Here is a 57,671-nt window from a genome sequence, read left to right on the forward strand (position 1 = left end):
CCCCCGCCCCCGGGTGACCACGGTGCCCAGGTAGGCCATATTGCGGGCATCCCCCGGGATGACTTTGCCAGCGATGGCCTGCACCTGTTTTTTCGCCGGAATGGACTCGCCGGTTAAAGCCGATTCCTCCACTTCCAGGTTTACTGCCTGCACCAGGCGCACATCGGCAGGCACCCGATCCCCGGCCTCCAGCAAAACCAAATCCCCCGGCACCAGTTCAGCAGCGGGGATTTTGCGCTCCAACCCGCCCCGGATCACGCGGGCTTCGGGGGCGGCCAGTTCCCTTAAGGCCTCCATGGAGCGTTCGGCCCGATACTCCTGGATACAGCCCAGGACGGCGTTTAATGTAACAATAATCATGATGGTCACGGCGTCGGCGTATTCACCCAGAAAACCCGATATCACCGTAGCCGCCAGTAAAATGAGCACCATGAAATCCCTGAACTGCTCCAAAAACAGCTGCCACAACGGCACCCGGGGAGCCCTGGTCAGCTGGTTGGGGCCGAAGCGCGCCATCCTCTCCCTGACCGCACCGTCATCCAGGCCCCGCTCCAGGCTGGTTTGCAGTACCGCCGCCACTTCCTGTCCGGATAGGGAATACCACTGTTCCGGCATCGGACATCACCCCTGTTTGTCCCTTTGTCCCATTTAAGCTTATGCGCAGCTGGTGGCAAAAATAACCGGGGAACAGGCCGGCGGTTTTTTCAACTTTTCCAGTCACCGGACGCAGCCGGTCTTTATGGTAAACAAGGTTTTTTAGCGGTTCCGCCCGGTAACGGGACCCAAAGCGGCAAAAGCATAAACGGTTATGCCCTTGATACCGGATCCCTATAGATGTTAAACTGTCATATGACATGCCGGATTAACCGGGCCGGCGCTGTAAGGCCTTCCGGTAATTTCCGCATGATAGCTGACGAAAGGAAGCCTTTCCCATGCCCTTTGACGGATTGGTACTGGCGGCCATAGGCCACGAATTGAAGATAAAAATAATGGATGGCCGGATTGACCGGATATACCAGCCTTCCCCCCTGGAGATGAACCTGATCATTCACCGCCCCGGGGAACGCCTGCGCCTTTTGCTCTCGGCCCACCCCGAACACGCCCGCATCCACCTGACCGGGCAAACCCGGGAAAACCCCGCTTCTCCCCCGCTTTTCTGCATGGTCCTGCGCAAGCACCTGGAAGGGGGGCGCATCCGGGAGATCCGCCAGCCGGGACTGGACCGGGTGCTGATCCTGAAGGTTCAGGGACGGGATGAACTGGGCCGTTTATGCATCAAAGAATTGATTTGTGAAATCATGGGCCGGCACAGTAACATTATCCTGGTGGACGCCGGCAGCAAGCAGATCATCGATGCCATCAAGCGATACACCCATGCCGTAAGCCGGCACCGGGAGGTATTGCCAGGCCGGGAATATATTCCCCCGCCGGAACAGCACAAGCTGAACCCTTTCACCCTGGATGAGGAGGAATTTCGCCGGGCGTTACTGCAGGAGTCTCTGGATGCACCCGTGCAGGCCGTTCTGCACCGCCGCCTGGACGGCGTAAGCCCAATTATGGCCAGAGAAATAGTCTACCGGGCGGGGCTGGAGGACGGGCTGGTGGTGGATCACTGCGGAGAATATGAACTGCGGGTTTTGTGGCAGGCGCTGCAGCAAATAGCCCGCCCGGCCGCCCGGGGGGAATTTCACCCCACCCTCATCCTGGACCGGCACGGCCGGCCCAGGGAATTTGCCGCCTTTGAGCTGACCCACCTTCAGTCCCCCGGTCGCAAACACGGGTCCATGAACCAGGTGGCGGATTTGTTTTATGCCGCCAGGGAGGAACAGTCCAGGATGGAACAGGTGCGCCAGTCCCTTTTAAGTGCAGTACGGCGGGAAATGACCCGGGTGGGTAGAAAACTGGCCCTGCAGGAGGAAAGCCTGGCCGAGGCCCAGAGGGCGGAGGAGTTGAAGTTATACGGTGAACTGCTCACGGCCAACCTCTGGCGCCTGGAAAAGGGAGCCCGGGAAGTTAGCCTGGAAAACTTTTATGACCCGGCCAACCGGCCGGTAACCATCCCCCTGGATCCCTGTTTGAGTCCGGTAGAAAATGCCCAGGCCTATTTTAAAAAATATACCCGGGCCAGAAATACCGCTGTTGAGGCCCGCACCCGGGCTGAGCAGAGCAAAGAGGAGCTGGAATATTTAACAGGCGTGGAAACGGCCCTGCACCAGGCCGCCACCATGACCGAAGTGGCGGAAATAAGGCAGGAACTGGAAGAACAGGGCTACCTGCCGGCACTCCCGGCAGAAAGACCGGGAAAAAGGGAGCCGGAAAAACCCCGGCCCCTGACCTTCACCTCCAGCGACGGCTTTACCATACTGGTGGGGCGGAACAACAGGCAAAACGACTACCTGACCACCCGCCTGGCCCGGGATGAGGACATCTGGCTGCATACCAGGCAGATTCCCGGCTCCCACGTGATCATCCGCGCCGGCGGCCGGGAGGTGCCGGACACCACCCTGCAGGAAGCCGCCTCCCTGGCCGCCTACTTCAGCCGGGCCCGGGAGTCGCAAAACGTGCCGGTGGATTACACCCTTCGTAAGAATGTCAGCAAGCCCCGGGGCGCCCGGCCGGGTTACGTGATCTATACCGGGCAGCGCACCATTAACGCCAGCCCCGGGGAGGAACTGGTGGAGAAGCTGCGGTCCGCTCATGGTCATCCAGAAAAATGAGCCCCCATAGTTTGCGGGCAAGCCCGGGCAGTATCCGGGGGCCGAATAATCCCGGCGGAAAACTTCGATTCCGGTAAAAAAAGTACTCCAGATAATCTTCGGCAACCGGCACTAGTCTTCAGCCCGCCGCCTTTAAACCCATGGAACCAAGCATGTCCAGGTCCTTCTCTATTTCATTGCCCCGGGTGGTAAGATAGTTGCCGATCATCAGGCCGTTCACGGCCACGGCCAGAGCTTCCCCCTGCCGGTAGCCCAGGGCCGGCTCCCGCCCGCCGCACAGCCGGAAGGTGGCCCGGGGCATGATCAGCCGGAAAAGGGCCACGGTTTTTAAGATCTCCTCCACGGGCGGGGGCTTCTGTCCGGCCAGGGGGGTACCGGGTATGGGGTTGAGGATGTTCACCGGCACCGAGGTCACCCCCAGTTCCCGCAGTTCCAGGACCATTTCCAGCCGGTCCTCCATCCTTTCCCCCAGGCCGATGATGCCCCCGGCACAGACAGAAAGCCCGGCCGCCCGGGAGGCCCGGATGGTGGCCACCCGTTCTTCAAAGGTGTGGGTGGTACAGATTTGGGGAAAATAGCGGCGGCTGGTTTCCAGGTTATGGTGATACATGGTTACCCCCTCTTCTTTTAACCGCCGGGCCTTTTCCTGATCAATGATCCCCAGGGAAGCACATAGCTGCAACCGCGTTTCGGCCCGCAGCACCCGGTAAATGGCCAGCACCTGCTCAAAATCATGCTCCCCGATGCCCCGGCCGCTGGTGACCAGGGCAAAACGCCGGGCACCGGCGGCCTCCATACGCCGGGCTTTCTCCAGGGCCTTTTCCGGGCCGATCAATGGATATATCTTTACCCCGGTTTTATGGTGTGAGGACTGGGCGCAAAAGCGGCAATTCTCACTGCACAGCCCGGAACGGGCGTTGACGATGGAGCACAACTCCACTTCCCTGCCCGTGAAACGCTCCCGTACCTGCCGGGACAGGTCCAGCAGTTCCATCAGATATCCCGGCGGGAGGCCGGCCAGCTGTAAAGCCTCTTCCCGGGACAACCCCTCCCCGGACATAACCTTATTTTTAATTTCCCGCCACACTATGTAACCCCCCCATTAACAAATTGGACATGGGAATTAATGTCCTGTAACCGCAGCTATTGATTCGAAAGTGATTTCCAGGACATTATTCAATTCCCCTTCCGACATGGTCAGGATGGGCATGAGCACAATCACGTCGCCCAGGGGGCGGATGATCAGGCCCCGGCGGCGGGCCTCCAGGATCACCCGGTGGCCCACCTGCTCCTGCACCGGGTAAGATTTTTTCGTCTCTCTGTCGGCCACCAGTTCAATCCCCACCATCATCCCCCGCTGGCGGATATCCCCCACATGGGGCAGCTGCCAGAAACTTTCCAGTCCCCGGCGCAATAGTTCGATTTTGGGCTGCAGGGTACCCGGCAAACCCTCCTGTTCAAAGAGTTCCATGCTGGCCAGGGCGGCGGCACAGGCCACGGGGTTGCCCGTGTAGGTATGGCCGTGGTAAAAGGTACGGCATTCCTCCGGTTTGCCCAGAAAGGCACTGTAAATCTCGTCGGTGGTCAGGGTGGCCGCCAGGGGGAGATAACCGCCGGTAATACCCTTGGCCAGGCACATCAGGTCCGGAGAGACTCCTTCATGTTCACAGGCAAAAAGGCGGCCCGTGCGGCCGAATCCCACGGCCACTTCATCGGCAATAAGCAGGATATTGTACCTGGTACATAATTCCCGCACCCGTCTCAAGTACCCCGCAGGAGCGGTGATCATCCCGGCCGCCCCCTGCACCAGGGGCTCAATGATCAGGGCGGCCACTTCCCCGTGGTGTTTCCCCATCAGTTCTTCCAGCCGGTCCACACAGGCCATGCCGCAGCCATCTTTTTCCAGTTCCAGGGGGCAGCGATAGCAGTACGGTGCGGGGGCATGGAGGCACTGAAAAAGCAGGGGCCTGAAGATGCCATGGAAGAGGGACATGCCGCCCACACTTACGGAACCAATGGTGTCGCCATGATAGGCCTCCGCCAGGGAGATGAACTTTGTCTTGCTGTGGTGGCGCCCCCCTTCCTTCTGCTGCCAGTATTGAAAGGCCATCTTCAGGGCAATCTCCACGGCAGTGGCGCCGGCGTCGGAGTAAAAAACTTTGTTCAGTCCAGAGGGAGTAATCTCTACCAATTTTTTGGCCAGGAGGATGGACGGCACGTTAGCCAGGCCCAGCAGGGTGGAGTGGGCTATTAAATCCAGCTGTTCTTTGATGGCCCGGTTCAGGGCCGGGTGGCAGTGGCCGTGGACGGTCACCCACAGGGAGGAAACGCCGTCCAAATAGCGGTTACCTTCCACATCAATTAAATAACTGCCTTCCCCCCGGGCAATGATCAGGGGCTTTTCCTGAACATATTGCTGCATCTGGGTAAAGGGATGCCAGACATACTGCCTGTCCCATTGTTCCAGCAGTACAGGGTCAAAGGTTTGCAAAACAGGCACCTCCGCAGGAAATTGAATAATAACGTTTTAAAGCAGCTCCCGCCAGGCCACAGCCTGTTCCACCGCATCTAAAAGTCCGCCGGTCCGGCCTTCTTCCACACTCACCGCCGGCAGGTACGGCACTATGCCCAGCACCCTCACACCGGTCATCGCCTCAATAACGAGCGGATTGTTCATTTCCGTGGGACCGGCCTCTTCCTGCTTCTGACCGTTGATAATGATCCCGGCCACCGCCAGGCCGGCATTCCGGGCATAGGCCACGGTCAGCACGGTATGGTTGATACTGCCCAGGCCCGGGCGGGCCACCACCAAAAGGGGCAGGGAAAGTTCCCCGGCCAGGTGAGCCACGGTAAATTCCGGGCCGGAAAGGGGTACACATAATCCACCGGCCCCCTCCACCAGGGTTAAATGGTGCTTCTGCAGTGCCTGCCGGCAGAAATCCACCACCCGCCCGGGTGCAATGCTTTCCCCGGAAAGCTGTGCAGCCAGGTGCGGGGATACCGCCGGCTCAAAGCGGTACAGATTCAATTCATCCATGGGTAAAGACAACCCGGCCGCCCGGCGGTAAAAGGCCGCATCTTCGGGGATTAATTGTCCATCCTGCATAACGGCTCCGCTCTGCACAGGCTTTACCGCCAGGGCGTCAATACCCCGGCGCCGCCAGACCCCCACCAGGGCGGCGGTGATCACCGTTTTGCCTACACCGGTATCGGTACCGGTAACCAGATATCCTTTGCCCATCAGACCACCTCCCGGTGCACTGGATTGAGCAGTTGCAGGGTTTTGTAGACCTTGCTCCCGGTAAGAGAAGCCACCACAGAAAGGAAGAGGTCCCCCGGGGAGCAGATGATGGCCCCAAACCATACCGCCTGGGCCAGGGTAAAGGTTTTATGCACCACGTAGTTTAAAATTATGTACAGGTGTAACACCCCCAGGGTATAAACCACCACCAACCCGGCCAGGCTGGCCAGAAAATAACCCGGCACGCCCCTTTCCCGCAATTTTTCCGCCACCGCTCCAATTACGTAAGCCCCCAGGGCAAATCCCACCAGATAGCCAAAGGTGGGCTGCAGTACATAGGCCGGCCCGCCACCCTGGGTAAAAATGGGCAGCCCGGCCAGGCCCAGGACCAGGTAGACCACCTGGCTCATAAAGGCCAGCCGCCTGCCCAGCAAAAGCCCGGCAAAGAGGACAAAGAGAAACTGCAGGGTGAAGGGCACATAGGGAATGGGGATTTTAATGAACGCCCCCACCGCCGTCAGTGCCGCAAACATGGATACCAGCACCATATCCCTCACGCTGAGCTGCAAAACCAATCCCCCCCTTATTGTTAACCATACCAACTGCACTGGTTAACCAATACTATATAAAAACCCCGTGGTAATGTCAACCATAAAATCTATTACGGTAAACTGTTATCCGGGTGCTACTTCAATCTTAATACGGGCCGGGTACCCTTTCCACCGGATACTTTGGAGTGTCTTCTCATACTTAATTTTCTCTAGCCGGGTATCCTTACCAATAAACCGGATACCCGGCCATTCCCACCAATTATTCAAAATAAACCCGCGGCACCCGCTTGCTGATTAAACAGACCACTTCATAATTGATGGTGCCCATGTGGGCGGCCACTTCTTCCACGGGCAGGAACCGGCCTTTCTGCGTTCCAAAAAGAACAGCCTCATCCCCCGCCCGCACCCCGGGAATACCGGTGACGTCCACCATACACTGGTCCATGCACACCCGGCCCACCACCGGCGCCCGCCGCCCGTGAATCAGCACCGATGCTTTGTTGGACAGCAGCCGGGACCAGCCGTCGGCGTAGCCAATGGGCAGGGTGGCAATGACCGACGGGGCTGCGGTGGTAAATTTACGGCCATAGCTGATGGAAGTGCCCGCCGGCACCTCCTTGACCTGGGCCACCCGGGCTTTCAGTTCCATGGCCGGTTTTAAATCAACCACCCGCCGCACTTCCGGGGAGGGCCAGAGGCCGTATAAAATAATCCCGGGCCGCACCATATCCAGGTGCATTTCCGGCAGTTCCAGGGTGGTGGCGCTGTTGGCCACATGTTTTATGGGGATGGTCACCCCCCTGGCCTCGATACCGGCCATGGCTTCCATAAAACGGGCAAACTGCCACCGGGTGTAGCTTTTATCCCTTTCATCGGCACTGGCCATGTGGGTAAAGGCTCCTTCCACGTGCAACCCCGGCAGTACCGCCACGGCGGCGGCAAAATCCGGCGCTTCGGCGGGGGGTACCCCGATGCGGCCCATGCCCGTGTCAATCTTCAAATGCACCCGGGCTTTTTTCCCGGCGGCCACGGCAGCGGCCGAGATGGCCCGGGCATCGTCCAGGGAAAAGACGGTCTGGGTGATGCCGTGTTCCACCAGCAGTGGTGCCTGCTCCGGCGGCGTGTAGCCCAGGATGAGAATGGGGGCGGTTATGCCTGCCCGCCTCAAGGCCAGGGCTTCGTCCAAAATGGCCACCGCCAGGTAGCCGGCCCCGTTCTCCAGGGCCACCCGGGCCACCGGCAGGGCTCCGTGGCCGTAGGCGTCGGCCTTGACTACGGCACAAAACTTTGTCTGCGGTTTTAACAACCCGCGGATAACACGCACATTATGGGCCACGGCCGTTAAATTCACCCGGGCCCACACGGGGCGGCCGCTTACATTGCTTGCTGCAGACATGGGGAAGACCTCTTTCCATGTTTGTTTATTTATTTGTTTGTTTATTTCAACCCTCACCCGGCATGGGAAGGCCGGGTGCTATAGTTGCCAAAGATGAAAAAGGTTAAGCAAGGGGAATTCCCGCCGGCCGGTAACCGGCGGTTTTTACTTAAAACGGGTTTACTGTGCAAAGAGGGGCCTTATCCAGGACCCCTCGTTTCATTTTGTGTAACTATTCAGTGAAACCGGTGTGGGCACGGCGTTGTCCCCGCTCACTCCGGTGCTCCGCGCCGACAGTACCACAGCTCGCTTCGGGCCGGCTCTGGCTCCCTGCGGATTGCCATCGATACTATTACTTATGCTATCTTACTGTTTTTCTCCGATGTGATTCTGTCACGTTTCTAAAGACGTTTACGTTGGCGTCCTCGGGAGCCGAGCCGGCAACCTCAGCTCGCTGGGTACTGTTACCGGCGCTTCGCAATGTCGTTCGCTCTGGGCAACGCCGTGCCTTCATATCAACCACCGGTTCCAGTGAACACTTACCATTTTGTTTTATTTTAACCGCACCTCAACCATTGCACAACCCCGTCAGGAAGCAACGCGCATCAAATCCACCGGCACATCCATTACCTCATGCAATGGAGTGTACTCCAGGTTCAGGGCTTCGGCCACCGCTTTATAGGTTACTTTGCCGTCGTACACGTTTACACCCCTGGCCAGGGCGATATCTTCCTTCACCGCCCGGGCCAGACCCTTGTCGGCCAGGGCCAGGGCATAGGGCAGGGTGGCGTTGGTCAGGGCAAAGGTGGAGGTGCGAGCCACCGCACCGGGAATGTTGGCCACGGCATAATGAATCACACCGTATTTTACATAGGTGGGATGGGAATGGGTAGTCACCCGGTCCGCCGTTTCCACACAGCCGCCCTGGTCAATGGCCACGTCCACAATTACCGCACCGGGCTGCATGTTTTTCACCATATCTTCGGTGACCAGCTTGGGTGTCCGGGCACCGGGAATCAGCACGGCGCCGATGACCAGGTCTGCATCTTTCACCGCTTCCTTTATACCGTAGCTGCTGGACATGAGGGTTTTCACCCGGGCACCGAAAATGTCGTCCAGGTAGGCCAGTCGTTCGGCATTCTTGTCAATGATGGTTACCTCCGCTCCCATACCTACGGCCACCTTGGCCGCATTGGTACCCACGGTGCCACCGCCCACAATCACCACTTTGGCCGGTGGTACGCCGGGCACGCCGCCCAGGAGCACACCACGGCCACCATAAGGCTTTTCAAGGAACTGGGCGCCGATCTGGATGGACATGCGCCCGGCCACTTCGCTCATGGGCACCAGCAGGGGCAACGTCCCCCGGTTGGTCTGGATGGTTTCATAAGCCACACCGGCAATCTTTTTGACCAGCAAAGCCCTGGTCAGCTCCGGTTCGGGAGCCAGGTGCAGATAGGTAAAGAGCAGCTGGCCTTCTTTAAACAGGTCGTATTCCTCCGGCAGGGGTTCCTTTACCTTCATAATCATGTCTGCCCGGGCGTATACTTCAGCCTTGGCCGGCAGCATCTCGGCACCGGCCGCTATAAACTCCTCATCGGTAATGCCGCTGCCCAAACCGGCCTCCTTCTCAATAACCACCCGGTGCCCGGCCTTCACCAGGGCTTCCACGCCCGCCGGGGTAATGCCCACCCGGTTCTCATTGTCCTTAATTTCTCTGGGTACGCCAATAATCATCCTGCTCTGCCTCCTTATAATTTAGTTGTCCGTCGTCAGGCGCCGGATCCGGGTTTAACGCCCGGTTCTTAGCAGGTATTCGCTGCGGTAAATACCTTATCCTTGTCAATTTATTGCCGTAAACTATCAGGATATTTACTTTAGCTTCCCTTTCACAGGACTTTTTTAGCTGGAACGGGCTGCGTTGTCCCCGTTTCCTTATGGCGACGGTGCAGGCCGAAAAGATAGTAGGAAGCCACAATCAATACAAACCAAACCATACCGACATATAAAGCTATCCTGGTGGTTTCGTCAAAGGCCATTAACACCACCACAAAAGCCATTATGGCCAGGGCTATCCAGTTGGCATAGGGGAACAGGACAGAGGGGTAGGGTAATTTCGCCACTTCTTCGGGTGACAGGGTCCGGCGGTATTTCATTTGCACCACCAGCACTATTCCCCACACAAACATGACGCCCAGGGCTCCCATGCTGGTCACATAGATAAATACCTTTGCCGGAACCAGATAATTCAAAACCACGCCAATCAACATTACGCAGCTGGAAACAATTATGCCTATATGGGGAACGGCATGACTGGAAAGCCGGCTCAGAACCGCAGGAGCATTTTTTTGCAGGGCCAGATCGTAAAGCATGCGCCCGTTGCTGTAAATACCGCTGTTGCAGGAAGAGGAGGCGGCCGTCAATACCACAAAGTTAATAATGGAAGCCGCCGCCGGAATGCCCAGTTGGGCAAAGGTTAAAACGAAAGGACTGCCTTTGGTGCCAATCTCATCCCAGGAGTAAAGGGACATGATCACCAGCAGGGAACCCACATAGAAAATCAATATCCGCCAGAGAACCTTGTCAATGGCTGCCGGGATGGTTTTTTCCGGGTGCTGGGCCTCACCGGCGGTAACCCCGATGAGCTCCACGCCCACGTAAGCAAACATCACCATCACCATGGCCATCATCACACCATTGATACCCCTGGGGAAGAAACCGCCGTGGGACCACAGGTTGCTGAAACCAATGGGGACCCCATGATGGCCTAAACCAAAGACAATCATGCCCAGGCCCAGGATAATCAAGGTCACAATGGTAACCACCTTGATCAGGGCAAACCAGAACTCAAACTCCCCAAAGGCCCTTACCGCAATCAAGTTCACCGTAGTCATTATCACCAGGATGGCCAGGGCTCCCACCCACTGGGGCACCTGGGGAAACCAGAACTGGATGTACACACCCACAGCGGTGATTTCGGCCATACAGGTGGTTATCCAGGTAAACCAGTAGGTCCAGCCGGTGACATAGCCGGCCAGGGGCCCCAGGAACTTGTTGGCATAAGCGCTGAAGGAACCGGCCACGGGGTAGGATACCGCCAGTTCGCCCAGGGCGCGCATCATGAAAAATATGGCCACACCACCAATGATATATGAAACCACCAGGGCCGGACCGGCCGTCTTGATGGCCGTGGCCGAACCCAGGAACAGGCCCACACCAATGGCGCCACCCAGGGCAATCAGCTGAATATGCCTCTCCTGCAATCCCCGGTGCAGGTTTTCGGCATTTTTCTCAGACATGGCACAACCTCCTTATAAAAGTTGCTGGTCACGGATGCAGGTGTCCAACAGCTCCTCAGATCTGACGGACAGCTCCTTTATAACACCTCCCGCAACTTAATTTGCCCGGATCATCCGTCTGAAAAAACCGATAATATAACTTCTTACATGTTTAATGTTAAAGGAATTTTCTCTTCGAATACAGAAAACGATCATACCTGTTTTTGTGCTATCTTGCACATTTTCAGGGAATGGCCCCCTGAGTAAAAAGAGGATTATCACTATTTTGTCTGGTATTATTGTATTTTTGTCACGGATAACTGCCGGGAAAAATCTTCAAAATCCGGCAGGGAAAAAATCTGCTATAATAAACCGGGAGGGACGAGCATGAAGCTAAGTTCCGAGAACCTGGCCCAGTTAATTGAAAGGGACCGGTTTTTAAAAATCATCGACAGTTTTTCCAGAGCCACCGGCATTACCATAGATATCAACGATGTTTACGGCTATCCGGTGGTGGAACATGATTTCTTTTACGGCTTCTGTGCCACTGTCCGCTCCACGGCCGAGGGGCTGAAGCGCTGCTTCCGGTCCAACGCCGAAGTGGGCTTTGAAACCGCCGCCACCGGGGAGGTCTGCTTCAGCACCTGCCATGCCGGCGTGGTCCTGATGGCCGTTCCCCTGGTGGTGGACGGGCAGTTCTGGGGTTCCATCACCTGCGGCCAGATGCACCTGAGCCCGCCGGGAAAAGAGGCGGTGGAAAAAATGCTGGCGGCCACGGCGGACCTGGACTTGAACAGGGAGGAACTGATCCGGGGATTCATGGAAATAGATGTGGTTCCCCCGGAAAAATGCCGGGCCGCTTCCCAGCTGATCCAGTATGTTACCAATTATATTGCCGAACTGATTTACCGGGCCAAACTGCAGGAGAAAGAAACCAGTGAAAAACTGCGGTCCATGGATGAGGCCAGGGTGCGGGCCGAACTGGAAAAAGCTTTGCGCCTGGCCGAATTGAAAAATTTGCGGGCTCAGATCAAGCCCCACTTTCTTTTCAACACCCTGAATACCATTACCAGCCTGGTTGGTTTAAATGAAAACCAGAAGGCTTTAAAAACCCTTTATGCCCTGTCCCACCTGTTGCGCTGCTGTGTCTACCAGCCCGACGAGCTTGTACCTTTACGGGAAGAGCTAAAATATGTTCATAGTTATTTGACCATCCAGCAAATACGCTTTGGCAGCCGCCTGCATTTTTCCCTGGATGTGGATGACACGCTGCAGGAATTACCGGTGCCTTTTTTAAGCCTGCAGCCCCTGGTGGAAAACGCCTGCAAACACGGACTGGAACCCAAGGAAGGACCGGGCCACCTGAGGATTACCGGCCGCATCACAGACCAAAGGGCGGAGATCTGTGTCATTGACGACGGCGTGGGCATTCCCGGGGAAGTACTGGCGGTCTTTAACGAACATGGTGAAGGAGGCTCCGGACGATTGCAGGGCGTTGGTTTGCGCAATGTGCATGAAAGAATAAAACTATACTTTGGTCCCCGGTATGGGATTTCCATAGACAGCCGGCCCGGCCAAACGCGGGTCTGCTTGCGATTGCCGGCCACAAACGACGCCAGAATACCGCTTCTCAATAATTCCTTTACAGGTAGCACCGACCGGATCGGCAGTGAACAGCGGGGTGAAAAAGATGTACAGCATCCTGATTGCCGAGGATGAAGAACTGGAGCGGCGCTTTTTACGTCACCTGGTGGAAAGTACCGGAGGCCCCTATACCATAGCCGGCGAGGCCGCCACCGGCAGGGAAGCGGTGGAACTGGCCGGAACCCTTCAGCCGGATATCATTTTCATGGATATAAAAATGCCCGGTATGGACGGCCTGTCCGCCACCAGGTTAATCAAAGAAAAAAACCCCGCCGTGGAGGTGATCATCATCACCGCCTACGGGGAGTTTTCCTATTCACAGCAGGCCATTAAATACAAGGTGGCCGACTATTTGCTAAAGCCGGTGCAGCAGGAGGAATTGACCGCCTGCCTGAACAGGGTAACCGCCCAGATGTCCGGGGAGAGACCGGCCCTGGAAAAAATTCTGGACACCGCCCCTTCCATTTATCCCCAGGCCACAGCGCTGGTGGACGCCATAAAATACCAGAATCAAGAAGAAGCCATCCGCTCCGGCAACCAACTGGTGGACTCCTTCCTGCAGGAGGCGGGCTGGCCATCCGCCCGGCAAATAGCCGCTTTCGCCTTTGAATTTTTAGTCCTGGCCGGTCAGGGTCTGCTGGCCAACGGGGAAAGCAAGGTAACCCTTTCCGCCCGGCAAAACGAGCTGGCCCGCCTGATCAACAACCTGCAGTCCGTTGCCGATTTACGCGTGTGGGTGGAAAGGGTAATCACCACCCACATCCGGTGGCTGCAGGAACAGCACCCCGGCATGGATCAGGCCGTTATCCGCCGGGTGAAAGAATTGATTCAGAAAAATTATGCCGGAGAGATTACCCTCACCCGGGTGGCCGAACAGGTGCACCTGAGTCCGGCCTACTTAAGCCGCCTGTTTAAAAACCGCACGGGCAAGAGTTTTATTGATTATTTGACCGAGGTAAGGCTGCAGGAAGCCAAAACATTGCTTTTAAGCGGCGAAATGACCATCGATCAGGTGGCCGAAGCGGTGGGTTTTCAAAACAACAGTTATTTCACCGCCGTATTTAAAAAACACCAGGGGCTTACCCCCTCGGAGTTCCGCCGGCGTCAGAAAGGTCACGGCTTCCAGGCTTGACAGCGGGTATACCCTGACGGCACAGGGGGCATTCCTCGGGCGAATAGCTGACGGCCGGAACGGTGAGTAAGGCCCGGAAGGGTACACCCAGATCCACCGTCCCGTTGCTGCGATCCACCAGGGCGGACGCTCCCACCACCTGCGCTCCGGCCCGCCGCACCAGGTCAATCACTTCCCGTACCGATCCGCCGGTGGTCACCACATCCTCCACCACCAGCACTTTTTCCTGCGGGGAAAGGTTAAAACCCCGGCGCAGGGTCATCACCCCGTTTTCCCTTTCGGCAAAAATATTTCTGGCCCCCAGTGCCCGGGCCACCTCGTAGGACACCAGGATGCCCCCCAGGGCCGGGCCGATGACCGTATCCACGGTCTTTACCTCATCCTGCCATTGCCGGGCCATTTCGTGACATAAGAGTTCGGCATGACGGGGGTACTGCAGTACCCGGGCACACTGGAAGTAACGGTCGCTGTGCCGGCCGGATGTGAGCAGAAAATGGCCGGTAAGCATGGCTCCGGTCTGGGAAAAAATCCTTAGAATTTCATCGCGGCTGAGCAATTGATTCACCTCGGCAAAAATTTTTTCTCCATAATGGTAACGGCCGCGGCCTTCAGGCGGCTTATTCTCAGTTGCCGTTACCCGCCTTAATGAGTATTATACCAGATCATCTCTTGCATTTTCCAAGGACACAAGTCAAATAATAAAAATGCCGCCTTGTCCCGCCCGCAATTAAAAAAGGAGGCAGGCTAATGGCGAGAAAGCGTGGAGGATTGATGTCCGACAGGCTGAAGTACGAATTGGCCGAAGAACTGGGCGTAGCCGATGTGGTGCGCAGAGAGGGCTGGGGTAGCGTTTCTTCGCGAAACTGCGGCAACCTGGTCCGGCTGGCCATCCAACGGGCCGAGCGGGCGATGACCCGGGGACAATAGCGGCGGGTGCGCCTGTGAAAACGGGCGCATTTTTTACAATAGCGGTATAGAAAACGCCGAAGTGAAGCTTTTGGCAATTACCCAAAGAACATGTTCGCTACCCTTCCCCTTATCTTTCGGCTTTACTTTCCTAGAATATTAATGTAGAATACTGACCTATCTGTTCCGTTAACTTTAAAACCGGTGCGGAGGATCTACCCGTTATTTCCTTCCTCAATTTCCCTTAACAGGTTCCTGGCCACCTCCACCGGGTCCGGGGCGGCGATGACGGGACGGCCCACCACCAGGTGGCTGGCGCCGGCGGCCAGAGCCTGCGAGGGAGTCATCACCCGCTTCTGATCGCCGGCGTCCGCCCCCGCCGGGCGGATGCCGGGGGCAACAATGACAAAGTCCGGCCCGCAGGCCTGCCGGATGGCCGCCGCTTCCCGGGCCGAGGCCACCACCCCGTCCAGGCCGCATTCCCTGGCCAGCAGTGCCCAGGCCACCACCCGGTCCAGGATTGAACCATCCAGACCCAGTTCCCGGGTAAAGGCCTGCTGGTTGATACTGGTCAGCACGGTCACGGCAATGACCAGGGGCCGGTTCACACCCATGGCGGCCGCCGCCTCCCCGGCCGACTCCACCGCCGCCCGCATCATATCCCTGCCCCCGGCCGCATGGACATTAAACATGGCCACCCCCAGGCGGGTGAGCACCCGGGAGGTTCGGGCCACCGTATGGGGAATATCGTGCAGCTTTAGATCCAGGAACACCCGCCCCCGCCGCCTGATCAACCCCTCCACCACCGGCGGCCCCTGGCTGTAAAACAACTCCATACCGATCTTGAACATGCCGGCAAAGGGATTTAGCCGTTCGACCAGGGAAAAGGCCCGGGAGGCCCGATCCACATCCAGAGCGATGATTAATTTTTCTTTTGCCTCGCAAACCTTCATCAGCATCCTCCTGAAGCAGGTTTTATTCCGGCCGCTTAACGGGAATTAATATAGGTCACGATCCAGGCTTAAGAAATGGGTAATTGTTCAGTAAGACCGCCGCCATCGTCACCATAGCGGGATCACTGAACACTTACAGAAATGAATAACATGGCTCACCCAAACTTGAACGCTGCAGGAAACCGCCGAAGGCGGCCATTCCTGGGTACCGCTCCCCGCTAACCCGGCGGGATACACCGGGTTAGCGGGGCTTTCTTACGGAAATCCTACAACCCCCTGGCGTATTCCGGCCGCAGCAGGCGGGGATCTTTTCTGGCCAGTACATATGCCAGTTCTCCCATCATCCTTTCTTTTTCCCCCGGCAGCCACCCCTTTATGGAAAAATAGTTGGAAGCATGCATGGAGCTGAAGAAGCAGTGGGTGAAAGAGGAGTTTTCCAAAATTATCCGCAGCTCTTCCAGAGACTGAAAGGGAGTGATGGGATGAAAGAGGCCCTCCCTTACCTGTACAGCCAGGGGTGTGCCCGGAACCAGGGTTAAGGTCAACGCCCCTGCATAGTCGGGATCAATTTCGGTTAAGATTTCAGCCGTGGCCAGGGCATGCCGTTCACTATCTTCTACGCCTCCCAGACCTAAGATTACAGTAACTGAAAGGGCGATCCCGGCTTCCTTTACCCTTCTCCCCGCCTCCACCATCTGCCGGTAGTTTACCCCTTTGCCCACCCGGCGCAGTATCTCTTCGTCACCGCTTTCCACACCCATGTATAAAATACCCAGCTTAAGCTCTTTAAGTATCTTCAGTTCAGCCGGACTCTTTTGCAGAATATCCCTGGCCGTGGCATAGGCACCAACCCGTTCCAGGCTGGGAAATTTTTCATTCAGATGCTCCAGCACCTCTTTTAAGCGGGGGAAGGGGTACACCAGGGCGTCGCCGTCCTGCAAAAAGACCCGCCGGCCATCCCAACCCCGGGCAACGGCGTAAACCACATAAGATATGGAGGGCAGGCAGATCCCCTTTGTTTTGAACAGGGCCAGGGCATCGATTTCCTTTAAGACATCTTCCAGCTCCCGCAGGCGCAGTTTGGAACCATAATAATTGCAAAAGGTACAGGTATTATTGGAGCAGCCACTGGTCAGGGGCAGGTAATAACTGCGCCACTCGCTGGGGGGCCGAATGATTTCCGGCCGTACAAAGGACATTGGTCGATCTCCTTTCCGTTGCCATTTGACAGTATAAGTTTATCACAGGAAATCCCTTTATCTCAACGGTAACCCCGGTCGCCGGCTGCTCTTACCGGCACCCCGCAATATCGTTCCCCCCGGATAAACGAACACCTTTATTATCCGAGCACCGGTTTTGTTAACATTTACCCCTACAAATATGCTCCGCCCATACAAAAACCCGGTGCAATCCGCACCGGTATTATATTTGCCTCGAACCTGTTTTCAGGAAGGATAAGCCAGTTCCCCTTCCATTTTGCGCAGCCGGGCCAGCTCCTCCTCCAGTTCTTCCAGCTGTTCCACCATGGAGGGCTTTACCGAGTGGGCCGGCCAGCGCTTTTTCAGTGCCGCTATTTCCGCTTCTATCCGGCGGATTTCCGCTTTTAATTCCGCGCTGTTCATCAAGTTTCCCCCCTGTCTAACAATGGCATGGTTCCCCTCAAGAGGCGAATAATCCCCGTTTCATTAACTTTTCCTTTACAGTAGGGAAATAATCCAGGTTGGTGTGGGGTAAAAATTTGCTGCCCACGAACTTGTTCATAAAGACCTGGCTGGCATTCAGCTCGAAATAAGTGATGTTGCGGGCAATGGACTCCGCTTCCCGGCGCTTCTGGCCGGACAACAGGACCAGCCGGGCGCCTTCCCCGGAGGCGTTGCCCAGGCGAATCATTTTTTCCCGGGGCAGGTCGGGGTACAGGCCGATGGTAATGGCCGATTCCAGGTGCAGGTAATGACCAAAGGCGCCGGCGGCGTAGAAACGGCGGATATCGCCCAATTGGCAGCCCACACTTTCCACCAACAGTTCCAGGGCGGCATTCACCGCCCCCTTGGTACGCATAAAATTATGGATATCCACCTGGGTTACCACTATATCCTTGCCGGTGGCCGAATCCCGGGCCGGCACCACCACGAATTCCCTCTGCCCGTTTTTAAACCGCCCGGCCCGGTCTATGATGCCCGCCAGCAGCATTTCCGCCAGGCAATCCACCAGACCCGAGCCGCAGATACCTGCAGGAGGGGCGCCGCCAATGGTGGTATAATGCACCTGCCCGGTCCGGGCATCAATGGATACACTGTCTACCGCGCCGGGCTCGGCGCGCATGCCGTTGGCAACCACACCTCCTTCCAGGGCCGGCCCGGCCGCACCGGCGCAACCCACCAGCCAGTCCCGGTTGCCCATGACGATTTCCCCGTTGGTTCCTATATCCACAAAGAGGGACAATTCCGGCGACCGGTGCATCCCGGAAGCCAGCACTCCACCGATGATGTCACCGCCCAGATAACTGCCCACCGAAGGCAGACAGTAAACCGGCGCCAGGGGATTAACCGCCAGCCCCAGCTTTCCGGCCGGAACCAGACCGGGATTATTTACCACCGGAATATAGGGAGCCATGCAGATCCGCGAGGGATCCAGGCCCAGAAACAGGTGCACCATGGTGCTGTTGGCGCCAACGGCTACGGCGCTGATTTCCGCCGGTAAAATATTATGCTCCGCCGCCAACCGCTCGATCAAACCGTTTAATGTTTGCACCACCGCTTCCTGTAATTGCCGCAATCCTTCCGGGGTAGCGGACAGGTAAATGCGGGTGAGGACATCCTCCCCGAAAACCACCTGGCCGTTGTAATCGGCCGCCGTGCCCAGAACCCGGCCGTCATGCATGTCCACCAGGTAAACCACCACGGTGGTGGTGCCAATATCCACGGCCAAACCGAAATGGCGGGAGGTGGTATCCCCGGGCTCCACAGTCACCAGATTCCATACCCCGGGAACCATGCCGCCCACTGTGGCTGTCACCCGCCAGTCCCCCTCCCTCAGAACGGCGGACAACCCGAACATCAACTCCAGGGGCACGGTTACCGTCCCCTCCAGCTCCGGCTGCAGGGCGTCCACCAGCCGGTCCACATCGCCCCGGTTGTCTTCCGGACCGGGTACGGTCAGTTCCAGGTAGATTTTCCTGGTCAGGGGATCCAGGACAAGGCCCTTGTCCCCCCGCACCCGGTCAGCCAGAATTATTCCTTTCACCGCCATGTCACACTCCTCCCCCAAAGCCTTTGAAATTCGTAGCCGGTGCCTGATACCTTTTTACCAGCGGCACGATAATTATTACCGTAACCTGCGGCTGAAAAAGGGCCCGGCTTATTTTCTTGATATTATGACAACTATGAACCCCCAAATAAAAATAACCCCTGAAAAGGAAAACACCAATTCCCCCGGTGTAGTTCCCTCAAAATTATATCACACTCAACACCCGTAAGTAATTAACCTTTGTTATTTACAAAAGAAGAAACCCTTGGAGTCGGGAGAGGAAACGGCAGACCAAAGGGGAGACGTTCAGCGGAACCGTTCTGTAAACTGTAAGGCAGGGCGTTATCCAAAAGGAAACAATTTTGCGGAGCGCCGGTAACAGCACGCGGTAAAGCCCGGCTGCCGGCCCGGTTCCGGGAGGATGCCAGCGAAACGAGGCAGGAGAAATATAAAAAAATCATACCGGTTGAAAGAGAACAAAAGCACATGGCATTTGTAACAAATCCGTAACAATTTGCCCATGATTTCGTGACATTTGGAGGGTATACTAATGACGTGCAGAAAAATATACCAGAAAGGAGGTGCCACCATTGAAAAAGAAGTTAATCATCATTCTGGCTGCAGTCCTGGTACTGTCCATGGCGCTGCCGGCCGTGGCGGCCACCGTTTCCGCCCTTACGCCGGACCAGGCCAAAGAATTAACCGCCCTGCACCAGCAAATGATCAACCTGCGCAAGCAAATGGTCGATAAATACGTGGAATACGGGCGGCTCACCCCGGAACAGGGGGCGCAAATCAAAGCCAACCTGGACGCCAGGCAGGAATTTTTCGCCCAAAACCCCGACCGCTTTGCCGGGTACGGCCCGGGTAACTGTCCCGGATTTGGCTACGGACGCATGGGCGGATGGGGTAACGGCAGGGGCGGCGGTCCTGGCTGGGGAATGATGGGTGGTTACTGGAACAGCAACCCCAATCCCGCACCAACCACTGGCAGCTAATAAATTGGTTTCGATGGGAGGGGCTTGAAAGCCCCTCCCATGGTCGTCAATCATCAGATATCAGGCTTATCAGGCTTTGCACCTGCAGTATTTGATATGGGCGAATATCTCCCGGGGCCCATCAGCTGACAGATTTTTCTTGGGGGTCGGACCCCTTTTTCAAAAAGATGGTAAAGGCGGCTCCCTTGCCGGGTTCGCTGTGCACGGTAATCCGGCCGCCGTGCAGCTCCACAATCTGCCGGGCGATGGCCAGACCCAGACCGCTTCCCCCTTCCCTGCGCTGCCGTGCAGGGTCGCCTTTATAAAACCTTTCCCAGATCAGGGGCAATTCCCCCGGTGGAATGCCCGGTCCCGTATCCGTTACCGTCACCGCCACCCCGTCCGGTACGGCACGCAACTCCACTTCCACCCGGCCGCCTCCGGGAGTAACCTTCAACCCATTGTCCACAAGGTTGATCAGCACTTGCGCCAGGCGGTCCCCGTCCCCCGCCACCGGAGGCACCCCGGGTGCTATACGGGTGTTCAGTTCCACGCCCTTTTCAGCCGCCATTCCGGCAAACCGTTCCACCACCTGGTTGACAAGCAATTCCATATCGACCATGCGCCTGTTCAGTGTAATACGCCCCGCTTCCATCCGCCGCAGGTCCAGCAGGTCATTGACCAGGCGGCGCAGGCGCAATATTTCCTCCAGGATGTTTTTTAAATATTCCCGGCGCTGGCTTTCGTCCCGGGCCAAACCATCCAGCAGGGCCTCGGTATAACCCTGCATCACTGTCAATGGCGTGCGCAACTCGTGGGAAACATTGGCCACAAATTCCTTGCGGGTGGCGTCCAACTTTTGTAACGCCGCTATTTTTTCCTGCAATTCCCGGGAAAGGGTATTCAAAGATTCGGCCAGCACGCCCATCTCGTCCCGGGAGCGCACTGCCAGCTGGCAGCTGAAATCGCCGGCGGCCATGGCCCTGGCCACCTTATTCATTTGTACCAGGGGCCGGGTCAGGGTGCGGGAAAAAACCAGGCTTAAAAGGGTGGCTGCCAGCACCCCCAGCATAAGGGCATAGATGCTGGCGTTCTGCATGGCCTTCAGGTTGGCCGCCATGGGTGCCACAGGAGCGTGAATGAACAGTGCGCCCAAAACCTGCCCTTCTTTTTGCAGGGGGAGGCCGGCCACAATTACATCGGTGTTGAAAAATGAGTTGTGCTCCCGGCTTACCACTTGCTGGCCGGCCAGCACCCGGCTGATTTGTTCCTGGTTAAAGGGAACCAGGTCCCCGGGGACTGCCCCGCGGCTAACCTGGGGCAGGGGATTGATTGGCCTTTCTACGCCGTTTTCCGGCCGGGGCTGGGTGCTTTGCCGCTGCTGCCAGGGAGGGCCGCCGCCCCTGCCACCGCCGGAACCGGGCTGTGACGGGAGACCATCCTGGCTGCCACCTGTACCGGACTGCGCAGGGCCGCCTCCCCGGTTACCGCCCGGGCCGTAGCGCTGCAGGCCCTTCCCCGGTCCACCCATAGGTTGCATCATTCCATGGCCCATCATGCCCGTGGCCTGCCAGTGTTCCACCAAACCCCGGGAGTCCACCACCATTACACTGGCATTCATTAACCGGGCCAGCAGATCCACCTGCCGGGCCACCAGGTAGGGGTCCCCCTGTTCCACCAGCATTCCGGCCAGGCGCTCCCCCTCCTCCAATAAACGGGAAGCCTGCTGCCTGTAATATACTTTTTCCAGCACTCCGGCCTGCAGCAATGCTGAAAGACCCAGAACCAGCACCACCAGCAGCAGCATGGCCAGCCAGAGCTTGCCCATAATGCCCGTTGGTTTCATTCACTCACCTCAAATTTGTAACCCACACCCCAAACGGTAACGATATACTGGGGCGCTCCGGTAACCCGGGACAGCTTTTCCCGTAGCCGGGTGATATGGGTATCCACCGTACGCATATCACCAAAAAAATCATACCCCCACACCTTCTCCAGGAGCTGTTCCCGGGTAAAGACCCGCCCCGGGGATCGGGCCAGAAAGTAAAGCAAATCATATTCCTTCGGGGTAAGATTAACGGGCTGTCCGTTTATTTCCACCTTCCGGGAAGAGGAATCGATACTCAGACCGTTATAGCGCAACAGCTCCTGTTCCTGGCGCCCTTCCCCCTTGCCGGTCCGGCGTAAAACCGCCTTTACCCGGGCCACCAGTTCCCGGGGAGAAAAGGGTTTGACCACATAGTCGTCAGCCCCCAGCTCCAGGCCGAGAACCCGGTCGATTTCCTCACCCCGGGCGGTAAGCATGATTATGGCCACCGGTTTATCCTGCTTGCGTATCTCCCGACAAACGGCCCAGCCGTCAACTGCCGGCATCATTAAATCCAGAATGACCAGGTCGAAGGGTTCCCGGGCCAGATACTCCAGCGCCCCGGCACCATCGGAAGCTTCCACCACCCGGAAGCCCTCTTTTTCCAGGTACATCTTAACCAGTTCCCGGATTTTTACTTCGTCGTCAACCACCAGGATATTTTTCATAAAAGGAAAATCACCCCGCCACCAATATACCACAAAAATGCCCTTTTTGCAGCGAAAAGGGGCTGGATAGCAGCCCCTTTTCACCCGTGGCTATTCTTATAATGTTTTTTACACCGGCAGGTGCCCCGCGGAGCCGTCAAACCAGGAGCAGATCCGCACGGCCAACCTGACCAGGGGGTTTTTCAACCGGCCCTGCAGGCGGCGGTATTCCTCCTGGCAGCGGCTTAATTCCTTTTGAATAAAACGCAGGGAACGCCGCGCCTCTTCGCCCTTTTCCAGGGCGTCCTTTAAATCGTTGCTCAACGAATTGATTTCTTCCCGCAGCTGACGTTCCCCCTGCAGGGCCAGGTCCTGGGTTCGCTCCAGCTTCTGTCTCAATTCCACAATCTCGGTTTGCAGTTCGGCCACCCGGTTGGCATGGCGCTCCTTTAATTCAGCCAGTTTGCCTTTGTTTTCCCGGTCCCGTTCCTTGTATTGCTGGAGTTTGGTGAACAGGGACTCCAGACTGGCCTGATTCTTGGCCAGGGTCTGGCGCAAATGGGCAATTTCCTGTTCCCCGTCCCGGGCCCGTTTTACCCAGAGACGGCACTGGTGTAAAATACTGTTGGCCTTTGCCTCCAGTTTATTAATGTGTTCCCGGTAACGAAAAATTTCTTTTTTGCGCAGGGAAAGCAACAGATCCTTTTCAGCCATCTGGGTGACCAGATATTCGTGCTGGCTCAGTTCATCCGCCCGCTGGGCCAGGGCCGCCGCGGCCTCCCGGTGGGCGGCGGTAACCTCCTGCAGTTGCCGGTCCAGCATAACCACTTTCTTCCGCCAGCGCTCCCGGTCCCGGTGCCAGCGCAATTTCTGGCGGTTCAGGGCGCCCAGGTAACGCCTGGTCAAAGCCTCATATGCCGCCCGTACCACCGGGTTATAGGTCCAGACCCCTTCTCCCACCACTTCGAAGTAGGGAAACTTGCGCAACACTCCCTCCACAGCCGGCAGGGTGGTGGAACGCCAGAGGCTTACCAGTTCGTAAATTTGCTGCTGGCTCAACCCGGTGGGATGGGACTTCAATGCTTTAATCACCAGATGTTTTAAAGCATACTGGCCCGATTCCACTTCCCATTCGGTCAATCCCCAACTGCCATTATCCAGCTGAATGAAACGTCCGTCGGAAATCAGCCTGGCCTCGTCGGCCACCAGATGCCTGTTCTTCTTATTCCTGGATGCAGAGCTTTTCAACTCCCGGATGCTTAAAGGCTGTTGCTTTTTGAGCAGTAAGGAGTAAAAGCCGTCGTTTTCCCTCTCCCCCTCCAGGTCCAGGTGCCAGGCGTTTTGGTTATCCATATAAAAACAGGCATGCTGGCGCAAGCACAGGGCAACCTTCTCCTCCACCTGGGTGAGGGTATAATCCCGCAACATGCGCCTGTGTACATAGGGAACCAGTTCGGTTACAGTCAGCGAATCAAAGAAAAACAGTGTTTTTTTGAGCACATCGGTAAGGGAATGCAATTTACCTTCCATGACCCAATCCACCTTCCTCCCGCCTGTATTTAAAAGTATTTTATATTTTTGTAATCGTTACCATTTATTCCCCGGGGAAGCGCAGTTTTCCTGCCATATCCTGGATTTTTATTCCACTATTTTACTACAAGATATTACTTAATACTGGACCATTTGTTCCTCTGCGCGATAAGTGTCGGTAGCATAAGGGTTCGGACGGGCCCCTTCCAGCCCGGACCGGGAAAAATGTCAGGCAGGCGGGTAAATTTTGGACCGGAAGGCATTGTCAGCGGCAAGAGGGATAAGGTATAATATTGCCAGAGCGAATGGTCAATTTTTCGGGTTAAACGGTATTATTTACGGTTGAACCGCATGGAAAAACTGGCCAGGGCGAGGTGAGCAACCATGGGTGTCGCCTGTTACCAGCTTACAAATGAATACCAGGTGGTAACTTCCCACGGGGTAGCCTTTCTGGAGGGACCGGTAAGCAGGGAATACCTGGAGGGCCTGGACTTCGACCAAGGGTTGCACAACTTCCGGACGCCCCAAAAACAAAAGGCCGCCCTGATGGAAATAGCCGCCCTGCCCCAGGGGATGGTTTACATTGTCCGCACAGATAACAGAGTAATTGGTTATGTCAGTTTCCTGCCACCGGACCCATACAGCCGGTGGAGCAAACATCCCCGGGTACTGGAACTGGGGGCCATTGAAATCAGTCCGGACTGGCGGGAATACAAACTGGGGCGGAAGTTGCTGCAGCTGGCCTTTACCAATCCGGTGATGGAGAATTATATTGTTATTACCATTGAATTTTGCTGGCACTGGGATCTGCGCAATACGGGGCTGGACATCTGGCAGTATCAGAAGATGCTGACCAAACTTTTCGGTTCCGTGGGGTTGGAAAAGGTAATGACCGATGATCCCGATATACTGGAACATATGGCCAATGTACTTATGGTACGTTATGGGAAAAGGGTGCCCCAGGAGGATATAGAATTGTTTCAGAAAATGCTCTTTATGGGGAAGGGCGTTTTATATCCGCGGTAAACCGCCGGCCCCTTATGCAACCACCCTTCCCCTTCAGCAGGGGGCTTCCCTGCGGGCGGTGTTACTGTGGTATACAGCAAGAAAAAACCTCTTCTAAACACCAAGAAGAGGTTTTTATCTTTTATCTGAGGCTATAATTTGGTGCTTCCTTGGTGATAACCACGTCGTGGGGGTGACTTTCCTTCAAACCCGCCGGAGTGATACGCATGAAAGTGGTTCTGGTCTTCAGCTCCTGGATATTGGCCGTTCCGCAATAACCCATCCCCGCTCGCAAACCGCCAACAAGCTGGTAAACCGTTTCGGCCAGGGGACCCCGGTAGGGCACCCGGCCTTCCACCCCTTCCGGAACCAGCTTCTGGCTTCCCTCCTGGAAGTAACGGTCCCGGCTCCCTTCCTTCATGGCTCCCAGGGAACCCATACCCCGGTAAACTTTATAACTCCGCCCCTGGTAAATTTCCATTTCTCCCGGGCTTTCCTCGGTACCGGCAAAGAGGCTGCCAATCATTACCACGTCAGCCCCGGCGGCAATGGCTTTGGTAATATCCCCGGAATATTTAATCCCGCCGTCGGCAATAATAGGTATATTGTGCTTCATGGCTTCCCGGGCACAGTCATATATGGCCGTAATCTGGGGCACCCCGGCGCCGGCCACCACCCGGGTGGTGCAAATGGACCCGGGACCTATGCCCACCTTCACCGCATCGGCCCCGGCGCGGATCAGATCCCTGGTTCCTTCGGCAGTGGCCACATTACCGGCAATTAAGGCCACTTCCGGATACTTGCGTTTTATGCGGGCTACCGTTTCCAGCACACCCCTGGTATGACCATGGGCGGTATCCACCACAATGGCATCCACACCGGCCCTGACCAGAGCATCGGTACGTTCGGCGGTATCGGCGCTGACACCCACGGCAGCCGCCACCAGCAGTCGGCCCCGTTTATCTTTGGCCGACAGGGGGTACTGGCGGGCCTTTTCGATATCCTTAATGGTAATCAAACCCCGCAGGTTGAATTCCTCATCCACTATGGGCAATTTTTCCACCTTATGCCGCTGCAGAATTTCCTTGGCCTGCTCCAGGGTGGTGCCCACCGGCGCCGTGACCAGATTATCCCTGGTCATCACTTCATTCACCGGGCGGCTGAAATCCCTTTCAAAGCGTAAATCCCGGTTGGTCAAAATACCCACCAGCTTACCGTTTTCCGTGATGGGAACCCCGGAAATGCGGTAGCGCTCCATCAATAAGAGGGCCTCGCTGATGGGGCTTTCCGGTGAAAGGAAAATGGGATCGGAAATGACGCCATGCTCGGAACGCTTGACCTTGTCCACCTCCATGGCCTGGCGCTCGATGGACATATTCTTGTGGATGACACCAATTCCCCCCTCCCGGGCAATGGCAATGGCCATGCGGGACTCGGTAACCGTATCCATGCCGGCACTCATCAGGGGAATATTCAGCTTTATATCCCGGGTAAGATTGGTGGTAATGTCAACATCCCTGGGCAGCACATCGGACCGGGCCGGGATCAGCAAAACATCATCGAAAGTAAGTCCCACTCTGGAAAATCTTTCCGGAAACAGAATTCATCCCTCCCTGGCATCGTATCCCCGTTGTATTCGTTTATTATAGCCTTTATTTTGTCTGGTTTCAAGAAAATCAAGATTTTTTGTGTGTGTCTGCCCTGTTTTGATCGCGTTTTGATCACCTGGCGTCTCAAAGATTAAGCAAATCAAGTTTTTCCATGGCGGCCACCGCTTCCTGCTGTATGAAATAAGGGTTCCTTCCGGAACCCCGTGCCTGGTCTTTTCTTCTTTTAAAAATTAAGAAAGCCTTGATTTTCAAGGCTTGCACTGGAATCGCTGGTGGGAGCAACAGGGTTCGAACCTGTGACCTCCTGCTTGTAAGGCAGGCGCTCTCCCCGCTGAGCTATGCTCCCACTATGGTGACCCCAGCGGGATTCGAACCCGCGTTACCGCCGTGAAAGGGCGGTGTCTTAAGCCACTTGACCATGGGGCCGGATAACAGTCGTCAGCCGTCGGATGTCAGATGTCAGAGACGACTACCGGTCACAGCTATGCCGGTGAAGCCTCTCCGCCTAAAGAGACGGGAGTTTCCTCATTCATCGACCGCAGCCGCGAGGTTCTTATTAACAATATCAACAGGCATGAGTTCAGGTGCTTCCAGCCCTACTGAAAAAACCTGGAATCAGCGCTTTCGTCCGAACGCCCATTCAACACTTACCTGAGAGGCGGGAGTCCTCCGCTCTCCGACCTCCGACATCCGACCTCTGCTCTGGTGGGCCCACCAGGATTCGAACCTGGAACCAGCCGGTTATGAGCCGGATGCTCTACCGTTGAGCTATAGGCCCGTGAAACTGGCTCCTCGAGCAGGATTCGAACCTGCAACCCTCCGGTTAACAGCCGGATGCTCTACCGTTGAGCTATCGAGGAACGGTACAATAATTATTATACACAAAAATACAGCCCCGGTCAATGGCTTTGAGCAAGCAACGAAAAATTTGCCGGGGCTATGTATTTAATCTAAAAAGTCTTTCAGTTTTTTGCTCCTGCTGGGATGCCGCAGTTTGCGCAGGGTTTTGGCCTCAATCTGACGGATCCGTTCCCTGGTCACGCCAAATTTCTGACCCACTTCCTCCAGTGTACGCGCCCGTCCGTCATCCAGACCGAACCGCAGGCGTAACACCTTCTGCTCCCGGTCGGTAAGGGTCTTCAGCACCTCCTCCAGCTGTTCCCGCAGCAGGGTAAAGGAGGCTTCCTCGGCCGGAGCCCGGGCTTCCTGGTCCTCAATAAAATCTCCCAGGTGGGAATCTTCCTCTTCTCCGATGGGTGTCTCCAGAGAAACGGGCTCCTGGGCGATTTTCATAATCTCCCGCACCTTTTCTTCAGAAATATTCATTTCCTTAGCAATTTCTTCAGGAGTGGGATCCCGTCCCAGTTCCTGTAAAAGCTGACGGTGCACCCGGATCAGCTTGTTAATGGTTTCCACCATATGCACCGGAATGCGAATGGTCCTGGCCTGATCGGCAATGGCCCGGGTGATGGCCTGGCGGATCCACCAGGTGGCATAGGTACTGAACTTGTATCCCTTGCGGTAATCAAACTTTTCCACCGCCTTGATCAAACCCAGGTTCCCTTCTTGAATCAGATCCAGGAAAAGCATTCCCCGCCCCACATATCGTTTGGCTATGCTCACCACCAGACGCAGGTTGGCTTCCGCCAGGCGGCGTTTGGCTTCTTCGTCCCCCTGCTCCATGCGCCTGGCCAGTTCGATTTCTTCCTCGGGAGTCAACAGGGGAACGCGACCAATTTCTTTCAGGTACATGCGCACGGGATCATCGATGGCTACCCCTTCGGGAACGGAAAGATCCACATCCACTTCCTCAACCGGAGGTTCCAGGGCGGCACCGTCCATTGTCTCCAGGTCGGGAACTTCCGGCACCACTTCAATACCCATTCCGGCCAGTTTTTCGTAGATGTCATCAATCTGTTCGGGAGTTAAATCGGCCCCTTGCAGGCTATCCATAATCTCACTGTAGGTGAGCACGCCTCTTTTTTTGCCCTTTTCTATTAATTCTTTAACCACATCCATTTTAGGCTCATCCCTCAATTTGTCATTCCCCCTTTCTGCAGGGCCCCCTTGTTCCGGCATTGTACAAGTTCCTGCAACTGGCTCAACACCAGGGCTACCTGTTCCTTATCGCCCTTTCGCTCAGCTTCGGCCAGATCATGCAGGAGTTGGGTCTTTTGTTCCTGCTGATCGTCACTTTGAATAACTTTCACCAGTGCAGGCATTATTTTAACCGGGTCTGACCCGGGAGTTTTCTCTAACAGCAACTGGCTGAGCATCCGTTGTCCCCGTTCCGTAAGTTCATCCATCCACCGGACTGGATTATCCCCCTTCACCCCAAAACGGCATAATAACTGATAAATCTCTCTCAATCCCGCATCTTTAGGAAAGGAAGGCCCCACTTCCCGCTGTAAATCGGGTAGCAGAACCGGTTGATGCAACAAAATCTGTAAAAGAATAAACTCGGCCTTAAAACGGGCATTATCGGAGCTTTTTATTATATTATGCTTACTTTTAACATTTTTATCCGGATTTGACCATTTTTTTCCCCCGGTTGATTGAAAACGCTTTAAAGCATCCTTTACCGCTTCCCAGCTTAAACTCAGGCGGGCGGCCACCCTCCGTATACCTTCCTCCCGTTCCAGTTCACCCGGCATGGCTGCCAGATTGGGAAGTACCCTGGCCAGCATGGTGGCTGAATCCCCACCCTCCCGGAAAGACCGGTTCAGCTTGTAATCCAGCAGCGATTCGGCCCCGGTCAGCAATTCCAGCCATCCCTCCCGGCCATGCAGGCGAATAAACTCATCGGGATCCTTGCCCTCGGGAACATTAACCACCCGGATGCGAAAACCCAGTTCCTGTAATAAATCCAGGCCCCGGCCGGTGGCTGCCTCTCCGGCGGCATCGGCGTCATACGCTATAACCACCTGGTTGGTATAGCGCAACAAAAGTTTCCCCTGTTCAGGGGTGAGACTGGTTCCCATGGAGGCTACGGCGTTATTAATACCGTGCTGGTGAGCGGTGACCACATCCATATAACCTTCCATAATTATGGCAAAACCCAGTTCGCGAATAGCTGCCCGGGCCAGATGCAGCCCGTAAAGCAAATGTCTTTTATTAAAAACGACGGTTTCCGGCGTGTTTAAGTATTTGGGCTGGCCATTATCCAGCACTCGACCGCCAAAACCGGCCACCCGTCCCTGCGCATCACATATGGGAAAAATCAGGCGGTTACGAAAACGATCGTAGGGCTTTCCCCGTTCGCCGGCCACCAGCAACCCCAAACTAACCGCTTCCCGGGAGGAACAACCCCGGGAAGCCAAAAAATGCAAAAGGGCGTCCCATTGCGGAGGAGCGTAACCCAGTTGAAAAATCTCTGCCGTTTGGGAAGAAACCCCCCGTTTTTGCAGGTAACTGCGGGCGTGCACAGCCTCCGGCCGCCGGTTCAAGTATTGGCGGTAAAAATCCCGTGCCAAACTGTTAACTTCCCAGGCCCGTTCCTGTACCCGGGCGGCGGAGTTTTCCACCGCACCACCGGTCCGGGGAATGGTTATACCCGCCCGGGCCGCCAGTCTGTGCACCGCTTCCGGAAAAGAGAGGTTTTCACTGAGCATGAGAAAACGGAAGACATTTCCCCCCGCCCCGCACCCGAAACAATAAAAAATCTGTTTTTCCGGGCTGACTGTAAAGGAAGGATCCCTTTCCTGATGAAAGGGGCAGGAACCGACATAGTTTTTCCCCTTCTTCTCCAGGCGTACATATTCACCAATTAGCTGCACGATATCGGTAGCCTGACGGACAGATTCAACAATATCGGCAGGGATCAGGCCACTCATGGAGGATCACCTGCAATAGAAGGGGGTATGGGGGTTATGCCCCCTGGAACAAATCATAAAATAATATCCCCTCTTAATAGTTATTCGCTATTACTATAGATTTTCCTTCCCTGACCCTCGACAATTTTTTACCCGTCCTGTCCGCATTTGCCCATGGTTCTTCTTCGCCATATGGACCATCCCCCGTGGCTCCTCAGGGGATAAATGCCTGCGATGGGTTTATTCCGGTGCGGAAAAGGCCCGGGGGATAAATAAACGGCGAAACTGGGCTATGGCATAATAATCGGTCATTCCGGCAATATAATCACAGACCACCCTTTCCACACCCACATCTTCGGCCCTTTTCAGTTGTTCCGCCGGCAAAGCGCCGGGATTTTTGATGAAATAGCTATAAAGATACTGTACCACATGACGGGCTTTTGCCTCTTCCCGTTTAGCCTCGGATCCGATATAAACATGTTCAAACAAAAAAGCACGCAACCGGTCGGTGGCTTCCCGTATTACCGGACTCATGGCAATCACCGGCTTTTCCCAGCTGGTGGTAATTAAATCCAGGACCATGGTGTTAATGCGTTCCCGGTGGGTGTAACCCAAAACCGACAGACAATCCCGGGGGAGATCCTCAAGGGTGAGAATACCCCCCCGGATGGCATCATCAATATCGTGATTGATATAGGCCACCCGGTCGCAAATTTTTACCACCTGACCTTCCAGGGTCTGCGGCTGTACCGGCCCGGTATGGTTCAGGATGCCATCCCTGACCTCCCGGGTGAGATTAAGCCCCTTTCCACCCTCCAGCTCATCCACCACCCGTAAGCTCTGCTCGTTGTGGCGAAAGCCGGGGGCAAAAACTTCGTTCAATGCCTCTTCCCCTATATGACCGAAGGGGGTGTGGCCCAAATCATGACCCAGAGCAATGGCTTCGGTAAGATCTTCATTCAAAAGCAGGGCCTTGGCCACGGTACGGGAAATCTGGGCAACTTCCAGGGTATGGGTCAAACGGGTACGGTAGTGATCTCCTTCCGGGATGATAAACACCTGGGTTTTACCCTTTAACCGGCGAAAACTTTTGGAATGGATGATCCGGTCCCGGTCCCGCTGGAAAGCCGTGCGCACCTGGCATGGCTCTTCGGGGTATAAACGCCCGGCGCTGGCCGCACTGCAACAGGCATAGGGGGATAACAAATCCCTTTCCATTTTTTCTGTGCGCTCCCGAATATACATTTCCCCACCCCTCGAGCCAGAAAACCCCCGGACCACAGGGCGGCATCCGGAGGCGTCAGTGGATTAAACAAAGGTTTGCGGCCTGTTCCGTAGACCCCGGGTGGCCCGGGCCACCTCCACCACCCGGCGGGCCAGCGCCACGGCCCTCTGTATACCCTGGGGATCACCGGCAACGGGATCCTGAGCGCAGGCCCCCTGGTGTCCCGGGTCATTTTCCCGGTAACCATCCCCCACCACCGTCATGCCCTGGCAAAGCATCAGGTCATGCATGGCTCTCAAGGTCGTCTCCTGACCGCCAAAGCGGGCGCCGCCCACCGCCAGCGCCCCACCCACCACATTCAACAGGGCCTTTTCCGCCCGTAGCTGACGGGTGTGATCCCAGAAGGATTTCAACTGGGCCGAAATGGTACTGAAATACACCGGGCTGCCCATGATAATCCCGTCGGCCCGGCGCAGCAGATTAAACATCTCCGCCATTCTGGTGCCGGCAAAGCATTTGCCCCGGCAGGGATTGGAACACAGCACGCAATAGGGCACCTTCAAGTCAGCCAGGGCCTGGGAAACCTGTAAAAAAACAAAACTGGCCCCGGCCTTCTCCACTACCTCCCGGGTGGCCATCAACATTTGGGCAGTATTCCCGTCCGGACGGGGACTGCCATTTAAGGCTAAAATCAGCATCGACATACCCTCTTTTCACCCTGGTATGTTATACGCCGGAAATGGTGAAATTCCTTCCCCATGACATTTGTAAAAAGTATGCCTTTTAAGGTCCATTTAGACCTTTGACGACCTACCAAGGCTGATATGGGCCAGTGGTGTATAAACAGGTCCTGTACGGTACAGCTGGCTGCTCATTAAATCCACGGAAGTAACCGGACAGGTAATGGCAGGCAGGCCGGCCAGGGAACGCACTTTATCTATCAGTTCCGCCACTCCCCTGTCCGACCGCAAGCGGGCCAGGGTCAAATGGGGCGAAAAGGCCTGTCCGCCGGGGGGAAAGCCCTGGGTGGCCATGGCACTGCCCAGGGCGGCATACAGGAACTGCAGCCGGTCGGCGCCCTCCCGGACACCCATCCAGAGCACCCTGGGTCGCCGGATATGGGGGAAGAAGCCCAGGCCGCCCATCTGCACCGAAAAAGCACCTCTTCCGCATAAAACTCCGGTGGCGGCCGATATTAGACCATTAACCCGCCATGTTTCCACGTCACCCAGGAACTGCATGGTCAGGTGCAGATTTTCTTTTTCCACCCATTTGGCATCGGCCCTGGAGGTTTTCAGCTGCAATTGAATCTGAAAGAAATGCTCTTTTAAGTTTTCCGGCAGGTTTATGGCCCAGAACAGGCGCAGTTTCCGCATTTCATCGCCCCCGTTTCCTTTCAAAACTGGTATTCCAGCAGGACCTGGACGAAAACTTCCACAATGCGGGGATCGAATTGGGTGCCGGCATTGCGTTTTAACTCGTTTATGGCCACCGGCACCGGCAGTGCCCTGCGGTAACTGCGGTCGGATGTCATGGCGTCAAAGGCGTCGGCCACCGAAAGAATACGGCTTAAAAGGGGTATTTCTTCTCCTTTCAGGCCCCTGGGGTAACCCCGACCGTCGTACCGCTCGTGATGGGCCAGCACCACCGGGACCACCTGCTCCAGCCAGCTGATGTGGGATAAAATGGCCGCCCCCTTGTCCGGGTGGCAGGTTATCTGGACAAACTCTTCCGGCAACAGGGGACCGGGTTTATTCAGTATATTTTCCGGCACCCCTATTTTGCCCACATCATGTACTATACCGCAAATATAGGCCAGATCCACTTCTTTCTCCTGCAGTCCCAGGGCCTCGGCAATGAGACGGGCATATTCGGCCACCTTTTCGCTGTGTCCCATGGTATAGAGATCCCGGGCACCAATGGCTTCGGCAAAGGCATATATGGTTTCAAACTGTTCGGAAATAGTGGTCAGGCGGCTCATCACCGCCCGCTTTAAAAGTTCCCGGTGGCGGAAGATGTCGTGATAGACGGCGCAGGCACCCAACAACTGCCCGCCGGAAGAATGTACAAAAAAGGTATCCACCAGAAAAAAGCGGGGCAACTGGTGAAATACGGTTTTTACCTCCACAAAGCGGGCATTGAAGGACCGGCCCGTTTCCAGGGTTTCCATTAAAGCGCTGCGGTATTTACCCCGCCGGTCGAATTTACGGCCCTGGTAAAGGGCTTCTATCAGGGGGCGACCGAGAAGCTCTCCCCTTTCAACCCCCAGATCATCTTCCACGGCCCGGTTGACAAATATCAACCGGCCATGGAGATCGGACATTAAAACGGGACTGGGCAGGCTGTCCAGGATTAACTGTGCCATCCCGTGCTCCATGCTCTCCATGGCAGATCCCCTTTTTGCCGGTACAGGTAGCCGCTACCGCCTGTAATATACTGCAACAATATTCGCTTTTGGGCATCACTTTTCCTGTAACATGGCCGGGAAAATGGGGGAAAAACAAAAAGTCCTTCCCTGCGGCGGGAAGGACTGAACATCTTATCTATTGGCCATTTTTCACCTTTGCCCGGGCTGCCGCCAGACGGGCGACGGGCACCCGGTAGGGGGAGCAACTGACGTAGTTCAGGCCAATCTGGTGGCAGAACTCGATGGAATCGGGATCCCCGCCGTGTTCCCCGCAGATGCCGATGAGCAAATCCGGTTTGGTGCTGCGGCCCAGTTCCACGCCCATGCGCATCAGTTTCCCCACGCCGGCCCGGTCCAGGACCATGAAGGGGTTTTCGGGCAGGATCTTTTTCTCCACGTATTCATGGAGGAACTTGCCTTCCGCATCGTCCCGGGAAAAACCAAAGGTGGTCTGGGTCAGGTCGTTGGTGCCAAAGGAGAAGAAATCCGCCTCCCGGGCAATTTCATCAGCCAGTAGGGCCGCCCGGGGTATTTCAATCATGGTGCCCACGCTGTATTCAAAGGTGACTCCCCTTTCTTTCATCACCTGTTCAGCCACTTCGTCAACCAGCTGGCGCAGGATGGCCAGCTCCTTTACCTCGCCCACCAGGGGTATCTCCACTTCCGGGAACACCTTTACGCCCTCGGAAACCAGCCGGGCGGTGGCCTGGAAGATGGCCCGGGCCTGCATGGCATAAACCTCGGGGAAAGTAATCCCCAACCGGCAACCCCGGTGACCCAGCATGGGGTTGAACTCCGAGAGCGCCCGCACCTTTTTCAGCAGGTTTTCCTTCGGCCCTATCTCCTCCTCACTGGCGCCGGTCAGGCGCAGGCGGGTGATTTCCACCAGCAATTCCTCCGCATTGGGCAAAAATTCATGCAAAGGGGGATCCAGCAGGCGAATGGTCACGGGCAGCCCTTCCATGGCTTTCAAAATACCGTAAAAGTCGCCCTCCTGCATGGGCAGCAACCGGTCCAGGGCTTCCTGCCGCTCGTCACCGGTGGAGGCCAGGATCATCTGCTGCACAATGGGCAGCCGGTCCACAGCCATAAACATGTGCTCCGTACGGGTCAGGCCAATCCCTTCGGCGCCAAACTCCCTGGCCCTGGCCGCATCCTCCGGGGTATCGGCATTGGCCCGCACCCCCAGGCTGCGCACCCCGTCGGCCCATTGCAGCAGTTCCTGGAACTCCGGCGAAAGCTCCGGATCAATCATGGGCACATGTCCCAGGATTACCTGCCCGGTGGCCCCGTCAATGGAAATGAAGTCCCCTTTCTTCACCACCAGATCGTTCACCTGAAACAGCTCCCGGTCGTAATCAATACGGATGGCTTCACAGCCGCAAACGCATGGTTTGCCCATTCCCCGGGCCACCACGGCGGCGTGGCTGGTCATCCCGCCCCGGGAAGTGAGCACACCCTGGGCGGCCACAATGCCGTGAATATCGTCGGGGGTGGTTTCGGTCCGCACCAGGATGACCTTTTCTCCCTGGTTGCCCAGGGTTTCAGCCTCATCGGCGTCAAAAACCACCTTGCCGCCGGCCGCCCCCGGTGAAGCCGGCAGCCCTCTGGCAATAACCTCCAGCTGGGCATTGGGGTCGATGCGGCGGTGCAGCAACTGGTTCAACTGGGCCGGTTCCACCCGCAAAATAGCCTCTTCCCTGGTAATCAGTCCCTCGTGCACCATATCCACGGCAATCTTCACCGCCGCCTGGGCGGTGCGCTTACCCGTCCGGGTCTGCAGCATGTAAAGTTTGCCCCGTTCAATGGTAAACTCAATGTCCTGCATGTTGCGGTAGTGTTTTTCCAGCAACTCACAGGTGGCCGCAAACTGATCATATACCGACGGCATTTCTTCCTTCAAGTCGGCGATGGACCGGGGGGTACGGATACCGGCCACCACATCCTCACCCTGGGCGTTGAGCAAATATTCGCCGTACAGCTCCCTGTCACCGGTGGAAGGGTTGCGGGTAAAGGCCACCCCGGTACCGCAATCGTTGCCCAGGTTGCCGAAAACCATCACCTGAACGTTCACCGCCGTACCCAGGTCATCGGGTATACGGTTGATGCGGCGGTAGACAATGGCCCGGTCATTGTTCCAGGAATTAAAGACGGCATAAATGGCTTTAAAGAGCTGTTCAAAGGGATCCTGGGGGAAGGGCTGCCCGGTTTCCCGCTCAATGAGGGCTTTGTATTCTGCCACCACTTGCTGCCAATCTTCGGCTTGCAGCTCGTGGTCGTAGGTCACCTTCCGGCGCTGCTTGCAATTATCCAGGATATGCTCAAACCGTGCGTGTTCAATACCCAGCACCACATCGCCAAACATGTGCAGGAAACGGCGGTAACAGTCCAGGGCAAAACGCCTGTCGGCGGCCCGGGCCAGTCCCTCCACCGTCCGGTCGTTCAACCCCAGGTTCAATACAGTATCCATCATCCCGGGCATGGAGACGGGCGCGCCGGAACGCACACTCACCAGCAGGGGATTTTCCGGATCCCCAAAGCGTTTGCCCGTCTTATTTTCCAGTACGGTCATCATTTCCCGCACCTGATCTTCCATACCCGGGGGAAACCGGCGGTCGTGGACGTAAAATTCCCGGCAGGCTTCGGTGGTAATGATCATCCCGGGCGGAACGGGCAGGCCGATATTGGTCATCTCCGCCAGATTCGCCCCCTTGCCCCCCAGCAAATCCTTCATTCCGGCGCTGCCTTCTTCAAACAGATAGACGTACTTTTTACCTGACATGCCTTTCCCCCCTGTAGTATATTTCCAGCACCCGGCTGGCAGTTTCTTCAACGGCTTTATTGGTGACATCTATGACCGAACACCCTGCTTTGCGCATAATTCCCTCGGCGTATTCCAGTTCTTTTAAAATGCGTTCCATGCTGGCGTAATCGGCCCGGGAAGTAAGGCCCAGGGTTTTCAGCCGCTCCCGCCGGATTTCGTTCAACTGCCTGGGTTGGATGGTCAAACCAATCACCCGGTGGGACGGCAGCTTAAATATTTCTTCCGGCGGCGCCACCTCGGGAACCAGGGGAACGTTGGCGGCCTTGATGGCCTTGTGGGCCAGATACATGCACAGGGGAGTCTTGGAGGTGCGGCTGACACCGATGACCACCAGGTCGGCACGCAAGATCCCCCGGGGATCCTTGCCATCATCGTATTTCACGGCAAACTCCACGGCTTCTACCTTGCGGAAATATTCTTCGTCGGTACGGCGCACCAGGCCGGGTTCCATTTTGGGTTGCCGGCCTTCCACCATGGCCAGGGCGTCAATCATGGGCGTGAGTATATCCACCGTGGGTATATTATACCTGGCCGCTTCCCTCTCCAGGGCCTGCCTTAATTCCGGCACCACCAGGGTATAGGCGATAATGCAGGGTATGGTGCTGGCTTCCGCCACTATTTCCGTGATCTCGGCCACATCCTGAACATAAGGCACCCGGTGAATATCCACGCCACCGGAATTAAACTGGCTGGCGGCGGCCCGGGCCACCAGTTCGGCTGTTTCTCCGATGGAATCGGAAACCACATAAATCACCGGGTGTACCAGATCTTTCGCGGTAATGGCTACCTCCCCCTTAATTTCCCTCTCCCAGTTCAACAAAGAGGCGGGTTATATTGGTTTTGGTCAGGCGGCCGATAACTTCCAGTTCCGTGGACTTGGCCCCTTCCCCGGCCGGGCGGACCACAGGCAGGGCATCCACCTCGTGGGAGATCAATTTTTTGGCCGCTATCCACACGGAATCCTCCGGCCCCACAGTAATCACATTGGGCATACGGGTCATAACCACCCCTACCGGCAGTTTATGAATATCCTGTCCCCCCAGGGTGGTTTTCAGCAGGTCCTTGCGGGAAACAACCCCCTCCAGAAGACCCCCTTCCCGAACCACGAACAGCGTGCCCACATCCTCAATAAACATGGTCACCACCGCATCGTAGACCGAACAGTGTTCCGGCACCACCACGGGGACGGATTTGATTTCTCCCACCTTGATCCGGTGTAATTTTTCGGCAATGACCTTGCCCGGTGTTTTCCCGCTGTAATAATAACCCACCCGGGGGCGCGCCTCCAAAAGACCGGACATGGTCAAAATGGCCATATCCGGACGCAGGGTGGCCCGGGTCAGGGAGAGCCGCTCGGCAATTTGCTCGCCGGTGATGGGGCCTTCCTTTTTCACTATTTCCAGAATGGCTTCCTGCCGCTTGGAAAGTTCCAATTCCATCGCCCCTTAAAGAGCCAAATGTGCCATACTATTTATCGCAATCCTCCCAATATAATATATTATATATTCATTTGAAATTCCCTTCTTGCTCCGGGAGAAAAAATCATGTATACACAACCAGCTTGCTCAGATCGGCTATACCTGAGGCCAGGGCCACTACACCTTTCAGCAGACCCAGACGGTTATTGCGAATTGTCTCATCTTCCACCATCACCATTACACCGTCAAAAAACTGGTCCACCGGCGCCCTCAGGGAAGCCAGAGCCTCCAGCGCCCCCCGGTAGTCCCGGGCATCCATGAAGCGCTGCACCCGCTCCTGCACCTGCTTTAAACTTTCGTACAGGGACACTTCCGCCGGGTGGGCCAGGGCGCCAGGATCAACGGTGGTGAAACCATGTTTTTTGGACAGGTTATAGGCGCGGTTAAAGGCTGTCCAAACGGCTGCAAAACCCGGTTCCTCCCGAAAGGCAGCCAGCGCCCGGGCACGCTGCCACAGGCCGGTAATATCGTCCATACCGGTGGACAGAACCGCCTCCACCGTATCGTAGGAAATACCCGCGTCGGCCAGGATTCCTTTCATGCGCTGGGCGAAAAATTCGGCCAGATCCGTCCAGACCTGCTCAAGGCCGATTTTTAATTCCACCCGCCCCTGATACTGTCCATAGGCCCGGTCGACCAGCTCCCGCAAAGATAAAACCAGTCCGGCATCCAGGATAACATGACATATGCCCAGGGCCTGCCGCCGCAAGGCATAGGGGTCCTGGGAACCGGAAGGTTGTATGCCCATGGCAAAACAACCCACCAGGGTATCCACTTTGTCGGCCAGGCTTAAAATGCGTCCGGGAAAGGTGTGTGGCAGTTCATCACCCGAGAAACGGGGAAGGTAATGTTCATAAATGGCCCGGGCCACCGTGGGATCTTCTCCCGCAGCCAGGGCATATTCCCGTCCCATGATCCCCTGCAATTCCGGGAACTCGTAGACCATGCTGGTTACCAGATCCGCCTTGCACAGGTGGGCCGCCCGCAAGGCCTGCTCCGCCTCCCTTTCATCCGCTCCCAGTGCCGGGATCAGGTAACGGACCAGTCCGGTCAGGCGACCCACCTTGTCGTAAACGGTGCCCAGGCTTTCCTGCCAGACAATCTTTTTCAATGCCTCCACCCGGCTGGCCAGGGGGCGTTTCAAATCCTCCTTCCAGAAAAACACGGCGTCGGACAGGCGGGCCTTCAAGACCTTTTCATTGCCGGCTCGCACCGTGTCCAGATATTCTTTACCACCATTGCGCACGGCAATAAAGCAGGGTAACAGTTTTCCGCCGGCTCCCCGCACGGGAAAGTAGCGCTGGTGTTCCCGCATGGAAGTAATCAGCACTTCAGCGGGCAGTTCCAGGTAGGCGGCATCAAAGGTGCCCAGAAGGGCGGTGGGATATTCCACCAGGTTGGTCACTTCGGTAAGCAACTCTTCATCGGGCAACACCTGCCCGTTCCGACCTGCCGCCAGCTCCCGCACCTGTTTCCAGATCATTTGCCGGCGTTCCCGGGGATCCACCACCACCCGGGCTTCCTCCATGATCCGGAAGTATTCCCCGGCCGCCGGAATGGTCAGGGGACGGGGACTGAGCACCCGGTGCCCGTAGCTTATCCGTCCGGCGGACAGCCCGGCAAAGGAGAAGTCAACCACCTCTTCCCCGTAAAGGGCCACCAGCCAGCGAATGGGACGGGCAAAGCGAACTTCCTGAACCCCCCAGCGCATGGGCTTGGGGAAATGCAGCCCGTTAATCAAAGAAGGGCCCATCCCGGCCAGCACCTCCTGCGCCGGGCGACCTTCCTGACGCTTCACCGCAAACACATATTCCACCGGACCCACATTTTTGACCACCAGCTGAGAAACGTCCACCCCCTGGCTTCTGGCAAAACCCAGGGCCGCCCTGGTGGGCTCGCCGGACTGGTTGAAGGCCACCTTCAGCGCCGGACCCTTCACCTCCTGCACCAGGGATTCCTGCCGGGACGCCAGGTCGCGGACAAACAAAACCAGCCGGCGGGGTGTGCCCAGGGCACGGATCTCACCGTGGGCCAGCCGGTTCTCCCGCAACAGATCCCGGGCCAGTTCCTGCAGCTGTTCCAGCGCCGGATCCAGAAAGCGGGCCGGTATTTCCTCCGTACCTATTTCCAGTAAAAAGTCCTTTGTACTCAAAGAATTATCCCCCTCGAAAAGTAAGTTAAAATCTGTACCATATACATTTCATTTCATTAACTTTTTGCTATTGCCGGATAGTTACTTCAAGGCGCCGGGGACCCTGCGGTCCTCCACCCGCCTCCCCTTGCCTTCCTTCAGAAGGGGGTAACCCATCTCTTCCCGCTGGGCCACATAGGCCTCGGCGCAGGCCCGGGCCAGAGCGCGCACCCGGTGGATAAAAGCGGTCCGCTCGGTTACGCTGATGGCCCCCCGGGCATCCAGCAGGTTAAAGGTATGGGAGCATTTAAGCACATAATCATAGGCCGGCAGGACCAGCCCTTTCGCCACCACCCGGCGGGCTTCCCTTTCATACATATCAAACAGTTGAAAGAGCATGGCCGTATCTGCTTCCTGGAAGTTGTAATGGGAATGCTCCACCTCACCACGGTGGTGCACGTCTCCATAAGTAACGCCGTTCACCCACTCGATGTCGAAAACGTTATCCTTCTGTTGAATAAACATGGCCAGGCGTTCCAGGCCATAGGTGATCTCCGCGCAAACGGGACGGCAGTCCAGGCCGCCGCACTGCTGGAAATAGGTGAACTGGGTTACCTCCATGCCGTCCAGCCATACTTCCCACCCCAGCCCCCAGGCTCCCAGGGTGGGTGATTCCCAGTTATCTTCCACAAAGCGGATATCGTGCTTTTCCGGTGCGATACCAATGGCTTTCAGACTGTCCAGATAAACCTCCAGCACATCATCGGGAGAGGGCTTAAGGATCACCTGGTACTGGTAATAGTGCTGCAGGCGGTTGGGATTTTCCCCGTAACGACCGTCGGTGGGCCGGCGGGAGGGCTCCACATAGGCCACCCGCCAGGGTTCCGGTCCCAGCGCCCGCAGAAAAGTGGCCGGGTTCATGGTGCCGGCCCCCTTTTCCACATCGTAGGGCTGCTGGATAATACAGTTCTGGTCGGCCCAGAAACGATTCAAGGCCAGGATCAGGTCCTGAAAATTCATTCCCGGCATACCTCCTTAAAATAGTTGCTGATAGTCAAAAACAAAAATCAAGCCCCCCGCCCGGACATGATCATGTCAGGGACGGGAGGCCATTCCCGCGGTTCCACCCTGCTTGGCCGCCCTGATGACGACCCCCTCTTTCCAGCGCAGGCTTTACTCACCACCACCAGATCCGGCGGCTTTCCTCCTGCCGCTCGGGAACCCCTTTCACATGGGATCGTTTTACCGGGCTTCCACCTCTCCCCGGCTCTCTGACAAAACTCCCCCCGCTACTCTTTCCCTCATCGCCGGATATGCTGTTGAATAATGTTAATTTACCAGATTTACGTGGCAAAGTCAATGCCGGAATGCAAGGCTGCCCTGCGGTCAGCACACGTCCATAGACGAAGGGACTGCAATTCCGGTAGCGCCTGCCCGATTTACGGGAAGGGCGGTATTTTACCGCACCTCCCCTGGCGTAGGGTCCGCCGGTTCCACCCTGTCTTCCTCCCTGCCCGGTCGCTCAATTTCCAGGGTATAATTCCTGGCCATGGCCGTCACCGCCCCCAGTGCCCCCAGCACGGCCAGCTGACTGCTGGCCAGGGTACCCAGCAACCCCAGTGCTCCCACCGAAGCCGGCAATTCCACCACCGTTCGCTCACCCTGCTTGATTTTGATGCGGGTTTCCTGACCCCGCTGGAAAATTTCCTTCAATTGTTCCAGCAACTCCTGGCCCCGATCCTGCAGCTTTTCCGTAAAGTTCTTCTTTTCATCTTCCAGGCGGATGAGGGCTTGCACCACATCCCCCCCGGCCGCGTCCAGAGCCTCCTTGGCCTCTTTATAACCCACCCCCAGGCGTGCCCTGATCAGATCAATTTTTTCCAGCTCACTATTCATTACTCATCCTCCTCCGGGATTTTTACACGCTAACCATATTTAACCCGGGAGTTCGGTTCTTTATACATCTTCCAGCAGGGCTAGAAAACGGGTGGATTTCATCTGCCGCTCCAGATGATATTCCATGTGGCGGCGTAATATTTCCCTCATCTCCTGCCTCTCCCGAAGCCCCGGCCGCAACTGCCCGAGCCTGGCCAGGGGCCAGCGCAATAAAAGCTTTAGCAGTTCAATGGTTCCCCGGTTGCAGGAAAGCCCCCCACTCCCCTCCCGGGCGCAACCGGCGCAGAGCACACCCCCGGCCCCGGGATGAAAGGTCAAAGGGCCCGCACCCAGGGGTGCCCCGCATTGCACGCAGTGTTCCAGACAGGGCCGGTAGCCCAGCATGGAAAGCAATTTTATTTCAAAGGCCCGGGCCAGCAAACGGTGATCGGCGTCCCCCAGCCGGCGCAGGCCCTCCAGCAAAAGGGCAAATACCGCCTCCGCCGGTTCCCCCTGGGCGGTCATGCCGTCCACCAGTTCGCTCAGGTAAGTGGCATAACCTATCTTGTCCAGCCGGCAACGCAATTCCGGAAACATTTCGATTAACTCGCACTGGCTGACCGTGTCCGGACCGTTGCCCCGGCGCAGGAGAAACCGGGAATGGGAAAAGGGCTGCACGGCCCCCCGTTTGCGACTGGTGGGTTTACACGCCCCGTAGGCCATTACCTTTATCTTTCCCTTTTCCATGGTAAAAAGGGTCAACAGCATGTCGGCATCCCGTATATTGACGGACTTTAAAACCACTGCCTGGACTTTATACAATTTCATCATTGTCCACTCCGGTCCGGTAATATTATGTCAATTCTTAGCAGGTAAAAAATTCATTTCCCCTGGGATTAACAATGAAAATCTCCGGCCTGCCCACCATATATTTTACTGTACCGGGCCGGAGCCTGACCAGGAGGTGGAGCAAATTAAAGTCCTGGTTTTCTCCCCGCGTAAAATCAGGAATCTGGTTATCGCTTTCCTGCTTCTGGCCATTTTTTCATCCAGTTTGCACCGGGTGGCCAGCGCCCGGCATAAGGATTCCATTCAGGCCCTTTCCTGGGCCCTGGCCCGGCGGGTAGTGGTGGTGGATCCCGGCCACGGCGGGGTCGATCCCGGGGCCGTGGGTAAAAATAACGTGCTGGAAAAGGATCTGGTGCTGGCCGTGGGACACCGGCTGGCCCTGTACCTGCGCCAGGCCGGGGCCAGCGTAACCATGACCAGGGAAGAGGACCGGGATCTGGCCGACCCCGAATTGCAGGGGCTGTATAAACGCAAACGGCAGGACCTGGCCCGGCGGGTGGATCTGGCCCACAGGCTGAAAGCGGATGCCCTGATCAGTATCCACATCAACAGTTTTCCCAATCCATCGGAAAGCGGGATACAGACCTTTGCCCGGGCCGATTCCCCGGAAAGCTACAAGCTGGCCCGCTGTATCCAGTCGGAGATGAATACATTGCTGAAAGTCAACGGGCGGGTACCCCTGCGGGGGGATTTTTACCTGTTGCGGGAATCCCGGGTACCCGCGGTGATTGTGGAGATTGGCTTTATCACCAACCCCAGGGAATACAAACTGTTGCAGGATCCCCTGTATCAAAGCAAACTGGCCTGGTGCCTGTACGCCGGGATCGTGAAATACTTTGCTGAACAGAATAACGAACAGCAGGAAAAAGGTGGCAGGCAACATTGAAGGAGGTGAGGTATTTGGAACCCAGCCGCATAACCAACCTCTGGAGCAAGATATCCACCAATCCCGGTCGGCCCGTTTCCCGGGTGGTTATTGAATCCACCTCTCCCTTCCCCTACGAAATCGTGGAATATACTCCCGGTGAACTGGTGCTGACCGCTGTGAAAGCCAGGGCCAACATGTACTGCAACACCATTGATATTTATGACGGTCTCATTGACCGGGTCAGGGTGGAAGAATCTTCCCGGGGCGTGGTCTTTCATATTCAGCTGAACCATCCGGCCCCCTGTAAGGTCGACATGGAACCGGGAATACCCGCCCGCACCATTTTAACCTTTGACCGGGACATTTTAAGACAAATATGTAAAAATAAAGTGCTCATCATAGACCCCGGCCACGGTGGCAATGATCCGGGAGGCAGGGGACCGGTGGATCTGCTGGAAAAACATGTGACCATGCAGATGTCCCTGGAATTAAAAAAACTTTTAATCCCCCTGGAAGTCCGGGTACACCTTACCCGGCAGAAGGATGAGACCATATCCCAGCGGTCACGTTTTAACCTGGCGGCAAAAATTGGGGCGGATCTGTGGATCGGCATCCATACCCATCACGATCCCGATGCCGCCGTTGCCGGTTCGGCGGTCAAATATAACCCCGGTTCTGACGGTTCGGCCCGGCTGGCCGAACTGGTGCTGACGGAACTGATCCGTAAAATTAAACGTCACTCCCGGGGAACCCACCCCGATCCGGGTTTAAGGGCGCTGGGGAAACTACCGGCGATCATCGTCGAACCCGTGGCCATTTCCAACTGGGTGGAAGAAGGGCTTTTGCGTAATCCCACTTTTTATGTTAAAACCGCCCAGGGAATAATCAATGGATTGAGCAATTTCTGGTCGTCTCGGAAATGATTCTGCCAAAATAGTCCATCAGAACAATATCACGTAAAAGGCATGGTGTTGTGCCGGAATGAAACATGAGAAGCAGGGTGTGAGAGCTAAGAAGCGGGGTGTAAGATTATTGCCGGCTTTGGCCCGGCCAAAACCTACCTAAATCTCACCTCTCACCTCTCAACAGCCCTCCAGGTATACTTTTCCCTGCTCCGTATAAGAATATAAGGAACAAATAGACATTTTAACTTCAAACGACCGCGGCAGCCGGTGATATTCATGTTGCGTTACACTCTGGTCATTCTGTTCCTGTTTCTGTACGGTCTGGGACACCCCCTTCCGGCCCCGGCCGGGGAACACCGGTGCGGGGAAAACGAACCGGTGCAACTCACCGCCCCCTTTCACCGGGGCAGGGATATTGCCAACCTGCAACAATGCCTTACGGTGATTGGTTACTTCCAGGGAAAGAACAGCGGTTATTATGACCAACCCACCATGCGGGCTGTGTGCCGTTTTCAAAGGGATCACGGCCTCACCCCCACCGGGGTGGTGGATCAGGCCACCTGGCAGGCCCTGAGCCTGGCCATGATTGCCCGGGCGGTACCGGAAGCCGCTCCCTCTCCCCATTATGATCTCTTTATCCTGGTAAACACGGAAAACCTCACCCTGACTGTTTTTTCCCGGGGGCAACCGGTGCGCCAGTATCCCGTGGCCCTGGGACGGCCCGGATCGGAAACTCCAACGGGTCAGTGGAAGGTAATCGATAAGTCGGCCGAATACGTACCCGGCATGGGCCCCCGCTGGTTGGGCCTGAACATTCCCACGGGAACCTTCGGCATCCACGGCACGGACAGTCCCTGGTCCATCGGCACCTTCGCCAGCGCCGGTTGCGTACGCCTGCACAACGCCCACGTACTGGAGTTATACGATTGGGTTTCCGAGGGCACACCGGTATTAATCCTGGGCAACCCCTTAAAGAACGGCTATCCGGTTTTGTATTCCGGCAGCTGCGGAAGCGTGGTGCAGGAAGTGCAGCGGACATTGCACAGACTGGGGTATTACGAAGACAAACCCGACGGTGTTTTCGGAACGGGTACGGCCAGGGCGGTGTCCAGGTTCCGGGAAAAACACGGCCTGTCCCCCGCGGCCGTGGTGGACGAGCCGGTTTACCGGTTGCTGGGACTGTAACCCCGTGGTGTGTATCCTACGCCGAAGTCAAAGGGTGAGTGGATGAAAGAGCCCCGCCTTATGGAAGCTGGCAGGTAGCTATTCAGATAAGCCGGCGTAGGCACGGCGTTATCCCGCTTACTCCGGTGCTTCGCAATGTCGTTCGCTCCGGGCAACGCCGTACCTTTGTATTAACCACCGGTTTCAATAAACACTTACGCTGGCGGAATATTTATGGTTGAAAAGTCTTTTCCCGCCCCGGTTATCCCTCCCCTGCCCGGTGCATATATTTGTCCATAGGCAAAGTTGTCCACGGGCAGGTGATGTTTCCATAGACCGTATATTACTTATTGCTGCACTTACGGCAGTCATTCATCTGACTGATACGCTGGTTTATGCCGTGAGACTGTCCGGGGTGATTACCAGGCGCCTGGCCACAGCCTTTTCCCTGTTTCAATTAATATCCCTGCTGGCCAGCACCGCCAACCTGATTCAGGCGCCCCTGTTATCATCGGTGGTGGAACGAACCATTAACACCGGCCTGCAGCACACCGGTACCGCCGGGCAAAACCTGCTGGAGTCACCCCTGTACTACCAGCAACTGGCCCATCTTTGCCTGGATATTCGCATGATTATTTTCGCGGCCACCCTGGGCACTGTGGCTGGCGTGCTCTCAACCCCGGCCTTCAACTATATTTTCACCAGGGTGATTTTCCTTTTTGAAGAGGCCGGTTCCATTCCCCGGCTGATCCTGATGTTGCTCTCGCCATACCGCCTGGCCCGTACATTGCACAAAAGGCCCCGGTATGGGGTTACCTTCAGGCCTTCCCTGCCCGCCCGGCCCCGGAATATCCCCATGGCCTTTCTGGCGGCCAATACCCTGGTCATCGGCATCTGGACCACGGGGGTTTTATCGGCGTTATACGCCGGCGCCCTGCTGCCGGACTACCGCTCCACGGCCAGCCTTCTTTCCGGGGTGGTTAACGGCGCAGCCACCATTCTTTCGGCCATGATTGTGGATCCCACAGCAGCCACCATTACCGACCAGGCACTGCGGGGAACCAGGGATCAGCGGGATGTGCGCCAGATGGTTTATTACCTGTGTTTGACCAGGGTTTTAGGTACCATCCTGGCCCAGGCCCTTTTCCTGCCGGCCGCCGTATTGATTAAAGAAGTGGCCCTGGTCATTGCCGTTTCCAATCACTAAAAATGGGCCACCGGACAGGCACACAATTGTCGCCGGCGGATAACCTGATATTAGCTGTGCTCACCCGCCCGGGCCCGGTTATCAGAGCACGGCGAAAGGTGATGATGCCCTGTGCGCTGCTGCACCATACCCATCCGTACCCATGTAATCAACGAACAGGACGATATTGTGTCCCTGGTCCAACGCTATACCACCGGCATAGCCGGTCCCGGAGATGTGATTGCCATTGCCGAAAGCGTGGTGGCCATTACGCAGAAAAGAGCCATATTACCGGAAGACGTTCATCCGGGACTGCTGGCCCGCTTCCTGTGCCGCTTTCCCGCCAAACACGGCAGCCTGGCCACTCCGCCGGCCATGGAACTGGCCATCAGGGAGGCCGGACCGGCAAGGATCCTTTTGGGCTGTGCAGCCGCAGCCCTGGGCCGGCTATTGGGCAGGCGGGGCCTGTTTTACCTGGTGGCCGGACGGGAACTGGCCTTTATCGACGACATTGCCGGTACCATGTGGCCCTATGAAAGACATATTATCCTCGGTCCTCAAAAACCGGGCAAAATCGTAGCGGCCATTAAAGAAGCCACCGGTGTCGATGCAGTGATTGCCGATGTCAACGATATCCGCTGTGTGGACATCCTGGCGGCCACCACCCCGGCAAGCAGGAAAATAGCCCGGGAAGCACTGGTTGACAATCCCTTTGGCAACGACGACCAGCAAACACCCATCGTGGTTATCAAAACGGTGAAGGAGGCGTCAGACCAGGCCGCATGAACAGCGGCGTGAAACCTTTGGTAAATACGGCGGCGCCACCGGCCGGGCGGCAACCATTATCCGCCGCCGGAATCCCGCAAGCAACCCCGGGTTTGGCGCCAGATAAGAAACACAATGGAAATGGAGGGGGCACCTTGTTACCAACGCCAACCAAATATACCCTGGTGGCCGGAGCCGGGGAAGGACAGACACCCTTAAACGCCTTTGACCGGGCACTTTTAGAGTCAGGAGCCGGTAACGTCAATCTAATCCGGGTAAGCAGCATCCTGCCGCCCGGTGCCCGGTACGTGGAAACCCTCCCCCTGCCTCCGGGAGCCCTGGTGCCCGTAGCCTACGGGGCCATAAAATCCAGCACCCCCGGCGACCGCATTGCCGCCGCCGTGGCCGTGGGCATCCCCGAACAGGGCTTTGGAGTGATTATGGAATACTCCGGATACAATTACCGGGAAGAGGCGGAACGGATTATCCGCCAGATGGTGGAGGAAGCCTTTGCCATGCGGGGAATGGAAATAAAAACATATATGGTGAAAGCGGTGGAACACCGGGTACAAAAAGCCGGCGCCGCCTTCGCCGGCCTTTTGATGTGGTATTGAGCCAGGAACCGGGCAACCTGCCCGGTCTTTTTTATTGTTGCATTAACCCCCCTCCCCCCTTTTCCTGCCCGCCAATTCGGGATAAAATAAAGTGGATTATCCGGTACCATCCAAAGGCGGTTGAAGACCATGCGCATCATTGTGGCCATAACCGGCGCATCCGGAGCCATTTACGGCATAACCCTGCTGGAACAACTGCGCCTTTTGCACATTGAAACCCACTTTATTTACAGCCCGTGGGGGGTAAAAACCATCGCCCTGGAAACCGGCCTGACCCTGGACCAGGCCACAACCCTGAGCAGTTACTGTTATCCGGCCAGCGATCTTACCGCGCCGGTGGCCAGCGGGTCCTTTTTGCACCAGGGTATGGTTGTCGCCCCCTGCAGCATGAAAACCCTGGCGGCCATTGCCTGTGGTTTGGCCGACAACCTGATTACCCGGGCCGCCGATGTGACTATAAAGGAAAGGCGCCCCCTGATCCTGATGGTCAGGGAAACGCCTTTGAGCGCCATTCACCTGGAAAACATGCTCAAACTGGCCCGCCTGGGCGTGACCATCCTGCCGCCGGTACCGGCCTTTTACCATCGCCCACAAACCATCCAGCACCTGGTGGATCAAACGGTAGGCCGGGCGCTGGATTTACTGGGCATCACCCATAACCTGGGGGTAAGATGGGGAGAAAAGAACCACTAGTCTTCCAAAAAGCTGTCAAAGATGTCCACCAGACTGGCGGATCTGATTATACCCACCGCTTTTAGCTCCCGGTCCACCACCGGCACGTTGTGTATTTCATTTTTAATCATCAACAGGGCCACTTCCTGGACGGGAGTTTCCTCGAGAACATAAATTTCCCGTAACGGACGCATTATTTCCCACACCCTCATCCGGCCGATTTGCCTCATTCGTCCGGCGGCGGAACAGCTCAAGCAGGGCGCTGTCCAGGCATAACCGGGAAGCTTGACCACATGGGTATCCAGCGCCCGCAAAACCAAACGGATGGTTAAAAAGCCAATCAGACGGCCATCATCATCCATTATGGCCAGGGATTCCTGCCCGAGTTTAACAGCTTCCTTCAGTGCCCCCATGGCCTCCTTGAAGCTGGCCTCGGCGTGCACCTTTACCAGCCTTCTCACGGGAATCATTTTATCTTTTGCGTGACAATCAGTCATCTTGGCCACCCCCTCCAGGACAACCTGATTTCACCTCAAAAAAATCCTATAACATGTTTCTCTTTCTAAAAACCAGCAGAATAACCATGGACAAAACAAAGGAAAGGGTAACTATCCCTGGAAAGGCAGCTGCCGAGCGCTGGAAAGGCAAATCAACATTCATTCCATATAAGCTGAACACCATGGTGGGAATCATTAAAAGAATGGTTACAGAAGTAAGAAACTTCATTACCATGTTTAAATTATTGGAGATAACCGAAGCGTACGCGTCCATGGTGCTGCTCAAAATCTGAGCGTAAATATCACTCATTTCAATGGCCTGCTTGTTTTCGGTAATTACATCTTCCAGCAGGTCCTCATCTTCCTCATACATTTTAATCAGGCGATCATTTACCTCCAGCGGTTCCGGATCCTTGGCCAGGTGGGATTTGAGCAGCTTCTCCATAACGATCTCATTGGCTTTTAAAGAGGTGGTAAAATATACCAGGCTTTTCTCCAGACCCAACAATTTAATTAACTCTTCATTTTTTGTGGAGCGATGCAGCCTCTGCTGTGTCTCTTCGCTTTTTTTATCAATCTGCCTGAGATAACGCAGATAATAAAGGGCGGTCTTAAAAAAAATCTGTAATAAAAAACGGGTTTTTTTAAAGGTATAAAAACCCTTGGTCCGGCAGGAAACAAACTCATTTAAAACGGCTATATCCTCAAGACAGACGGTGATCATTATATTTTCCGTGAAAATGATCCCCAGGGGGATGGTGTCGTAAACATTATCCCGGATCACCGGCACCCGGATAATAATGAGCACACAACCTTCTTCCACTTCTATGCGGGATGTCTCTTCCTCATCCAGCGGGTATTCCAAAAAATCCGCCGGCAAGCCCAGTTGTCCAATCACTTGCTGTATTTCGTCCCTGGTAGGATTGACCAGGTTGATCCAGCTGCCCTTTTCACCCAGTACATCAATTTCCGTCAGCGTTTCATCCACACTTTTATATACCTTCAGCAATAATTACACACCCCCGTTTCTGAACTTTTCAGGGGCGGTCCCGCCTTCCCATGGTGTACCGGGACCGGCCCCGGATTTGGATAAATTCAAATGACTACTTGGGTCTGTGTCCACGGTATCACCTCCAAATAAAAAAGCCTTTACCATCTAAAAAAGCCGAAAACCCTGGTTGGCTTTCCAGCCACCACTACAGTAACAGATTTGTTCCAACACTGTCAAGGTAAATTAATGTTCCCTGGTGTAGCCGAAATCTTTTAAGTACGGGTCGCGGTTACGCCAGTCGGGTTTCACTTTGACCCACAAATCCAGATATATTTTCGACCCCAGGAGGGCTTCCATTTCTTCCCTGGCCAGGCGGCCCACTTCCCTGAGCATACGCCCCCCTTTCCCGATTAAAATGGCCTTCTGGGATTCCCGCTCGGCATAAATAACCGCCCGGACGTAAACCAGTTGCGCAGATCTTTTTTCCACTTCCTCCACCACCACGGCCACGGCGTGGGGCACCTCCTGATTGGTCAGGTGGAGCACCTTTTCCCGGATCAATTCGGCCATGATAAAACGTTCCGGCCGGTCGGTGATCATCTCGTCGGGATAATACTGCGGGCCAAAGGGCAGGTAGGAAACCACCAGGTTGAACAGCCGTTCCAGGTTTTCCCCCTCCAGGGCGGATACCGGAACAATTTCCGCAAAGGAAAATTTTTGCCGGAATTGATCAATCAGGGGCAAAAGCTCATTTTTATTCCCAAGCAGATCGATTTTATTGATCACCAGGAAAACAGGGGTTTTTATCTCCCGCAGCTGATTGATGATATATTCGTCTCCCGGCCCGGGGGCCGTTGCCTCCACCAGGAAAAGAACCACATCCACTTCCCGCAGGGCGCTTAAAGCCACATCCACCATGTATTCACCCAGTTTGTGTTTTGGTTTATGAATCCCCGGCGTATCCAGGAAAACCACCTGGGCGTCGGCACGGGTAACCACGGAATGGATCTTGTGGCGGGTGGTCTGGGGCTTGTCGGACATGATGGCCACCTTCTGGCCCACCAGCCGGTTTAACAGGGTGGACTTGCCCACATTGGGCCTGCCCACCAGGGCTACAAACCCGGAACGAAACTGTTCCTGTACCACCGTCGTACTCCCCCTCAACGCCGTGCCATTGTTATCTGGCCATATCCTTTTACCTTTCCACCGGTTCGGTGACGCGCACCGGCCCGGACCGGGAGGCCTCCCGGTCAACCGTTTCCTCCCCTTTCAGTTGAAAAGCCTCCGGGAGCAGGCCGGCCACCGTTTGCACCCGGTAGTCCCCCCGGTCGTTGCACATATAAACCGCCAGATCCGGTGCAAACTCGGCCAGCACCTGGCGGCAGGCGCCACAGGGCGCGCAGTATTCCCGGTCATCCCAGATGACGGCCAGGGCGGCGAATTCCCTTTCACCGTTGCTCACCGCTTTAAACAGGGCCACCCTTTCAGCGCAGATGGACAGGCCGTAAGAAGCATTCTCAATATTACAACCGGAATATAACCGCCCTGCCTGCGTCAACAGGGCCGCTCCCACCGAAAAACCAGAATAGGGGGCATAGGCCTTTTCCCGGGCGGCCCGGGCGGTATTGATCAATTTTTCCACTGGAAATTGCATCATCGGCAGATCAATCATTATTTTATACCTCCTCCCGCAGACGAAATACGGTGCAATAAAGCCATAAGATAGGGGTAAAAAACCAGAACACCCACCACCACCGCATTAATGGCCGCCAGCAGGACGGCCCCGGCGGCCACATCCTTGGCCACCCTGGCCAGGGGATGATAGCGCCGGGTATAAAGATCCACCACCGCTTCCAGGGCGGTATTGAACATTTCCGCCACCAGCACCAGGGCAATGGTCAGGCAAAGCAAAGACAGCTCCCCGGCGGGCACTCCCAGCATAAAGGCCGCCAACAGCACCAGCAGGGCCGCTCCAAAATGAAAGCGCAAATTGGCCTGGGTGCGCCAGGCATGGGCCAGGCCGGCCAGGGCGTAACCCAGGCTCCTTCCAAAACCACCCCGGGGCATACTTCTTCACCTGCCGGGAGGGAATTCCCTGGTCAAGCCCACCCTGGCCAGCACCGCTTCCTCCATTTCCCGCATGCGCCGGGCGGCCGTTTCTTCCTGGTGGTCGTAACCCAGCAGGTGCAGAACACCGTGGACGGTCAGATAGGCCACTTCCCGTTGAAAACCATGCCCGTACTCTTCACCTTGCCGCCGGGCCGTTTCCAGGGAAATCACCACATCCCCCAGCACCTTCTCTTCACCGGCTTCGGGCATGGGTTCCCCCTCTTCCATGGCAAAGGACAGCACATCGGTAGGGCAATCCACACCGCGATATTCCCGGTTCAACCGCCGGATATACTCGTCATTCACAAATACCAGGCTTACCTCGGCGTCCACCATCCTCCCGGCCAGCATCAGTGTCTCTTCCACCACTCTGGTCAACAACCCGGTGAGATGTTCAACCACCGGCACTTCTTCTTGCAAGTTGTTTACGAGTACCGGCACCCTTTGTCCTTCTCCTTTCCATTTCCCGGCTCAGATCGGGATATTCAATGCGGGTGTGGAAAATGCCGCTCAAAAACTGCATAAAGGCACTGGCAATGGTATCCAGATCCTTAAAGGTGAGTTCACATTCATCCAGCTGTCCGTCCATGAGCTTGTCCCTGATTATCTTGCGCACCATGGCCTCCACCCGGCCGGGTACACGGTTCTGCAGGGAGCGGACGGCCGCTTCCACAGAATCGGCCAGCATGACAATGGCGGCTTCCCGGGTCTGGGGCTTGGGTCCTTCGTAGCGGAACTCATCTTCACTGATATTTTCCGGATGACCGTTTTCCAGGGCTTTATGATAGAAAAAGGAACACAGGCCCGTACCGTGGTGCTGCTCAATAATATCCATAATGGACCGGGGCAGTTTGTATTCCCTGGCCAATTCCACCCCGTCCTTTACATGGGAGGTTAAAATCAAAGTACTCAGGGAAGGGGCTATTTTATCATGGGGGTTTTCCGCCGACATCTGGTTTTCAATAAAAAAATAGGGCCGTTTGATCTTCCCAATATCATGATAAAAGGCCCCCACCCGCACCAGAAGGCTCTCGGCGCCCACAGCCTCGGCCGCCGCCTCGGCCAGGTTGGCCACCATAATGCTGTGGTGATAGGTGCCCGGTGCCTCGGTAAGCAACCGGCGGAGCAGGGGGTTGCTGGGATGGGAAAGCTCCAGCAAATGTACCGCAGAGGTAATGCCGAAGGTACTTTCCAGGTAGGGCAGGCTCCCAATGGTCAAAATGGAGGAAAGAAGACCGTTGATCATGCCGAAACCCAGCCCCGAAGCAATCATCAGGCCATAGGGAATGTCCCCCAGCAACCCCATGATTAAAATGGCCACCGCGCTGGCCGCGCTGGTATAAAATCCGGCCCGGACCAGATCTCCCCGCTGGCTCAGTCTGCTCACGCTGTAAACACCCACAAACCCGCCCACCAGGGCCACCAGCCCGAAACGCACCTGCCCGTTGGTCATCAGGGTGACCAGGAAGCTGATCACCGCCACCACCAGCATGGCCAGGCGGGGGTCCAGCAGAATGGCCACCAGCATGCCGGCCGCCGCCACGGGCATCATATAACCCACCAGATTGCCCAGTTCGGGCCACTGGGGAATATTGATGGCCGTCATGGCCTTGCTCACGGCCAGAACCACCACCACGATAATACCCAGCAGGTAGAGGTGACCCGCATGCTGGTAGATTTCCCGGTTCTGCTGGTAAAGATAAAGCAAAACCACCACCATTAAAAGGGCCACCAGCAGGGCGCTTCCCAGCACCACCTTCCAGGGCAACGCCCTTTGGGTAAGGCCCAGGGCTTCCAGTTTGGCCAGGTGCTCCTTGGTCACCACATCGCCCGGCCGCAGAATAATTTCGTTCTGCCTGATGGTTACCATCTGGGGCGGCACCGTATCCATGGCCGCTTCTTTCAACAGACGGGTTTTCTCCGCATTAAAAAAACTGTTCGGGCGCAGGTAATAGCGGATCAATCCCTGGCCCAGTTCCTGGTAAGGTCTGGTCAGTCCTAAACGGGTAACCTGTTCAACCAGACCGGCCTTTGTACTTTCCAGTTTATCGGGGGTAATTCCCTGTTCGCTGTCCATGGCCTGGGCCACCAGTCCATTGACCACCCGTTCCAGTTGCTCCAGGGAACGGGGGGCGGGACGGGAAAGGGCCACCAGGGTTTCCCGGGACAGGGCGAAGGGGAGCATTTCCCCCAAACGACCGGCACGGGTTCCCTCATCAACTTTGTCGTCCGATTGCACCTCACGGACTCCCTGGATGGTTGCGGAAATATCCTGCTGTACCTTTCCGCTCACCAGGGGGTCCCTGTCGTATTGATCCCGCACTGCCGAGGCGGCCTGCCGCCGGAGTTCCTCCGTTTTGGTTTTATCTTCAAAGGTAATGCTGTGGGGGGCCTGAATATCCTCGGTGGCCACCTGGCCCTCCTTTAAATTGAGACGTTGGGGCACAAATTCTATGGTAATGAGCAGGGTAATAAGCAGGAAGAAGAGCATCGCAGCGCCCCCCCGCCGCACCTTGCGCTGCCCCAGCAAAGGGGCCAGCCGCTGCAAAACCCTGCTGCGCAGTGCGGCCAGATTGAGCATAATCCCTCACCCCTTTTACCCGCCAACCCCGTCCCCGTTTTCATAAGCACGGATGATCTCCTGCACCAGGGGGTGCCGGACAATATCCTCACCGGTGAGATAACAAAAAGCGATTCCTTCCACCCCGGCCAGGATCCTCTGGGCATGCACCAAACCGGAAACCTGTCCCCTGGGCAAATCGATCTGGGTGATATCTCCGGTAATTACCGCCTTCGATCCAAAACCCAGCCGGGTTAAAAACATCTTCATCTGCTGGTCGGTGGTATTCTGGGCTTCGTCCAGAATAATAAAGGCGTCGTCCAGGGTCCTCCCCCGCATATAGGCCAGGGGGGCAATCTCAATGATATGCCTTTCCAAATATTTCTGCGTGTTCTCCACGCCCAGCACGTCATAAAGACTATCATAAAGCGGGCGCAGGTAGGGATCCACCTTTTCCTGCAGATCACCGGGCAAAAAGCCCAGTTTCTCGCCGGCTTCCACAGCAGGACGGGTCAGCACCAGCCGGTTGACTTCTTTGTTGCGCAGGGCACGAATGGCCATCACCACAGCCAGGTATGTTTTTCCCGTACCGGCCGGACCAATGGCAAAAACTATATCGTGTTTGCGCATGGCTTCTATATACTGCTTTTGTCCGAGGGTCTTGGGTTTAATCTGCCGCCCCCGGGCGCTTACCAGGGTCACCTCCCGGGCCAGGTTGCCCAGCACATCCGACATGCCCGCCAGCGCAGCTTTAATGGCGTAATTAATTTCATGCAGGGTCAACCGGTTACCGGCCCGGTAAAACTCCTGCAACTGATTGAAGACATCCTTTGCCCGGGCCACCTGTTCCGGGGGACCGGCAATGATCACTTCTTCGCCCCGGGTAATCACCCGTATTCCCAGCATCTTTTCCATAAGTACCAGGTGTTCGTCATGGCGGCCGAAGATCTCCGCGGCCGTGGAAACGTTATCCAGCACTACCCTGGCTTCGGTGTATTCGCCCAAATTATCCCTCCAACTCCCTTATTGCCGGTCACCCGACGGCCTGGTGCGGGATGGACCGCCGGGTACCGACTCCGCCCGGCCGGAAGGTGAAGGCTGCAGCTCACCGGGGGTAAATGGCCGTTCAACACCTATTTCTTCAACGCTCTCCACCATTGCTTTCATACGAACCAGGTTTTCCGTACCCCGGACCACCAGCTCATCCAGTTGTTCGTGTACCACCGTTGCCCCCCGGGGCAGGCGACTTTGCACAACTGCCATGGCCCTTTCCCCGGCCAGGCGCCGGGCTTCAGCCCTGTCCCTGATCAGACGATAACTCTCCATTTCGCGATATTTATTAATGATTACTTCGACGGGCAGCTGAAGATTCCTCCAGGCGGGCAGTTTTTTCACCCGGGTTTCCGATTGATACTGCGGAAAGGGAATTGGGGAAGAACCTGCTAACATTATTTCCCTGGCCCCAATTTTCATACAAACTCTGGTAAATTCCCGGCCGGTGGGGCGCTGCAGGGTTTCCGCCAGCGGCGCCTCACCGTACCCTTCATACCACACCCTTGCCCGCACAATGCCGGCTGCATGTACGAAGGCGGGCTCACGCTTCACCGTTTCCGGGGGCGCACCTGGCGACGGCTTTTCTCCAGACGGTGGTTCCTCCGGTGGCGGAATGACGCCGGAGATCAAAACCTGTCCGGGAACCACCGTGTCCCCCGCCTTTACCGCCGCATGACCGTTGAGAACCAGCACCTCTTTAATTAACCCGGCCTTGCCGGCCACAATATGCACCGGGGAAAGGTTCTTACCTTCCGGCAGGGTTTTTTCCACCACCTCAACCGTTACCCTTGTCCCCCTGATATATACGCCGGTCCAGGAAACTCCGGGCAATGAGGTCCTGATGGCCTCCTCCACCGCCGGCGGATCCAGCCGCCAGCGGAGCACACCCCGGTTCAACCCCGCCCGGGAGGCCACCTGTAATATCTCTCCGGTGGAAAGCCGGCGGTTTCCGGTTACTTCGATGGACCAGATAAAAGAGCTGAGAAAATAAAGTCCGGCCACAAAGA

52 protein-coding genes and 4 tRNA genes (1 of these 56 running past the window's edge) are annotated in these 57,671 nt (G+C 56.2%); 13 read left to right on the forward strand and 43 right to left on the reverse strand.

The genetic code is table 11. The features are described from left to right. A partial coding sequence (locus GFC01_RS02745; protein ID WP_152945114.1) for an HAD-IC family P-type ATPase occupies positions 1–615 on the reverse strand: 615 nt, incomplete at its 3' end. A gap of 317 nt (positions 616–932) precedes the next feature. Here GFC01_RS02745 and GFC01_RS02750 point away from each other — a divergent pair. Next, positions 933–2,717, forward strand: a complete 1,785-nt coding sequence (locus GFC01_RS02750) for an Rqc2 family fibronectin-binding protein (protein ID WP_152945115.1) — start codon at positions 933–935, stop codon at positions 2,715–2,717. A 118-nt stretch (positions 2,718–2,835) separates the two neighbouring features. Here the strand turns inward: GFC01_RS02750 and bioB are convergent, their stop codons facing one another. From bioB to GFC01_RS02785, 7 genes are all read right to left on the reverse strand, one after another. Then, positions 2,836–3,804 carry a biotin synthase BioB gene (gene bioB, locus GFC01_RS02755; protein WP_341473716.1) on the reverse strand — a complete coding sequence of 323 codons (969 nt, stop codon included), beginning with the start codon at positions 3,802–3,804 and terminating at the stop codon, positions 2,836–2,838. 36 nt (positions 3,805–3,840) lie between these two features. Continuing rightward, positions 3,841–5,217 (reverse strand): adenosylmethionine--8-amino-7-oxononanoate transaminase, encoded by a 1,377-nt coding sequence (bioA, locus tag GFC01_RS02760; RefSeq protein WP_423244358.1) that lies wholly within the window; start codon positions 5,215–5,217, stop codon positions 3,841–3,843. 27 nt (positions 5,218–5,244) lie between these two features. Further along, complete coding sequence (gene bioD / locus GFC01_RS02765; protein ID WP_194174771.1) at positions 5,245–5,958, reverse strand: dethiobiotin synthase; 714 nt, start codon at positions 5,956–5,958, stop codon at positions 5,245–5,247. Continuing rightward, on the reverse strand, positions 5,958–6,527 hold the full coding sequence (locus GFC01_RS02770) for a biotin transporter BioY (protein WP_152945118.1): 570 nt from the start codon (positions 6,525–6,527) through the stop codon (positions 5,958–5,960). The genes bioD and GFC01_RS02770 overlap by 1 nt, the downstream gene beginning before the upstream one ends. Before the next feature lie 241 nt (positions 6,528–6,768). Further along, positions 6,769–7,905 carry an alanine racemase gene (alr, locus tag GFC01_RS02775; protein ID WP_152945119.1) on the reverse strand — a complete coding sequence of 379 codons (1,137 nt, stop codon included), beginning with the start codon at positions 7,903–7,905 and terminating at the stop codon, positions 6,769–6,771. 567 nt (positions 7,906–8,472) lie between these two features. Further along, on the reverse strand, positions 8,473–9,621 hold the full coding sequence (gene ald, locus GFC01_RS02780; protein WP_152945120.1) for an alanine dehydrogenase: 1,149 nt from the start codon (positions 9,619–9,621) through the stop codon (positions 8,473–8,475). A 152-nt stretch (positions 9,622–9,773) separates the two neighbouring features. Next, positions 9,774–11,183 carry an amino acid permease gene (locus GFC01_RS02785; protein WP_152945121.1) on the reverse strand — a complete coding sequence of 470 codons (1,410 nt, stop codon included), beginning with the start codon at positions 11,181–11,183 and terminating at the stop codon, positions 9,774–9,776. Between the two features lie 366 nt (positions 11,184–11,549). On the opposite strand from GFC01_RS02785, the gene GFC01_RS02790 reads away from it, so the two are divergent. Both GFC01_RS02790 and GFC01_RS02795 read left to right on the forward strand, forming a co-directional pair. Then, on the forward strand, positions 11,550–12,881 hold the full coding sequence (locus GFC01_RS02790; RefSeq protein ID WP_152945122.1) for a sensor histidine kinase: 1,332 nt from the start codon (positions 11,550–11,552) through the stop codon (positions 12,879–12,881). Continuing rightward, complete coding sequence (locus GFC01_RS02795; protein ID WP_152945123.1) at positions 12,853–13,938, forward strand: response regulator transcription factor; 1,086 nt, start codon at positions 12,853–12,855, stop codon at positions 13,936–13,938. The genes GFC01_RS02790 and GFC01_RS02795 overlap by 29 nt, the downstream gene beginning before the upstream one ends. Here the strand turns inward: GFC01_RS02795 and pyrE are convergent. Continuing rightward, positions 13,886–14,494, reverse strand: a complete 609-nt coding sequence (pyrE, locus tag GFC01_RS02800) for an orotate phosphoribosyltransferase (protein WP_152945124.1) — start codon at positions 14,492–14,494, stop codon at positions 13,886–13,888. The two genes, GFC01_RS02795 and pyrE, sit on opposite strands and share 53 nt — an antisense overlap. A 191-nt stretch (positions 14,495–14,685) precedes the next feature. Between pyrE and GFC01_RS02805 the strand changes: the two genes are divergently transcribed. Further along, complete coding sequence (locus GFC01_RS02805; protein WP_152945125.1) at positions 14,686–14,865, forward strand: small, acid-soluble spore protein, alpha/beta type; 180 nt, start codon at positions 14,686–14,688, stop codon at positions 14,863–14,865. 194 nt (positions 14,866–15,059) lie between these two features. On the opposite strand, the gene pyrF is transcribed toward GFC01_RS02805, so the two are convergent. The 4 genes from pyrF to GFC01_RS02825 form a co-directional block, all read right to left on the reverse strand. After that, positions 15,060–15,803 carry an orotidine-5'-phosphate decarboxylase gene (gene pyrF, locus GFC01_RS02810; RefSeq protein WP_194174772.1) on the reverse strand — a complete coding sequence of 248 codons (744 nt, stop codon included), beginning with the start codon at positions 15,801–15,803 and terminating at the stop codon, positions 15,060–15,062. Positions 15,804–16,063: 260 nt separating this feature from the next. Continuing rightward, on the reverse strand, positions 16,064–16,996 hold the full coding sequence (locus GFC01_RS02815; protein ID WP_152945127.1) for a radical SAM protein: 933 nt from the start codon (positions 16,994–16,996) through the stop codon (positions 16,064–16,066). 246 nt (positions 16,997–17,242) lie between these two features. Then, positions 17,243–17,419, reverse strand: a complete 177-nt coding sequence (locus tag GFC01_RS02820; RefSeq protein ID WP_152945128.1) for a histidine kinase — start codon at positions 17,417–17,419, stop codon at positions 17,243–17,245. A 37-nt stretch (positions 17,420–17,456) separates the two neighbouring features. Beyond that, a complete protein-coding gene (locus GFC01_RS02825) occupies positions 17,457–19,046 on the reverse strand; it encodes an ASKHA domain-containing protein (RefSeq protein ID WP_152945129.1) in 1,590 nt (529 codons plus the stop codon). A gap of 587 nt (positions 19,047–19,633) precedes the next feature. Between GFC01_RS02825 and GFC01_RS02830 the strand changes: the two genes are divergently transcribed. Continuing rightward, positions 19,634–20,041 (forward strand): YckD family protein, encoded by a 408-nt coding sequence (locus tag GFC01_RS02830; RefSeq protein ID WP_152945130.1) that lies wholly within the window; start codon positions 19,634–19,636, stop codon positions 20,039–20,041. Between the two features lie 121 nt (positions 20,042–20,162). Here GFC01_RS02830 and GFC01_RS19670 read toward each other — a convergent pair whose 3' ends face one another. The 3 genes from GFC01_RS19670 to GFC01_RS02845 all read right to left on the reverse strand — a co-directional run bounded on the left by GFC01_RS19670 (position 20,163) and on the right by GFC01_RS02845 (position 24,064). After that, entirely contained in the window at positions 20,163–21,866 is a 1,704-nt protein-coding gene (locus GFC01_RS19670; RefSeq protein ID WP_152945131.1) for a sensor histidine kinase, read from the reverse strand. Beyond that, the gene (locus GFC01_RS02840; protein WP_152945132.1) at positions 21,863–22,555 is read right to left on the reverse strand and encodes a response regulator transcription factor; all 693 of its coding nucleotides are present in this window, start codon (positions 22,553–22,555) and stop codon (positions 21,863–21,865) included. The genes GFC01_RS19670 and GFC01_RS02840 overlap by 4 nt, the downstream gene beginning before the upstream one ends. Positions 22,556–22,663: 108 nt before the next feature. Continuing rightward, on the reverse strand, positions 22,664–24,064 hold the full coding sequence (locus GFC01_RS02845) for a coiled-coil domain-containing protein (RefSeq protein ID WP_152945133.1): 1,401 nt from the start codon (positions 24,062–24,064) through the stop codon (positions 22,664–22,666). Positions 24,065–24,448: 384 nt separating this feature from the next. On the opposite strand from GFC01_RS02845, the gene GFC01_RS02850 reads away from it, so the two are divergent. After that, complete coding sequence (locus tag GFC01_RS02850) at positions 24,449–25,090, forward strand: GNAT family N-acetyltransferase (protein WP_152945134.1); 642 nt, start codon at positions 24,449–24,451, stop codon at positions 25,088–25,090. A gap of 121 nt (positions 25,091–25,211) precedes the next feature. Here GFC01_RS02850 and guaB read toward each other — a convergent pair whose 3' ends face one another. The 18 genes from guaB to recO form a co-directional block, all read right to left on the reverse strand. Continuing rightward, entirely contained in the window at positions 25,212–26,669 is a 1,458-nt protein-coding gene (gene guaB, locus GFC01_RS02855; protein WP_152945135.1) for an IMP dehydrogenase, read from the reverse strand. Positions 26,670–26,949: 280 nt separating this feature from the next. Continuing rightward, a tRNA-Val gene (locus tag GFC01_RS02860) sits at positions 26,950–27,025 on the reverse strand. Between the two features lie 4 nt (positions 27,026–27,029). Beyond that, a tRNA-Glu gene (locus tag GFC01_RS02865) sits at positions 27,030–27,105 on the reverse strand. Positions 27,106–27,382: 277 nt separating this feature from the next. Then, a tRNA-Ile gene (locus GFC01_RS02870) sits at positions 27,383–27,457 on the reverse strand. A gap of 7 nt (positions 27,458–27,464) precedes the next feature. Beyond that, positions 27,465–27,539 (reverse strand) — tRNA-Asn (locus tag GFC01_RS02875). Between the two features lie 85 nt (positions 27,540–27,624). Beyond that, the gene (rpoD, locus tag GFC01_RS02880; RefSeq protein ID WP_423244361.1) at positions 27,625–28,698 is read right to left on the reverse strand and encodes an RNA polymerase sigma factor RpoD; all 1,074 of its coding nucleotides are present in this window, start codon (positions 28,696–28,698) and stop codon (positions 27,625–27,627) included. Between the two features lie 14 nt (positions 28,699–28,712). Further along, positions 28,713–30,512 carry a DNA primase gene (gene dnaG, locus GFC01_RS02885; RefSeq protein WP_152945137.1) on the reverse strand — a complete coding sequence of 600 codons (1,800 nt, stop codon included), beginning with the start codon at positions 30,510–30,512 and terminating at the stop codon, positions 28,713–28,715. A 219-nt stretch (positions 30,513–30,731) separates the two neighbouring features. Then, positions 30,732–31,736: a deoxyguanosinetriphosphate triphosphohydrolase gene (locus tag GFC01_RS02890; RefSeq protein ID WP_152945138.1), complete on the reverse strand. Its 1,005-nt coding sequence runs from the start codon at positions 31,734–31,736 to the stop codon at positions 30,732–30,734. Positions 31,737–31,799: 63 nt separating this feature from the next. Then, positions 31,800–32,414, reverse strand: a complete 615-nt coding sequence (locus GFC01_RS02895; protein ID WP_152945139.1) for a flavodoxin family protein — start codon at positions 32,412–32,414, stop codon at positions 31,800–31,802. Positions 32,415–32,510: 96 nt separating this feature from the next. Beyond that, on the reverse strand, positions 32,511–33,092 hold the full coding sequence (thpR, locus tag GFC01_RS02900) for an RNA 2',3'-cyclic phosphodiesterase (RefSeq protein ID WP_152945140.1): 582 nt from the start codon (positions 33,090–33,092) through the stop codon (positions 32,511–32,513). 20 nt (positions 33,093–33,112) lie between these two features. Then, positions 33,113–34,102 (reverse strand): HD-GYP domain-containing protein, encoded by a 990-nt coding sequence (locus GFC01_RS02905; protein WP_152945141.1) that lies wholly within the window; start codon positions 34,100–34,102, stop codon positions 33,113–33,115. 157 nt (positions 34,103–34,259) lie between these two features. Next, on the reverse strand, positions 34,260–36,905 hold the full coding sequence (gene ppdK, locus GFC01_RS02910) for a pyruvate, phosphate dikinase (RefSeq protein WP_152945142.1): 2,646 nt from the start codon (positions 36,903–36,905) through the stop codon (positions 34,260–34,262). Beyond that, positions 36,895–37,767, reverse strand: a complete 873-nt coding sequence (locus GFC01_RS02915) for a pyruvate, water dikinase regulatory protein (RefSeq protein ID WP_152945143.1) — start codon at positions 37,765–37,767, stop codon at positions 36,895–36,897. Before GFC01_RS02915 ends, ppdK begins: the two co-directional genes overlap by 11 nt. Then, on the reverse strand, positions 37,742–38,380 hold the full coding sequence (gene ccpN, locus GFC01_RS02920; RefSeq protein ID WP_152945144.1) for a transcriptional regulator CcpN: 639 nt from the start codon (positions 38,378–38,380) through the stop codon (positions 37,742–37,744). Before ccpN ends, GFC01_RS02915 begins: the two co-directional genes overlap by 26 nt. 109 nt (positions 38,381–38,489) lie before the next feature. Then, positions 38,490–40,577 carry a glycine--tRNA ligase subunit beta gene (glyS, locus tag GFC01_RS02925; RefSeq protein WP_152945145.1) on the reverse strand — a complete coding sequence of 696 codons (2,088 nt, stop codon included), beginning with the start codon at positions 40,575–40,577 and terminating at the stop codon, positions 38,490–38,492. Positions 40,578–40,658: 81 nt separating this feature from the next. Continuing rightward, entirely contained in the window at positions 40,659–41,576 is a 918-nt protein-coding gene (glyQ, locus tag GFC01_RS02930) for a glycine--tRNA ligase subunit alpha (RefSeq protein WP_152945146.1), read from the reverse strand. 438 nt (positions 41,577–42,014) lie between these two features. Continuing rightward, positions 42,015–42,452, reverse strand: coding sequence for a DUF4342 domain-containing protein (locus tag GFC01_RS02935; RefSeq protein WP_152945147.1), 438 nt, complete (start codon positions 42,450–42,452; stop codon positions 42,015–42,017). 60 nt (positions 42,453–42,512) lie between these two features. Next, entirely contained in the window at positions 42,513–43,259 is a 747-nt protein-coding gene (gene recO / locus GFC01_RS02940) for a DNA repair protein RecO (RefSeq protein WP_152945148.1), read from the reverse strand. A 136-nt stretch (positions 43,260–43,395) separates the two neighbouring features. On the opposite strand from recO, the gene GFC01_RS02945 reads away from it, so the two are divergent. The 7 genes from GFC01_RS02945 (at position 43,396) to GFC01_RS02975 (ending at position 49,475) form a co-directional block, all read left to right on the forward strand. Further along, positions 43,396–44,166 (forward strand): N-acetylmuramoyl-L-alanine amidase family protein, encoded by a 771-nt coding sequence (locus GFC01_RS02945; protein WP_341473717.1) that lies wholly within the window; start codon positions 43,396–43,398, stop codon positions 44,164–44,166. A 14-nt stretch (positions 44,167–44,180) separates the two neighbouring features. Next, positions 44,181–45,071, forward strand: coding sequence for an N-acetylmuramoyl-L-alanine amidase family protein (locus tag GFC01_RS02950; protein WP_152945150.1), 891 nt, complete (start codon positions 44,181–44,183; stop codon positions 45,069–45,071). 258 nt (positions 45,072–45,329) lie between these two features. Next, positions 45,330–46,238 (forward strand): L,D-transpeptidase family protein, encoded by a 909-nt coding sequence (locus GFC01_RS02955; RefSeq protein WP_152945151.1) that lies wholly within the window; start codon positions 45,330–45,332, stop codon positions 46,236–46,238. A gap of 259 nt (positions 46,239–46,497) precedes the next feature. Then, the gene (locus tag GFC01_RS02960) at positions 46,498–47,424 is read left to right on the forward strand and encodes a lipid II flippase Amj family protein (protein WP_341473726.1); all 927 of its coding nucleotides are present in this window, start codon (positions 46,498–46,500) and stop codon (positions 47,422–47,424) included. A gap of 111 nt (positions 47,425–47,535) precedes the next feature. Beyond that, a complete protein-coding gene (locus tag GFC01_RS02965) occupies positions 47,536–48,189 on the forward strand; it encodes a coenzyme F420-0:L-glutamate ligase (RefSeq protein ID WP_341473718.1) in 654 nt (217 codons plus the stop codon). Positions 48,190–48,323: 134 nt separating this feature from the next. Then, positions 48,324–48,782 carry a pyruvoyl-dependent arginine decarboxylase gene (locus tag GFC01_RS02970; protein ID WP_152945153.1) on the forward strand — a complete coding sequence of 153 codons (459 nt, stop codon included), beginning with the start codon at positions 48,324–48,326 and terminating at the stop codon, positions 48,780–48,782. A gap of 129 nt (positions 48,783–48,911) precedes the next feature. Beyond that, positions 48,912–49,475 carry a UbiX family flavin prenyltransferase gene (locus tag GFC01_RS02975; protein WP_152945154.1) on the forward strand — a complete coding sequence of 188 codons (564 nt, stop codon included), beginning with the start codon at positions 48,912–48,914 and terminating at the stop codon, positions 49,473–49,475. On the opposite strand, the gene GFC01_RS02980 is transcribed toward GFC01_RS02975, so the two are convergent. The 9 genes from GFC01_RS02980 to yqfD all read right to left on the reverse strand — a co-directional run. Next, positions 49,472–49,951: a CBS domain-containing protein gene (locus tag GFC01_RS02980; RefSeq protein ID WP_152945155.1), complete on the reverse strand. Its 480-nt coding sequence runs from the start codon at positions 49,949–49,951 to the stop codon at positions 49,472–49,474. The two genes, GFC01_RS02975 and GFC01_RS02980, sit on opposite strands and share 4 nt — an antisense overlap. 46 nt (positions 49,952–49,997) lie before the next feature. Continuing rightward, positions 49,998–50,960 (reverse strand): magnesium transporter CorA family protein, encoded by a 963-nt coding sequence (locus tag GFC01_RS02985; RefSeq protein ID WP_152945156.1) that lies wholly within the window; start codon positions 50,958–50,960, stop codon positions 49,998–50,000. Between the two features lie 225 nt (positions 50,961–51,185). Continuing rightward, complete coding sequence (gene era / locus GFC01_RS02990; RefSeq protein ID WP_341473719.1) at positions 51,186–52,088, reverse strand: GTPase Era; 903 nt, start codon at positions 52,086–52,088, stop codon at positions 51,186–51,188. Positions 52,089–52,137: 49 nt separating this feature from the next. Further along, positions 52,138–52,614 (reverse strand): cytidine deaminase, encoded by a 477-nt coding sequence (gene cdd, locus GFC01_RS02995; protein WP_194174775.1) that lies wholly within the window; start codon positions 52,612–52,614, stop codon positions 52,138–52,140. Next, the gene (locus GFC01_RS03000) at positions 52,614–53,009 is read right to left on the reverse strand and encodes a diacylglycerol kinase (RefSeq protein ID WP_152945158.1); all 396 of its coding nucleotides are present in this window, start codon (positions 53,007–53,009) and stop codon (positions 52,614–52,616) included. The genes cdd and GFC01_RS03000 overlap by 1 nt, the downstream gene beginning before the upstream one ends. A 6-nt stretch (positions 53,010–53,015) precedes the next feature. After that, entirely contained in the window at positions 53,016–53,492 is a 477-nt protein-coding gene (gene ybeY / locus GFC01_RS03005) for an rRNA maturation RNase YbeY (RefSeq protein WP_341473720.1), read from the reverse strand. Beyond that, positions 53,446–55,632 (reverse strand): HD family phosphohydrolase, encoded by a 2,187-nt coding sequence (locus GFC01_RS03010; RefSeq protein WP_152945159.1) that lies wholly within the window; start codon positions 55,630–55,632, stop codon positions 53,446–53,448. Before GFC01_RS03010 ends, ybeY begins: the two co-directional genes overlap by 47 nt. Positions 55,633–55,647: 15 nt before the next feature. Then, positions 55,648–56,616: a PhoH family protein gene (locus GFC01_RS03015; protein WP_152945160.1), complete on the reverse strand. Its 969-nt coding sequence runs from the start codon at positions 56,614–56,616 to the stop codon at positions 55,648–55,650. A gap of 18 nt (positions 56,617–56,634) precedes the next feature. Further along, positions 56,635–57,671, reverse strand: the 3' portion of a protein-coding gene (gene yqfD / locus GFC01_RS03020; protein ID WP_152945161.1) for a sporulation protein YqfD. 292 nt of this gene lie beyond the right edge of the window; 1,037 of the gene's 1,329 nt are visible here — the last part of the coding sequence; its start codon lies off the right edge, out of view; it ends in the stop codon at positions 56,635–56,637.

It is taken from the genome of Desulfofundulus thermobenzoicus (genome assembly GCF_009428905.1).
Lineage (GTDB): Bacteria > Bacillota > Desulfotomaculia > Desulfotomaculales > Desulfovirgulaceae > Desulfofundulus_A > Desulfofundulus_A thermobenzoicus.

Coding starts and splice junctions, on each gene's coding strand:
- GFC01_RS02750 (WP_152945115.1), top strand. CDS start 933: ATGCCCTTTGACGGATTGGTACTGGCGGCCATAGGCCACGAATTGAAG.
- bioD (WP_194174771.1), bottom strand. CDS start 5,958: ATGGGCAAAGGATATCTGGTTACCGGTACCGATACCGGTGTAGGCAAA.
- alr (WP_152945119.1), bottom strand. CDS start 7,905: ATGTCTGCAGCAAGCAATGTAAGCGGCCGCCCCGTGTGGGCCCGGGTG.
- ald (WP_152945120.1), bottom strand. CDS start 9,621: ATGATTATTGGCGTACCCAGAGAAATTAAGGACAATGAGAACCGGGTG.
- GFC01_RS02785 (WP_152945121.1), bottom strand. CDS start 11,183: ATGTCTGAGAAAAATGCCGAAAACCTGCACCGGGGATTGCAGGAGAGG.
- GFC01_RS02790 (WP_152945122.1), top strand. CDS start 11,550: ATGAAGCTAAGTTCCGAGAACCTGGCCCAGTTAATTGAAAGGGACCGG.
- GFC01_RS02795 (WP_152945123.1), top strand. CDS start 12,853: ATGTACAGCATCCTGATTGCCGAGGATGAAGAACTGGAGCGGCGCTTT.
- GFC01_RS02805 (WP_152945125.1), top strand. CDS start 14,686: ATGGCGAGAAAGCGTGGAGGATTGATGTCCGACAGGCTGAAGTACGAA.
- pyrF (WP_194174772.1), bottom strand. CDS start 15,803: ATGCTGATGAAGGTTTGCGAGGCAAAAGAAAAATTAATCATCGCTCTG.
- GFC01_RS02815 (WP_152945127.1), bottom strand. CDS start 16,996: ATGTCCTTTGTACGGCCGGAAATCATTCGGCCCCCCAGCGAGTGGCGC.
- GFC01_RS02820 (WP_152945128.1), bottom strand. CDS start 17,419: ATGAACAGCGCGGAATTAAAAGCGGAAATCCGCCGGATAGAAGCGGAA.
- GFC01_RS02825 (WP_152945129.1), bottom strand. CDS start 19,046: ATGGCGGTGAAAGGAATAATTCTGGCTGACCGGGTGCGGGGGGACAAG.
- GFC01_RS19670 (WP_152945131.1), bottom strand. CDS start 21,866: ATGAAACCAACGGGCATTATGGGCAAGCTCTGGCTGGCCATGCTGCTG.
- GFC01_RS02840 (WP_152945132.1), bottom strand. CDS start 22,555: ATGAAAAATATCCTGGTGGTTGACGACGAAGTAAAAATCCGGGAACTG.
- GFC01_RS02845 (WP_152945133.1), bottom strand. CDS start 24,064: ATGGAAGGTAAATTGCATTCCCTTACCGATGTGCTCAAAAAAACACTG.
- GFC01_RS02850 (WP_152945134.1), top strand. CDS start 24,449: ATGGGTGTCGCCTGTTACCAGCTTACAAATGAATACCAGGTGGTAACT.
- rpoD (WP_423244361.1), bottom strand. CDS start 28,698: ATGGATGTGGTTAAAGAATTAATAGAAAAGGGCAAAAAAAGAGGCGTG.
- dnaG (WP_152945137.1), bottom strand. CDS start 30,512: ATGAGTGGCCTGATCCCTGCCGATATTGTTGAATCTGTCCGTCAGGCT.
- GFC01_RS02890 (WP_152945138.1), bottom strand. CDS start 31,736: ATGTATATTCGGGAGCGCACAGAAAAAATGGAAAGGGATTTGTTATCC.
- GFC01_RS02895 (WP_152945139.1), bottom strand. CDS start 32,414: ATGCTGATTTTAGCCTTAAATGGCAGTCCCCGTCCGGACGGGAATACT.
- thpR (WP_152945140.1), bottom strand. CDS start 33,092: ATGCGGAAACTGCGCCTGTTCTGGGCCATAAACCTGCCGGAAAACTTA.
- GFC01_RS02905 (WP_152945141.1), bottom strand. CDS start 34,102: ATGGAGAGCATGGAGCACGGGATGGCACAGTTAATCCTGGACAGCCTG.
- ppdK (WP_152945142.1), bottom strand. CDS start 36,905: ATGTCAGGTAAAAAGTACGTCTATCTGTTTGAAGAAGGCAGCGCCGGA.
- glyQ (WP_152945146.1), bottom strand. CDS start 41,576: ATGAATTTTCAGGACCTGATCCTGGCCTTGAATCGTTTCTGGGCCGAC.
- GFC01_RS02935 (WP_152945147.1), bottom strand. CDS start 42,452: ATGAATAGTGAGCTGGAAAAAATTGATCTGATCAGGGCACGCCTGGGG.
- recO (WP_152945148.1), bottom strand. CDS start 43,259: ATGAAATTGTATAAAGTCCAGGCAGTGGTTTTAAAGTCCGTCAATATA.
- GFC01_RS02955 (WP_152945151.1), top strand. CDS start 45,330: ATGTTGCGTTACACTCTGGTCATTCTGTTCCTGTTTCTGTACGGTCTG.
- GFC01_RS02975 (WP_152945154.1), top strand. CDS start 48,912: ATGCGCATCATTGTGGCCATAACCGGCGCATCCGGAGCCATTTACGGC.
- GFC01_RS02980 (WP_152945155.1), bottom strand. CDS start 49,951: ATGACTGATTGTCACGCAAAAGATAAAATGATTCCCGTGAGAAGGCTG.
- cdd (WP_194174775.1), bottom strand. CDS start 52,614: ATGATTGATCTGCCGATGATGCAATTTCCAGTGGAAAAATTGATCAAT.
- GFC01_RS03000 (WP_152945158.1), bottom strand. CDS start 53,009: ATGCCCCGGGGTGGTTTTGGAAGGAGCCTGGGTTACGCCCTGGCCGGC.
- GFC01_RS03010 (WP_152945159.1), bottom strand. CDS start 55,632: ATGCTCAATCTGGCCGCACTGCGCAGCAGGGTTTTGCAGCGGCTGGCC.